This window comes from Streptomyces angustmyceticus (genome assembly GCF_040701845.1).
GTDB lineage: Bacteria > Actinomycetota > Actinomycetes > Streptomycetales > Streptomycetaceae > Streptomyces > Streptomyces angustmyceticus_A.
Genome location: NZ_JBFBHQ010000004.1, coordinates 456100 through 513601 on the forward strand (window position 1 = coordinate 456100; position 57502 = coordinate 513601).

48 protein-coding genes (2 of these 48 running past the window's edge) are annotated in these 57502 nt (G+C 72.1%); 23 read left to right on the forward strand and 25 right to left on the reverse strand.

The window, feature by feature from the left end:
* The 3 genes from AB0411_RS12745 to AB0411_RS12755 form a co-directional block, all read right to left on the reverse strand.
* A protein-coding gene (locus AB0411_RS12745; protein WP_366417283.1) for an IPT/TIG domain-containing protein crosses the window boundary here: on the reverse strand, nt 1-1376 show its 5' portion. 361 nt of this gene lie to the left of the window's left edge; only the first 1376 of its 1737 coding nucleotides appear in the window; the start codon lies at nt 1374-1376; the stop codon falls past the left edge of the window.
* Nucleotides 1377-1613: 237 nt separating this feature from the next.
* Nucleotides 1614-2297 (reverse strand): hypothetical protein, encoded by a 684-nt coding sequence (locus AB0411_RS12750; protein ID WP_366417284.1) that lies wholly within the window; start codon nt 2295-2297, stop codon nt 1614-1616.
* A 241-nt stretch (nt 2298-2538) separates the two neighbouring features.
* Entirely contained in the window at nt 2539-3246 is a 708-nt protein-coding gene (locus AB0411_RS12755; protein ID WP_366417285.1) for a MerR family transcriptional regulator, read from the reverse strand.
* Nucleotides 3247-3540: 294 nt separating this feature from the next.
* On the opposite strand from AB0411_RS12755, the gene AB0411_RS12760 reads away from it, so the two are divergent.
* On the forward strand, nt 3541-4086 hold the full coding sequence (locus tag AB0411_RS12760; protein ID WP_366417286.1) for a hypothetical protein: 546 nt from the start codon (nt 3541-3543) through the stop codon (nt 4084-4086).
* 347 nt (nt 4087-4433) lie between these two features.
* Here the strand turns inward: AB0411_RS12760 and AB0411_RS12765 are convergent, their stop codons facing one another.
* Nucleotides 4434-4997: a GNAT family N-acetyltransferase gene (locus tag AB0411_RS12765; protein WP_366417287.1), complete on the reverse strand. Its 564-nt coding sequence runs from the start codon at nt 4995-4997 to the stop codon at nt 4434-4436.
* Between the two features lie 292 nt (nt 4998-5289).
* On the opposite strand from AB0411_RS12765, the gene AB0411_RS12770 reads away from it, so the two are divergent.
* Genes AB0411_RS12770 through AB0411_RS12780 form a run of 3 tightly spaced genes read left to right on the forward strand, consistent with a single transcriptional unit; the run spans nt 5290 to nt 7815 of the window.
* Nucleotides 5290-6444 carry an MFS transporter gene (locus AB0411_RS12770; RefSeq protein ID WP_366417288.1) on the forward strand — a complete coding sequence of 385 codons (1155 nt, stop codon included), beginning with the start codon at nt 5290-5292 and terminating at the stop codon, nt 6442-6444.
* A gap of 38 nt (nt 6445-6482) precedes the next feature.
* Nucleotides 6483-6659 carry a hypothetical protein gene (locus tag AB0411_RS12775; protein WP_366417289.1) on the forward strand — a complete coding sequence of 59 codons (177 nt, stop codon included), beginning with the start codon at nt 6483-6485 and terminating at the stop codon, nt 6657-6659.
* On the forward strand, nt 6652-7815 hold the full coding sequence (locus AB0411_RS12780) for a sugar ABC transporter permease (protein WP_366417290.1): 1164 nt from the start codon (nt 6652-6654) through the stop codon (nt 7813-7815). Before AB0411_RS12775 ends, AB0411_RS12780 begins: the two co-directional genes overlap by 8 nt.
* On the opposite strand, the gene AB0411_RS12785 is transcribed toward AB0411_RS12780, so the two are convergent.
* A complete protein-coding gene (locus tag AB0411_RS12785) occupies nt 7784-8950 on the reverse strand; it encodes an acyl-CoA dehydrogenase family protein (RefSeq protein ID WP_366417406.1) in 1167 nt (388 codons plus the stop codon). The genes AB0411_RS12780 and AB0411_RS12785 overlap by 32 nt on opposite strands.
* A 239-nt stretch (nt 8951-9189) precedes the next feature.
* Between AB0411_RS12785 and AB0411_RS12790 the strand changes: the two genes are divergently transcribed.
* Entirely contained in the window at nt 9190-10986 is a 1797-nt protein-coding gene (locus AB0411_RS12790; protein ID WP_366417291.1) for a CoA transferase, read from the forward strand.
* On the forward strand, nt 10983-12641 hold the full coding sequence (locus AB0411_RS12795; protein WP_366417292.1) for a class I adenylate-forming enzyme family protein: 1659 nt from the start codon (nt 10983-10985) through the stop codon (nt 12639-12641). Before AB0411_RS12790 ends, AB0411_RS12795 begins: the two co-directional genes overlap by 4 nt.
* Nucleotides 12642-12717: 76 nt before the next feature.
* Here the strand turns inward: AB0411_RS12795 and AB0411_RS12800 are convergent, their stop codons facing one another.
* From AB0411_RS12800 to AB0411_RS12820, 5 genes are all read right to left on the reverse strand, one after another.
* The gene (locus tag AB0411_RS12800; protein WP_366417293.1) at nt 12718-13530 is read right to left on the reverse strand and encodes an ABC transporter substrate-binding protein; all 813 of its coding nucleotides are present in this window, start codon (nt 13528-13530) and stop codon (nt 12718-12720) included.
* Complete coding sequence (locus AB0411_RS12805) at nt 13488-14351, reverse strand: metal ABC transporter permease (protein ID WP_366417294.1); 864 nt, start codon at nt 14349-14351, stop codon at nt 13488-13490. The genes AB0411_RS12800 and AB0411_RS12805 overlap by 43 nt, the downstream gene beginning before the upstream one ends.
* Complete coding sequence (locus AB0411_RS12810; RefSeq protein WP_366417295.1) at nt 14348-14923, reverse strand: ABC transporter ATP-binding protein; 576 nt, start codon at nt 14921-14923, stop codon at nt 14348-14350. The genes AB0411_RS12805 and AB0411_RS12810 overlap by 4 nt, the downstream gene beginning before the upstream one ends.
* Nucleotides 14924-15220: 297 nt before the next feature.
* On the reverse strand, nt 15221-15844 hold the full coding sequence (locus AB0411_RS12815; protein WP_366417296.1) for a sigma-70 family RNA polymerase sigma factor: 624 nt from the start codon (nt 15842-15844) through the stop codon (nt 15221-15223).
* A 370-nt stretch (nt 15845-16214) separates the two neighbouring features.
* Nucleotides 16215-16862 carry a PE-PGRS family protein gene (locus AB0411_RS12820; RefSeq protein WP_366417297.1) on the reverse strand — a complete coding sequence of 216 codons (648 nt, stop codon included), beginning with the start codon at nt 16860-16862 and terminating at the stop codon, nt 16215-16217.
* Nucleotides 16863-17256: 394 nt separating this feature from the next.
* Here AB0411_RS12820 and AB0411_RS12825 point away from each other — a divergent pair, with 394 nt between their 5' ends.
* On the forward strand, nt 17257-17607 hold the full coding sequence (locus AB0411_RS12825) for a PRC-barrel domain containing protein (RefSeq protein ID WP_366417298.1): 351 nt from the start codon (nt 17257-17259) through the stop codon (nt 17605-17607).
* Nucleotides 17608-17674: 67 nt separating this feature from the next.
* On the opposite strand, the gene AB0411_RS12830 is transcribed toward AB0411_RS12825, so the two are convergent.
* The 6 genes from AB0411_RS12830 to aceA form a co-directional block, all read right to left on the reverse strand.
* Entirely contained in the window at nt 17675-17902 is a 228-nt protein-coding gene (locus AB0411_RS12830) for a hypothetical protein (RefSeq protein WP_366417299.1), read from the reverse strand.
* Between the two features lie 139 nt (nt 17903-18041).
* Complete coding sequence (locus AB0411_RS12835; protein ID WP_437041850.1) at nt 18042-19184, reverse strand: ABC transporter substrate-binding protein; 1143 nt, start codon at nt 19182-19184, stop codon at nt 18042-18044.
* Between the two features lie 197 nt (nt 19185-19381).
* A complete protein-coding gene (locus AB0411_RS12840; protein ID WP_366417408.1) occupies nt 19382-22192 on the reverse strand; it encodes a SpoIIE family protein phosphatase in 2811 nt (936 codons plus the stop codon).
* 299 nt (nt 22193-22491) lie between these two features.
* Nucleotides 22492-23373 (reverse strand): 3-hydroxybutyryl-CoA dehydrogenase, encoded by an 882-nt coding sequence (locus AB0411_RS12845; protein ID WP_403147815.1) that lies wholly within the window; start codon nt 23371-23373, stop codon nt 22492-22494.
* A complete protein-coding gene (gene aceB, locus AB0411_RS12850; protein ID WP_366417300.1) occupies nt 23370-24962 on the reverse strand; it encodes a malate synthase A in 1593 nt (530 codons plus the stop codon). Before aceB ends, AB0411_RS12845 begins: the two co-directional genes overlap by 4 nt.
* A gap of 127 nt (nt 24963-25089) precedes the next feature.
* Nucleotides 25090-26373, reverse strand: coding sequence for an isocitrate lyase (aceA, locus tag AB0411_RS12855; RefSeq protein WP_366417301.1), 1284 nt, complete (start codon nt 26371-26373; stop codon nt 25090-25092).
* Nucleotides 26374-26741: 368 nt separating this feature from the next.
* Between aceA and AB0411_RS12860 the strand changes: the two genes are divergently transcribed.
* Nucleotides 26742-28148: a short-chain fatty acyl-CoA regulator family protein gene (locus tag AB0411_RS12860; RefSeq protein ID WP_366417302.1), complete on the forward strand. Its 1407-nt coding sequence runs from the start codon at nt 26742-26744 to the stop codon at nt 28146-28148.
* A 214-nt stretch (nt 28149-28362) separates the two neighbouring features.
* On the opposite strand, the gene AB0411_RS12865 is transcribed toward AB0411_RS12860, so the two are convergent.
* Entirely contained in the window at nt 28363-28965 is a 603-nt protein-coding gene (locus tag AB0411_RS12865) for a lipoprotein (protein ID WP_366417303.1), read from the reverse strand.
* Between the two features lie 225 nt (nt 28966-29190).
* On the opposite strand from AB0411_RS12865, the gene AB0411_RS12870 reads away from it, so the two are divergent.
* The 3 genes from AB0411_RS12870 to AB0411_RS12880 all read left to right on the forward strand — a co-directional run bounded on the left by AB0411_RS12870 (nt 29191) and on the right by AB0411_RS12880 (nt 32469).
* A complete protein-coding gene (locus AB0411_RS12870) occupies nt 29191-29883 on the forward strand; it encodes an ATP-binding cassette domain-containing protein (RefSeq protein ID WP_366417304.1) in 693 nt (230 codons plus the stop codon).
* The gene (locus AB0411_RS12875; protein WP_366417305.1) at nt 29880-31823 is read left to right on the forward strand and encodes a YhgE/Pip family protein; all 1944 of its coding nucleotides are present in this window, start codon (nt 29880-29882) and stop codon (nt 31821-31823) included. The genes AB0411_RS12870 and AB0411_RS12875 overlap by 4 nt, the downstream gene beginning before the upstream one ends.
* A gap of 493 nt (nt 31824-32316) precedes the next feature.
* Nucleotides 32317-32469, forward strand: a complete 153-nt coding sequence (locus AB0411_RS12880) for a hypothetical protein (protein ID WP_366417306.1) — start codon at nt 32317-32319, stop codon at nt 32467-32469.
* A gap of 475 nt (nt 32470-32944) precedes the next feature.
* Here AB0411_RS12880 and AB0411_RS12885 read toward each other — a convergent pair whose 3' ends face one another.
* Complete coding sequence (locus tag AB0411_RS12885) at nt 32945-33598, reverse strand: SRPBCC family protein (protein ID WP_366417307.1); 654 nt, start codon at nt 33596-33598, stop codon at nt 32945-32947.
* A gap of 139 nt (nt 33599-33737) precedes the next feature.
* Here AB0411_RS12885 and AB0411_RS12890 point away from each other — a divergent pair, with 139 nt between their 5' ends.
* A complete protein-coding gene (locus AB0411_RS12890; protein WP_366417308.1) occupies nt 33738-34391 on the forward strand; it encodes a TetR/AcrR family transcriptional regulator in 654 nt (217 codons plus the stop codon).
* A 109-nt stretch (nt 34392-34500) separates the two neighbouring features.
* On the opposite strand, the gene AB0411_RS12895 is transcribed toward AB0411_RS12890, so the two are convergent.
* The 3 genes from AB0411_RS12895 to AB0411_RS12905 are packed head-to-tail and all read right to left on the reverse strand — an operon-like array spanning nt 34501 to nt 37355.
* Nucleotides 34501-35730 carry a cytochrome P450 gene (locus AB0411_RS12895; RefSeq protein WP_366417309.1) on the reverse strand — a complete coding sequence of 410 codons (1230 nt, stop codon included), beginning with the start codon at nt 35728-35730 and terminating at the stop codon, nt 34501-34503.
* Between the two features lie 12 nt (nt 35731-35742).
* On the reverse strand, nt 35743-37104 hold the full coding sequence (locus tag AB0411_RS12900) for an NAD(P)/FAD-dependent oxidoreductase (RefSeq protein WP_366417310.1): 1362 nt from the start codon (nt 37102-37104) through the stop codon (nt 35743-35745).
* Complete coding sequence (locus AB0411_RS12905) at nt 37101-37355, reverse strand: ferredoxin (RefSeq protein WP_366417311.1); 255 nt, start codon at nt 37353-37355, stop codon at nt 37101-37103. The genes AB0411_RS12900 and AB0411_RS12905 overlap by 4 nt, the downstream gene beginning before the upstream one ends.
* A gap of 190 nt (nt 37356-37545) precedes the next feature.
* Here AB0411_RS12905 and AB0411_RS12910 point away from each other — a divergent pair, with 190 nt between their 5' ends.
* From AB0411_RS12910 to AB0411_RS12920, 3 genes are all read left to right on the forward strand, one after another.
* On the forward strand, nt 37546-38211 hold the full coding sequence (locus AB0411_RS12910) for a TetR/AcrR family transcriptional regulator (protein ID WP_366417312.1): 666 nt from the start codon (nt 37546-37548) through the stop codon (nt 38209-38211).
* Nucleotides 38212-38326: 115 nt separating this feature from the next.
* On the forward strand, nt 38327-38977 hold the full coding sequence (locus AB0411_RS12915) for a hypothetical protein (RefSeq protein ID WP_366417313.1): 651 nt from the start codon (nt 38327-38329) through the stop codon (nt 38975-38977).
* A gap of 254 nt (nt 38978-39231) precedes the next feature.
* Nucleotides 39232-41082 (forward strand): glycoside hydrolase family 35 protein, encoded by a 1851-nt coding sequence (locus AB0411_RS12920; RefSeq protein WP_366417314.1) that lies wholly within the window; start codon nt 39232-39234, stop codon nt 41080-41082.
* 78 nt (nt 41083-41160) lie between these two features.
* Here AB0411_RS12920 and AB0411_RS12925 read toward each other — a convergent pair whose 3' ends face one another.
* Nucleotides 41161-42324 (reverse strand): alanine racemase, encoded by a 1164-nt coding sequence (locus AB0411_RS12925; protein WP_366417316.1) that lies wholly within the window; start codon nt 42322-42324, stop codon nt 41161-41163.
* 151 nt (nt 42325-42475) lie between these two features.
* On the opposite strand from AB0411_RS12925, the gene AB0411_RS12930 reads away from it, so the two are divergent.
* The 4 genes from AB0411_RS12930 to AB0411_RS12945 all read left to right on the forward strand — a co-directional run bounded on the left by AB0411_RS12930 (nt 42476) and on the right by AB0411_RS12945 (nt 49684).
* Nucleotides 42476-43066 (forward strand): helix-turn-helix domain-containing protein, encoded by a 591-nt coding sequence (locus tag AB0411_RS12930; RefSeq protein ID WP_366417317.1) that lies wholly within the window; start codon nt 42476-42478, stop codon nt 43064-43066.
* Between the two features lie 159 nt (nt 43067-43225).
* Nucleotides 43226-44140 carry a class A beta-lactamase gene (bla, locus tag AB0411_RS12935; RefSeq protein WP_366417318.1) on the forward strand — a complete coding sequence of 305 codons (915 nt, stop codon included), beginning with the start codon at nt 43226-43228 and terminating at the stop codon, nt 44138-44140.
* Between the two features lie 293 nt (nt 44141-44433).
* On the forward strand, nt 44434-46011 hold the full coding sequence (locus AB0411_RS12940; RefSeq protein ID WP_366417319.1) for an alpha/beta hydrolase: 1578 nt from the start codon (nt 44434-44436) through the stop codon (nt 46009-46011).
* A gap of 298 nt (nt 46012-46309) precedes the next feature.
* On the forward strand, nt 46310-49684 hold the full coding sequence (locus AB0411_RS12945) for a pyruvate carboxylase (protein WP_366417410.1): 3375 nt from the start codon (nt 46310-46312) through the stop codon (nt 49682-49684).
* Nucleotides 49685-49837: 153 nt separating this feature from the next.
* Here AB0411_RS12945 and AB0411_RS12950 read toward each other — a convergent pair whose 3' ends face one another.
* On the reverse strand, nt 49838-50986 hold the full coding sequence (locus AB0411_RS12950; protein WP_366417320.1) for an ABC transporter substrate-binding protein: 1149 nt from the start codon (nt 50984-50986) through the stop codon (nt 49838-49840).
* A 797-nt stretch (nt 50987-51783) separates the two neighbouring features.
* Here AB0411_RS12950 and AB0411_RS12955 point away from each other — a divergent pair.
* The 3 genes from AB0411_RS12955 (at nt 51784) to AB0411_RS12965 (ending at nt 55185) form a co-directional block, all read left to right on the forward strand.
* The gene (locus tag AB0411_RS12955; RefSeq protein WP_366417411.1) at nt 51784-53031 is read left to right on the forward strand and encodes an NAD(P)/FAD-dependent oxidoreductase; all 1248 of its coding nucleotides are present in this window, start codon (nt 51784-51786) and stop codon (nt 53029-53031) included.
* Between the two features lie 63 nt (nt 53032-53094).
* Complete coding sequence (locus AB0411_RS12960; RefSeq protein ID WP_366417321.1) at nt 53095-54597, forward strand: cryptochrome/photolyase family protein; 1503 nt, start codon at nt 53095-53097, stop codon at nt 54595-54597.
* A gap of 177 nt (nt 54598-54774) precedes the next feature.
* Nucleotides 54775-55185 carry a hypothetical protein gene (locus AB0411_RS12965; protein ID WP_366417413.1) on the forward strand — a complete coding sequence of 137 codons (411 nt, stop codon included), beginning with the start codon at nt 54775-54777 and terminating at the stop codon, nt 55183-55185.
* A 179-nt stretch (nt 55186-55364) separates the two neighbouring features.
* On the opposite strand, the gene AB0411_RS12970 is transcribed toward AB0411_RS12965, so the two are convergent.
* Entirely contained in the window at nt 55365-56036 is a 672-nt protein-coding gene (locus AB0411_RS12970) for a DUF6445 family protein (protein ID WP_366417322.1), read from the reverse strand.
* Between the two features lie 238 nt (nt 56037-56274).
* Between AB0411_RS12970 and AB0411_RS12975 the strand changes: the two genes are divergently transcribed.
* A complete protein-coding gene (locus AB0411_RS12975) occupies nt 56275-57315 on the forward strand; it encodes a hypothetical protein (protein WP_366417323.1) in 1041 nt (346 codons plus the stop codon).
* Nucleotides 57316-57419: 104 nt separating this feature from the next.
* On the opposite strand, the gene AB0411_RS12980 is transcribed toward AB0411_RS12975, so the two are convergent.
* Nucleotides 57420-57502: the final stretch of an SDR family oxidoreductase gene (locus AB0411_RS12980; RefSeq protein ID WP_366417324.1), read on the reverse strand. It continues 661 nt past the right edge of the window; the window shows 83 of its 744 coding nt (coding positions 662-744); its start codon lies beyond the right edge, outside the window; its stop codon occupies nt 57420-57422.

A 57502-nucleotide genomic window follows, 5' to 3' on the forward strand; every position in this document is an offset into this window, starting at 1 on the left:
TCCAGGACGGACGACGGGGTGACGGCCACACTGCCGAAGCGCACCGAGGTGGTGGTGATCAGGCCCCGGCCGGTCACGGTCAGCGTGCCGCCCCCGCCCAACGGGCCCGACTCCGGGGCGATCAGGGTCAGCACCGAATCCGGGAGGTAGTAGAACCGGCCGACGGTCCGGGTCGTGCGCTGTCCGAGGGTGACGTCGATGCCGACGTCGCTGACCAGGAGCGGTGAAACGGCCCGGATCTCCCGGTCGTTGACGACGGTGAACGAGGCCGCCGGGCGGCACCCGAAGCGGACGGCGGTGGTGTTGCCCAGCCCCTCCCCGATGATGGTCACCGGCGTGCCGCCCGACATGGGCCCCACGTTGGGGTATCCGCCGCTCGGCGCACGCAGCACACCCACCGTCTCGTTGCCGTTGTTGACGACGTAGACCTCGAGGTCGTCCGGCGTGATCACCAGCCAGGCCGGCGCGTGGAAGCCCGGCACCGTATCGATGATCTCGCGCCTGACGAGGTCGATGACGACGACGCTGTCGTCGCCGTCGCAGGTGACGTACGCGAGCAGCCCGTCGTGGCTGACCGCCACGCCCAGGGGGATGGGCAGACCGGGGAGGGCGGACGCCACGGAGTGGGTGACCGTGTCGATGACGCCCAGTCTGTTGCCGCCGTACTCCGACACATAGACGCGCTGCCCGTCGGGCGAGGCCGCCACTCCTCGGGGGAAGAGGAAGCCGGTGAGGGTCGTGATGACGGTGTGGGTGGCGGTGTCGATGACCGTGACCGCGTTCGCTCCCTCTTCGGTGACGTAGACCTGTGTCCCGTCGGGAGTGACGGCCACCCCGCGGGGCCCGCTGCTCAGCGGTACCGAGGCGATGAGGGTGTCGGTGGCCGTGCTGATCACATCCACCCGGTCCCCGCCCAGGCTGGCCACGTAGAGCCGGGAGCCGTCGGGTGTCACCGTCAGGCCGAGGGGCTTGTTGAGGCCGGGGATGGTGCCGGTGACGGTGTTGGTGGCGGTGTCGATGACGGCCACGCTGTTGGTCCCGAAGCAGGCCGCGTAGGCCCGCAGCCCGTCCGGGGTGATCACGACCTCCCACGGGCCGCTGGTCACGCCGATCGTGGTGATGACGCTCCGGGTGCGGGTGTCGATGACGCTGATGCTGCTGGCCCCGAAGTTGGTCACATAGACGTGCCGGCCGTTCGGGGCGATCGCCGCCCAGATGGGGGCGTGTCCCACCGGGATCTCGTATGCCCCCAGTGGCTCACCGGTGTCCATGACCTCCATGCCATCCGGGACGTCGCCGCCGGCCTGGCCGGGTGACGGAAGCGCCCCCGTCGCCGCGCCCTCGGTGGGGCCGGGGTGGGTCCCTGCCGGAGCCATGGTGCCCTCCTTCTCCTGCGGTCGAATCGGGCTCTGCCTTCGGGTCCTTTGGAGCCCATCTGACGGTTCGTCGGTTCGCCGCTGTGGTGATCGCTGGTGAGGGCCGCCCGCCTGCGACGGGGGGCGAGCCCCTGCAGCGCGTGCGCGTACGGGCCGCCGTGCGTGCCGTGATGAGGTCGCGGTGGCCGGCCGGCCCGGTGCGCCGTATCGGCGGCGGTGTCCGGCTCCGCCCCTCGCTCAGCAGGCGGGGGCAACCGGCGGCAGGGCGCCGCAATTGCTCGGGGTGTTGCCGACCACCAGGCTGCCGATCAGGGTCACCGCGCCGGCATTGGTGAAGATGCCGCCGCCGTTGACGCCGGCGGTGTTCGCGGTGACGCTGCTGCCGGTGAGCGTCAGTGCGCCATCGGTGTAGACGCCGCCGCCGTACGAGGCCTTGCCGTCGCGGACCGTGGTGCCGGTGAGGGCCACCGTGCCGCCGAGGTTGGCGATGCCCCCGCCCACGCCGAGACCGGCGTCACCACCGCTGACCGTCACCGACGTGAGGGACAACTGGCCGTTCGCGGAGGGTACTTGTGACGGCCCGTCCACCTCGAAGATACGGAAGGCCGGTGCGCCCGGCGCCCGGGTGATCTGCGTGCCGAGGCCGGCCATGGAGATCGCGGTGGTGATGTTAGGCAGCCCCGCCGCTTGCCCGGCCCCGCCCGAACTGTGGGCGCTGGTGAGGGTGTACGTACACAGCGGAGCGAGGATCAGGCTGCCGCCCCCGGTGGCGTTGGCCGTATTGATCGCGTCGACCAACGCGGATTCGCCGCACGCCACGAGTACCGGCGACGCTGCGCGGGCCTCGGGGGCGGCGCGGACCAGTGCCAGCGGAACGACACTCGCCGCCACCAGCGTTCGCAGAACATGAAGGGCTCGCACTACGCCTCCTCGGACGTGGTTGAGCCGGCCCGCCCTATCGGCCACGGACCCGAAGGCACCGGCCGATAGAGCCCTCCGCCAGGCGACGCCATGCCTGTGGAAGCCGAGCCCGCAAACGAGCCCACACACCGTGAGCCGACCCGATCCACGCATCTCCCGCGGAGGGATGGGCGGCCCACCTGGTAGGTGCAGCCAGTAACCCACCCGAGTGACCCCGCGCGCAAGCAAGGCTGACGGACATTCACCCGTACAGCCGGGCGCGCGCCATGACGGACAGAACCGGGCCGGACGGCACCCCGTCGGACAGAGGCCGGTGAATCCCGAACCGCCGGGCCGATTCCTGGAGGTGGGCCGGCCTGCGCAGGCTGAGCAGCACCGGTTCGTACGGCACGGTGAGGACGACGGCCGCCTCGACCTGCCCGGCCGCCGTGGACTGTTCCTCCATGGGGTCGAGTTCGGCGACGGCGAGGTCGGCGGCAATGCGGCCGTACGGCAGCAGGTGCGCGGTGTCGCAGGGGTAGCCGAGGCGGACGAGCGCGGCGACGGAGGTGACGTGCGTGCCGAGGGCGGGGGAGGGCTCGTCGTGCATGCCGTGCCAGCCCAACTGCTCCATCAGCGCGTCCACCGAGCCGCGCGCGGCCCTGGTCGCCGCGTCGTCCTCGGCGGGCTCCGGCTCGCGCGGCAGCGCCCGGGTGGCCGCGCCGAGCCGCAGGTGGTGGCTCAGCGACGGGTCGTCCGCCGCCGCGATCGCCTCCCGGGCGACGGCCACCGGCACCTTGCCGATCCGGATCAGCGCCCGCACCAGACGCAGCCGGCGCAGGTGCTCCTCGCCGTACTCGGCCTGGGTGGCGGTGACGCGGTGGTCGGGCTGGAGCAGCCCTTCCCGCAGGTAGTACTTGATCGTCGCGGTGGACACTCCGCTGCGCTCGCTCAGTTCGGCCAGTCGCATCCTCTTCCACCTCCCCTTGGATGCCGCCACTGTCCAAGTATGGATAGTGGCAGTATCCAACAGCGGCGGGGCGAGCGGGCCGCGGAACGGCTCGGGGGGTAGCCGGAGCCTGTCCGGCGGAGCTTCTCGGGGCGCGCCTCACCAGGTTCGCGTTGAGCGATCGTCAAAGGTACGTTGATCGCCGGTCCCTAACGTGTGTAGGACGCATCGATCACCGACCAACGGCAAGGTGGGGTACGCATGTTGTTCCGCATGCGAGGCAGGGGAAGGACTTCTTCCTTAATCGCCGGGGTCATGTCGCCCAGGCGGCGGGCCGCGGTCATGGCCGGGGTGCTCGCGAGTGTGTCCGTGGTGGCGCTGGGGACGGCTTCCGCGGCGTCGCAGGGCGCGGGGGAGTCGGCGACGTCCGCCGTGCAGGCGGCGCCGGCGACCGAAGCGGCACGGAAGCACTGGCAGCCACCGAGGGACCGGAGCGCGGGCGCGAGGGGCCCCGGCGCGGAGTCCGGCAGGACCGACACCGGCTTCCTGATCCGTGATGTGTCGCCGGGACAGTTCAGCGGCTGGTGGAACCAGTCCCACGGCAAGGGCGTCAGCGTGACGTGGATGGCGCCTTCGGGCCGCGACCCGTACGACGGGTGGGACTGGGTCGAGATCCAGGACGGCATCGGCAAGCGCGTCACCTGGGACTGGGTCTGCGGCAACGCCCACTGCGGCGCGTACGGCTCGACCCTGATCGACGCGAACCTGACGAAGGGCCGGGAGTACAAGGCCCTCTACTGGAGCGACGGGGGCCGGGTCGCCAAGGGGAACCTGCAGGCCGAGTTCGACTTCCGGGGCTGACATGGCCTGACAGGGGGGCGCGAAGAGATGACGTGAGGCGCTGAACGGGGGGCGATGCGGCGATGGTTGGCCGGCGCGGGGCTGTGGTGGCGATGCCGGCGGGCACGCCGGGTGCGGGAGGGGCCGTCACCTGAGTGGTCGACGCCCGAAGTCCTTCGGGGGGATCAGCTTGCCGGGGGCCGGGGATCAGCTTGCCGGGGGCCGGGGGCCGGGGGCCGGGGGCCGGGAGTCGGCAGGCCAGGGCCTTGGCGGGCTGTGTGGGGGCGCGCGTTCGGCCTGGTACGGCTCCGGCAGTGCGCCTGCCGGTTCCGGTGGGCGTGGATGCGGAGCAGCCGATCGCACTGCGGCTACTGCTGCTCCCACTGCGCCTTGGTGATCTCGTACCGTACGCCTCCGTGCTCGGAGCCCTCGACCCGCTCCATGTCGGGGGGCGTGGGGATGGTGTCCGCGAGCGTCATGTCGAGCTTCTCCATGATGTGGCGCGAACCGTGGTTCACGGACATCGTCTCCGCCCAGACCATGCGCACCCCGAGCTCCGTGAACGCCTTGCCCAGCAAGCCCCGCGAGCCCTCGGTGGCATACCCCTTGCCCCAAGCAGCCTGCCGCAGCCGGTAGCCGAGTTCGACCTCGTCCAGCGGGCCCTCCCGCTCAGGGCGCAGGATGAACCAGCCGATGAACGCGCCGCTGTTCTTCTCGTGCGCGGCGAACAGCCCGAGGTTGCCGCCCCACTTCTCGTAGCCGGCGAGGATGTTGGGCAGATGGCGCTCCCGGATGACCTCCGGCGCGGTCGGATCGCCGCCGGTCAGGTAGCGCATCACCGCCGGGTCGCTGTCCAGCTCGATCAGCAGGTCCGCGTCATCGGCGGTGAAGCGGCGCAGGGCCAGGCGCTCGGTCTCCAGGTAGGTGTCCACGAGGCGATCCTGTCTGAAGCGGGTCGGGCAGGCCAACGGTTTTCCTGGGGCGACGCAAGGGGCCGGACAACGCGAACCGGCAGGTGTTTCGGCGGCAGCGGGAACCAGGGGCCGTCCCCGTACGACTGACTGGACCGGGTCCCAAAGGAGGGACGGTGTCGTCGGGAGGAGTGCTGTGCGGGTGGAGCGCGGCGGGGAGCCGGGGGGCAGCGGGGCGGAGCGTGGCACAGCGGGGTCGCCGGGTGCGGGGTGGCCGGTGGTCGTGCTGCTGACGTCGGCGATGGCGTTTTCCATGATGCAGTTGTTTGTGATCGGGGCGTTCGGGCCGCGCCTGGTGCAGGAGTTGCCGATCTCCACGACGGTGCTGGGGCTGACCACGACGGCGGGCTTCGGGGCGGCGGCGGTCTTGTCGCCGCTGGCCGGGCGGCTGGTGGACCGGGTCGGTCCCCGCCGGTGTCTGGTGGCGTTGCTGCTGCTCACCGCGGTCTCGTTGGCGCTGATCGGTGCCGCGCCGGGGGCTGCGTTGTTGCTGTCGGCGGTCGCGCTCGGCGGCGTACCGCAGGCGCTGGCCAACCCGGCGACGAACAAGGTGATCCTTGCCGCTCTCCCGGCCGAGCGGCGCCCCGGCGTGACCGGAATGAAGCAGTCGGGCGTGCAAGTCGGGGCCTTTGTGGCGGGGTTGCCGCTGTCGCTGCTGGCGGCCGGAGTGGGCTGGCGGGGCGCCGTGTGGACGGCCGCCGGGGCGGCGGCGCTGGCCGCACTGTGGGCGTCGCGCGCGCTGCCGCCCGACGCGGCTTCCTCCGGCCCCGCCCCGTGCGCCGCGTCCGCCGCGCACGGTGTGACCCGGCGGCTGGCCTTCTTCTCGCTGTTGCTCGGCTGCGGCATCGCCTCGGTCAACACCTATCTGGCGTTGTTCGGTTCGCAGCGGCTGGGGCTGTCGCCCACCGCCGCGGCGGCGTTGGTGGCCGTCCTGGGAGTGGCGGGTATCGCCGGGCGCGTGGGGTGGTCGCGCGCGGCGGGGAAGCCGGGGCGGGCCGAGGCGCTGCCCGCCGTGCTGGCGGCCGGCGCGGTGGGCTCGGCGCTGCTGCTCGCCGCCGCGGTCCGGATGCCGTTGCTGGTGTGGGTGGCTGCCGTGGCGGTCGGGTCGTTCGCGGTGTCGGCGAACGCGGTCTCCATGGTGGTGGTGATGCGACAGGCCGCGCCGGGCAGAGCGGGGCTGGATTCGGCGCGGGTGTCGGCGGGCTTCTTCGCGGGGTTCGCCGTGGGGCCGCCGCTGTTCGGTGCGCTGGCCTCTGCCGCCGGATACGGAGCGGGCTGGCTCCTGGCGGCGGCGGAGTTCGCGGGGGCGGCGGCGGTCGCGGTGCCGTTGCGGTCACGTCGAGCGGGAGCCGGGGACGGAGGAGCCGGCGAGGCGGGAGCCGGCAGTGCGGGGACGGACGATGACTGAGGGGGCCGCCGGGGAACGGGCGAGGGGAGAGCGGGCAGATGCCTGAGGAGGCGATGGGGCAGTGGGCGATGCGTGAGGGGCTGGTGCCTGAGGGGCTGGTGCCTGCGGAGCCGATGGGACAGCAGCGGCCGATGGGGACGTGGGCGATGCCCGACGGTGCCGATACGGGAGCGGGCGATGCCCGGGCCGGCGACGGGAGGGCGGACCATGCCTGAGCGGATGAGGGGAGGGTGGTCGATGCCCGAGGGCCCGATGCGGGACCGGGCGATGCGTGGGGAGCCGATGCCCGGGGAACCCGACGACCTGCAGTGGGCCGAAGACGGGCTGACAGCCGGCTGGGAACGCATCCGCGCGACCGAAGCTCAGGTCGGATCGCGCTTCCCCCTGTACGCCGACCCCGGCACCGGCGTCTGGCGGTCCACGTCGAAAGGGTCGTGGACGGGCGGCTTCTGGGCCGGGCTGCTGTGGTTGCGTGCTCTGGATTCGGGGGCGGAACGCGACCGGCAGGCGGCGGCCGCATGCACGGAACGGCTGGCCCACTGGGTCGATCAGGACACCGCCACCCGGGGGCTGATCTTCTGGTACGGCACGGCGCTCGCCGCCGGTCCGGGGGACGACGGCACGGCCGCGCAGCTGAGGGACCGGGCGGCGCGCGCCTGTCTGGCGGCCTATGACACGGAGCGCGGGCTGGTGCCCTGGGGAGACGCCTTCGGGGGCCCCCGGTTGGTGGCGCGGGCGGACGCGGTGCCCGGCCTGGTGCCGCTGCTGGCCGGGCGGGGGCAGGACGGTGCGGACGCGGCGTACGCGCATCTGACCCGGCAGTTGACGCTCAGCCTTGCCGAGCACCCGCCGCGCCCGGCGTGGCAGGCTGCGCCGGACGGAACCTGGACCGCCCGCACCGAGCCGGCGCCCGGCTGGAGCCGTACGGTGCCCTGGCTGCTGCTGGGCGTGGCGGACGGCCTGCATTGCCTGGGGCAACGAGGGCAGCAGGGGCTGTGGGAGGCGGCGGAGCGGCTGGTCGCGCCGCGGCTCGGCGCCGACGTGCCGCTCGTCCCCCGGGCGCACGACGAGAGCCCCGAGGGCCCGGTGGACACCTCCGCGGCCGCCATCGAGGCGGTGGCCCTCCTCAAGCTGGCCGCCCTGCTGCGGACCGCGGGCCGGGAGGACGAGGCCGGGCCGCCGGCCCGTCGCGCGCGGCGGATGCTGCACCGGCTGTCCACGGCGCATCGGGGGGCCGACGGCGGCCTCACGGCGGGCTGTTACGACGCCGGCCGGGGGCTTGCCCCGTGCCACGAGCTGATCTGGGGAGACTTCTTCCTGGCGGCGGGACTGGCGCTCCTCACCGGCCGGACGGATCCGTTCGCGATGTGACCCCGTAGCCGCGGAGCACCCGCCGGGCCACCGCCGCGATGTGCAGCTCGTCCGGGCCGTCCAGCAGCCGGGCCGCGCGGCCCGTGCGGAACAGGCCGGGCAGCGCGGTGTCGGGGCCGAGCCCGGCGGCGCCGTGCACCTGGATCGCGGCGTCGGCGACCTGCTGGAGCATGCGGGCCGCCGCCACCTTGGCAAGGCCGGATTCCAGGCGGGCGTCGTCGCCCGCCGCCAGCCGGGCCACCGCCTCGTACACGAGCGGCCGGGTGGAGCGGATGGCCAGCAGCGAGTCGAAGACCATCTGCTGGACGAGCTGCCGGTCGGCCAGCGGGCCGGCCGACTGGCGGCGCTCCGCGGCCCGTTCACACATCAGGCCGAAGGCGCGCTCGGCCTGCCCTAGCCAGCGCAGACACCGCAACACCCGGCCGAGCCGGAGCCGTTCCCCGGCGATCCGCAGCGCCCGGCCCGGCTCGCCCACCAGGTGGTCCGAGCCGACGGTGACGCCGTCCAGGGCGATCTCCCACTGCCCGCCGGCACCGAGAACCGGCACCTCGCGCAGCACCGTGAAGCCCGCAGCGGACGCGGGCACCGCGAACAGCGACAGGCCGTCCGCCCCGCTCTCCGCGGCACCCGTGCGTGCCAGCACGGTGATCAGGTCGGCGTCGCCCGCGCCCGTGATGAACCATTTGCGGCCCTCCAGGGTCCAGCTCCCGTCGGGCTCCGCGACGGCACGGGTCGCGGTCCGCGCCGGGTCGGTACCGGGGGTGTCGGGCTCGGTCATCGCGTAGCTGCTGCGCAGCTCGCCGGCGGCGATGCCCGGCAGCCAGCGCTTCCGCACGTGCTCGCCGGCGTGCCGGGAGAGCATCAGCACATCGAGGAGGGAGCTCGAACCGAGGGCGGCGGGGCCGTGGTCGCTGGCTCCCTCGGCCTCCGCGAGGTGGGCGTACTGCGCCAGGCCGATGCCCTGGCCGCCGAACTCCACGGGCAGGGGCAGGGCCCACAACCCGGCCTGTTTCGCCTCGCCCTGGAGCCTGCGCAGTGCTGTACGTGCGGACGCGCCGCCCGCGTCGAGGACCGGTTCGCAGGGCATCACCCGCTCCTGCACGAACGCCCGCACCCGCGCGTGCAGTTCGGTCATCGCGGACGGGCAGTCGGGCTGCCCGGGACCGGTGCCCTCGTGGGACAGGTCCGCTCCGGGTGCCGCGTCCGGCGCGCTCCGCACGGAGTTCTTGGCGTTCACGGCTTCCTCCACCTCGACCGGGAACTCGGTGAGCCGGCGGTCCGACTCACTGACTGTGGAGTTGGTCGGCGTCGTGTGCCGCCTGGTTCCCGTGGATGTGTGTGAGCCATAGGGCGGTCCGCCCGGAGAGGAGTGCCGTGGGACACCCCGCCGTCATCTGCACGACCCGGCCGCTGGAGGGAGTGCATCTGGAGGTGTCGGGTCCGCCCGCGCTGACCGCCCCGGCGCTGGGCCATCTGCGCGCGTTCGGTGCGACGGTTCCCGAGCCGCCCCGGACATCCGGGGGCCCCGCGCGCTTCGCCGCCGCGGGGAGCGGGCCGGGGGAGGTCACCGCGCACACCGCGTGGGCCGACGTCCTGCCGGGGGCACACGCCGTCGACGAGGCCACCGTCCAGGCGGCAACCGGCATGATGCATGTGCACGGCCGCCGCGACGGTCTGCCGCGCGGTCTCGCCGTCGACTACGCGGCCACCTGCGCCTCCGTGCTGACCGTGCAGGGGCTGCTGGCCGCGATGCTGGGCCGGGCCCGCGGCGGGACACGGAGCACCCAGGTCACGGCCAGTGCCGACCGGGCCGCACTGCTCACCCTCTCCCAGTACCTCGCCGCGGCCAACGCGCCGGAGGCGGAGGCCGTGGAACTGTCGCCGGGCGGACCGCCGTTCACCGCCGCCTGCGGCACCCGCTTCGAACTGGAGGCGCTCGACCCCGCGCCGTGGGCCCGCTTCTGGCGGGAGCTCGGCGCGCCCGAGGAGGCCATCCGCGCGGGCTGGCCGCCCTTCCAGTTCCGCTACGCCACCGCCTGCGCCCCACTGCCCGAGGAACTGCACCGGACGACGCGCGGCGTCTCCTGGGCGAGGATCCGGCAGGCCGCGTCCGCCGCGGGGGCCGAGGTGTGCCCGCTGCATCCGCTCACCGACACGGCGGCGGACCGCGGATCCCGTGCCCCGTGGACCCTGAATCCGCGCGAGGGGACGTGGGACGCCCCGGCCACCGGTACCGCCCCCGACCCCGCCCTGCCGCTCGCGGGCCTGACCGTCCTGGAAGCGGGCCGCCGCATCCAGGCCCCGCTCGCCGCACACCTCCTGGGCCTGCTCGGCGCCGACGTCGTACGGATCGAGCCGCCCGGCGGGGACCCGTTGCGCGGTATGCCGCCCTGCTGCTCCGACGTCTCCGCGCGCTGGCTCGCCCTCAACAGGGGCAAACGCGCGGTGCGGATCGACATCAAGTCCCGCGCGGGCCAGGCCGAGTTGCGCGAGCTGGCCGCGGGCGCGGACGTCTTCCTGCACAACTGGGCGCCGGGGAAGGCCGAACAGCTCGGGCTGGGCCCCGACCATCTCGCGGCGGTCAACGCGGGCCTGGTGTACGTCTACACCAGTGGCTGGGCCGGAAGGCTGGCCGACGTCCCGATGGGCACCGACTTCATGGTGCAGGCCCGCACCGGCGTCGGTGAGGCGGCCCGCCCCGTCGACGAGGCCCCCGCGCCCTCCCTGATGACCCTGCTCGATGTCCTCGGCGGACTGCTCGGCGCGGAGGCCGTCCTGGGCGGGCTGCTGCTGCGGGCGCGCACCGGCCGCGGTGTGCACGTGGAGTCCTCGCTGCTGGGGGCCGCCGAAACGCTCACCGCACCGGCGCTGCACCGGGCCGCGTCCGGCGGCGGGGCGCGCCGCCCCGCCGCCTTCCGGCGCCCGTCCCCGACCGCGGACGGATGGATAGCACCGAGCGACGACTCCGCCGCCGCGGTGTGCGGCCGGTCCGCCGAGCTGCGGCAGTTGACGTCGCAGCAGGCGCTCGACGCGCTGCGCGCCGACGGTCTCTCCGCGACCGCCGTCACCACCGACCTCGGCGCGCTGCCGCACGACCCGCGCCTCGCCGGGGCCTTCACCCGCGACCCCCTCGGTTCCCTCGTCGTCCCCTCGCCCTGGAGATTCGCATGACGAACCGGCTCCACGACCTGGTCCCCGCCGCCCTCCGGCGCGCCTGGGCCGCCGAAGGGCACTGCCCCGACAGAGACCTGTACACGCTCTTCCGCTCTCACCGCACAGCCGACCCGCACCGCACCGCCGTGATCGACGCACGCGGCGCGACCTCCTACGCGGAGCTGGACGACCGGGCACGATGTCTGGCCGCCGGCCTCACCGAGGCCGGCATCCGTCCCGGTGACGTGGTGGGCGTCCAACTGCCCAACAGCGCGGAGGCGGTGGCCGCCGACCTGGCGCTGGCCGCCCTGGGCGCCGTGGCCCTGCCCTTCCCCGTCGGACGCGGCGGACGGGAAGCGAGATCGCTGCTCGGCCGGGCCGAGGCCCGAGCGGTGATCGCCGCCACCGAACACCGGGGCATCGCGCACGCGAAGGAACTGGCGGAACTGGCCGGGGAACTCCCCGCGCTGCGCACGGTGATAGCCGCGGGCCCGGGCACCGTACCCGCCGGCTGCCGTGCGCTGACCGATCTGCTGCGCACCGCGAACAGCTTCACCCCGCAACGCCCCGATCCCGACACGGCCGCCCGGATCCTGGTGTCCTCCGGCTCCGAGGCCGAACCGAAAATGGTGGCGTACTCGCACAACGCACTCGCCGGCGGCCGTGGCAACTTCCTCGCCGCCCTGCTCGCGCCGGGCAGCCCCCCGCGCTGCCTGTTCCTCACCCCGCTCGCCTCGGCGTTCGGCAGCAGCGGCACCGCGGTCACCCTCGCCCGGCACGGCGGAACCCTCGTCCTGCTCGACCGCTTCACGCCCGAGGCGGCGCTGCGGGCGATCCGCGCACACCGGCCGACACATGTGCTGGGCGTCCCCACGATGGTCCGCATGATGCTGGAGCGGTGCGGCCCCGAGCCGGTCTCCGCGGAGGGGCTGACGGCGCTGGTCCTGGGCGGCTCCGCGCTGGACGCGGCCACCCGGCGGGAGGCACGCCGGGCGTTCCGCTGCCCGGTCGTCAACCTTTACGGATCCGCCGACGGCGTCAACTGCCACACCGGGCTGGCGGGGGAGACCGCACCGGCCGGGGGCCCGGGCGTCGTGGTCGGCAGGCCCGATCCCACGGTCTGCGAGATCCGCATCGCCCCGCTGCACGGCGGCGCGGCGGACGAGGCCGAGACGGGGGAGATCCTCGCGCGGGGACCGATGACCCCGCTGTGCTACGTGGGGGCGCCGGAGCTGAACATGCGCTACCGCACCGCGGACGGCTGGGTGCGCACCGGCGACCTGGGAACGCTGGACGCCCAGGGCACGCTGCGCGTGGTCGGCCGGCTGAAGGACGTGGTGATCCGCGGCGGGGCCAACATCAGCCCCGCCGAGGTCGAGGGCGAGCTCTCCTCCCATCCCGGCGTGCGCGACGTGCTCTGCGTCGGCGTACCCGACCCGTTGATGGGGGAGCGGCTGGCGGCCTGCGTGGTGCCGCGGGCCGGGCGGGAGATCACCTTGGAGAGCCTGGGCGCCCATCTCGACTCCCGTGGTCTGGAGCGCCGCAAGCACCCGGAGCGGTTGCTCGTGGTGACCGGCGAGCTGCCGCTCACCCCGGCCGGCAAACCCGACCGCGCCGCGCTGAGGGAACAACTCGCCGCGGCCGCCGCGGGCGCCCGGGCGCAGACCGGATGACGTAGGAAGGGGCGGGGGGCCGGGCGGGACGGGAACCGCCCGGCCCCCGCTGTTCCGGATGCGGGGCGCCCGCCGGTCAGGAGGCGGCGAAGGCCTTCTTCATCTGCTCTGCGGCCTTGCGGTAGACCGCGAGCAGATCGAGGTCCTTCCCCGGGTAGTTGACGATGTTCAGCTGCTTCGCGCCGGAGCCCGGCAGCACGGTGCCCGTCGACATGTTCTCGTTCTCCAGGACGAACGCCGGCTTCTTCGCGGACAGCCGGGAGAGCTGCGCGGGAGACACCGCTTCCGGCCCGTAGGTCCCCACCAGCCGTGCGCCCGCCAACTTGGCCGCCCATGTGGTGAAGACCTGGGAGGCCACGGCGGGCGCCTTGCCGTCGGGCCGGGCGGCCTTCAGCCGGCCGGCCAGGGACTTCCACTCGGCCGCGAGGGCCGCGTTCCACTTCGCCGCCGCCTGCTCGGTACCGAACGCCTTGCCCAGCCGCGTCACATTGGCGCTGGTCTTCGCGGGGGCGTTGTCCAGTTCGAGGTCGATCATCTTGGCCCGGGAGCCGGCCGCCTCCTTGATCCGGCCGGCGAACGGTTCGAAGGGCGCGTACAGGACGTAATCCGCCTCGGCCACCGCGGACAGGTCGGACGGCTTGAGGTCGTAGTCGGGCGCGTGCCGGATCGAGGCGGGCACCAGGGACTTGACGTTCTTGGCCCCGGCCGCCTTGGCCAGCGCCGCCTCCCAGGAGGTGGTGGCGACCACCACGGGGCCGGCGGCCGACTTTCCCGAGGTGTCGTGCGACGCGTCCTTCGAGGACGCGCCGGAGGCACCGCATCCGGAGACCAGCAACAGCCCCGCGCTCAGTGCGACGAGGGGACGGACGAGGACGCGGGCACGCGCCATGAGGGGGTTCTCCGTTCGGGTACGAGATGAGCTGCCAGGGCGACCGCCCCGGCAGCGAGGACGAGGACCGGGCCGGGCGGCAGGTCCCAGGCGAGCGAGACGAGGAAACCGGCGACATTGACCACGAGGCCGATGCCGACGGCCCACAGCGTGATCGACACCAGCGAGCGGCCGAGACGACGGGCGGCGAGCGCGGGCAGCAGCGTCAGCGCGTCCACCAGCAGGGCCCCGGTCAGCCGGATGGCACCGGCCACCGCGACCGCCACCAGGACGAGCAGCAGCACCGTGAGCCGCTGCACCGCCACCCCGGAACACAGGGCGAGTTCCCGGTCGTGCAGCAGCAGGGCCAGATCACGCCGGCGCCAGACGAACAGCGCCGGCAGGGCCACCGCCAAGGCGCCCAGGACGGCGAGGTCGGCGGGGCGCACCGCCAGGATGGAACCCCACAGGAGCGCAAAGGCCCCGTTGGCGTTGACCCCGGACAGCGCCAGCAGCAACAGCGCGGCGGCGATGGCCAGACTCATCAGCAGACCCATGGCCCCGGAGAGCCCGTCGGCATCACGGGCCAGGGGCGCCACCCCCGCGCCCGCCAGGGCGCAGGCCACCAGCGCACACAGCACGGGGTCCAGACCCAGCAACTGACCCGCCGCAATGCCCAGCAGGGCGACATGCATCATCGCGAAGCGCACCGGCATGATGTCCAGCCCCACGATCACCACACCCACGATCGGCAGCCCGAGCGCCGACAGCAGCAGGCCGGCCCCGGCCCGCTGCACGGGCACCAGCTGCAACAGGTCCCCGACCTGCCCGAGCGCACTCACCGGATCTCCCGCAGCGCTCCGGCGGCCATCTCCAGCGTCCGGTCGCACCGGGCCGCCATCGCCCGGTCGTGGGTCACCACGACCAGCGTCACCGGCAGCGTCGTGAGCACCTCGGCGGCCTCCTCCTGCCCCGCGAAGTCCAGTGCCGCCGTCGGTTCGTCGGCGAGCAGCACCCCCGCTCCGGCCGCCACACAGCCGACCGCCCTCGCCAGGTGCATCCGCTGCAACTGGCCCCCCGACAGGCTGCTCAGCGGGCGGCCGGCCAGCGCGCCCACCCCCAGCCGCTCGGCGGCCAGCGCGGCCTGTGCCGGAGCGCCGCTGCTCGCCAGCAACTCCTCGGCCAGCAGGGGGAAGCGACCGGCGGCCGGCCGCTGCGGAATCCAGGCGCAGGCCCGCCTCCGCCAGGACCGCTCGGCGGCGGTCCGGTGGCCGCGCCCGCCGACGAGGATCTCGCCGCCCGCCTGCCGGTGCAGCCCGAGCACCGCACGCAGCAGCGTCGTCTTGCCCGAGCCGTTGGTCCCCGTCAGGGCGACGCGTTCGCCCGCGGCGATGTCCAAGTCCACACCGGTCACCGCCTCCAGACGGCCGTGCCGGCACACCACCCCCCGAAGCCGTAGAGCGAGGGCGGCCGTATCGCTCACCGGCCGCGTCGCTGGGGACCCTGACTGCTGATTGCTGCACTCCACAGCCAGCTAGTCGGCCCACCGCCCGGTTGAGTTCCCGCCGGCTGCGCCGTAGTTCCACGCTCTGCCGCAACGGACCGGTCGTGGCCCCCGTACGACGGTGACCGGCGGCCGGCCGAGTGACGGCGGGGCACAGGACGCGTCACGACGCCTCCTGTGCCCCTGGGCCCTCCTCCCGGCCGCGGGTCAGGCCACGGATTGGGCCACGGCGGGCTGGGGCAGCGGCCCCCGCCCTGCGGCCTCCTGGCCAGCCGGGGTGCCGTCCGCCGCGTCGAGCAACGCGATCAGCGTCTCCCGCGCCCTGGCCACCCGCGAACGGACCGTACCCACCGGACAGCCGACGACCGCGGCCGCCTCGGCATAGGGCAGTCCGACCAGTTGGGTGAGCACGAACGCCTCCCGCCGGCACGGCGCGAGAGCGGAGAGGATGTCGGTCAGGGCGACCCCCTCGTCGAACCCCGGCACGGTCTCGCGCTGGGCCTGCTCCGCGAGGGCCTGCCAGTCGGCGAGACCGGCGATGCGCGGCCTGGCCTGGTTCGCACGGATCCGGTCGGCGACCGTACGCCGGGCGATGGTCAGCAGCCAGGTACGGGCCGACGACCGGCCCTCGAACCCGGGCAGGCCGCGCAGGGCCCGCAGATAGGTGTCCTGCACCAGGTCGTCCGCGGCCTGTGCGTCGCGGCTCAAATGCGTCACATACCGCAGGACATGCCGCCGGGTGCCCCGTACGAACAGCTCGACCGCCTCTTCATCACCCGCGCGGGCCGCCAGGGCCCACTGGGTCACCTGAGCATCGTCGACCTCACGCATCTGCATCCTCCCCCACGGGAGCCACCGGGCTCCACGGCTGCACTCCCGCTTCCCGGACCCGGCGTATCAGCGGAGCGGGCACACCGCCGCTCCGACCGGACCGCCGGAACGGCCGGGACGCACGGGGCGACCCGAGGGGCCGCCGGCCGAAGCCGGTCGGCCCGACGGACGAGTCGTTGCTCCGCGGCGTCGCGGAGCGGGGGGCCGGAGCGAGACCGGCCGTGGGCACCTGGGATGCCACCGTCCGGACAGGCGTCATCATCATCTGGAGTCCTTCGCATGGTTCGGTCACCGTGAGTACGGACGACCGGAGAGCCGGGTGCGGGCACGGCCACCGCCGCTCCCACGCGCACCCGGATACCGGCTGTTGTCAGCGGACAGCCGGTTCCCTCGGAGGACCACGCAACGACACCACATGCGCCAACAGCAGTTCGCGCAACGCCCGGCGCGGGGACTGCGCCGGGACCCGCAGCTCCTCCGGAGCCGCCGGAAGCGCGGAGCACAGCAGGGGACACAGCCGCCCGAAGAGGAACAGGGACACCGTGCGCACCAGGCGGAAGGCCGCCTGTTCCCCGCCCCACAGCCACCAGGCGCTCAACGCGGCGACCGCCATGTGCACCGCGAGCATCGAGTGCCCGGCGCTCTGCATTCCCTCGTGCAGCGACGCCGGCATACCCGGCATCGACCCATGGGCCGTCCCGCCGCCGGAGAGCGCCGACGGGACCGGTGACCCGCCGTCACACGTCAGGACCTTCCGCCACAGCCGGCCCCAGGACCACGGACCGTCTGCGGGACCCGGTGACACCTGACCGACCGTGAACACCGTGTGGAGCGCGGCCTGGGTACCGAGGGTCAGCAGGCCCACCACACCCGGCCCGCGCTCACGCCGGGCGAAGCACCACGCGGCGGCGGACGACCCGGCGGCGGCCGTGAGCACCACATGCCACGGCAGCGGGGACCTCGCCGCCAGGGCGTGCCCGAGAGCCGTCAGCAGCACACAGACCGTGGCGAACACCACGGCCCGTAGCCCCCTGAGAACGCATCCGGCTTCCATGTCGAGCCCAGCTTGCACCCTGGCCGCCTTTCCCGACCCCGGAGTCCAAAAAGGTGCTCAATCCTGGAGCGAAATCCACCGGACCCGCCACCCGCACTGCACGGTGCGGCGCCCGACCTCCGTCATGGCTCACCTGGCGGTGGCCTGCGGGGCAGTCCCTGCGGACCGGCACGGACCCGTCCCTCCCCGTGCTCCCGCTCGCGCTGCTCAAGGCACCCGGGGCGGCCGTCGAACGGGTGAAAAAGTCCCCCGCGCACGGGTCGAGCCCCGGGGACGGGGCACGCGGACAGCGAGGAAACGGCCTCGGACGAGAGCATGGTTCTGCTCATCGCACGTCGTCGACGAAGGAGCCGATTCCATGAGCGACATCTGGGGCTATCAGCCGACCACCGGCTACCTCGCGGGCGCGAGTCTGATCGGGTACAAGGTCGAGGCCACCGACGGAAGCATCGGAAAGGTCGACCGGCACTCGGACGAGGTCGGGGCTTCGTACCTGGTCGTCGACACCGGAACGTGGATCTTCGGCAAGCATGTCCTGCTGCCCGCCGGCACGGTGACCCGCATCGATGACGACGAAGAGACGATCTATGTGGGACGCACCAAGGCGGAGATCAAGGACGCTCCGGAGTTCGACAAGGAAAGGCACCTCGGCGACGCCGGGTATCACGAGCAGGTGGGCCGCTACTACCAGGGCTGGCACCGCGCCTGACACGGCGGGACGTGTGGCCGGAGGGCCCCGTCGACCGTCTCCCCTCGGCGGGCCGGCCGCCGGTGCCTCAGCCGCGCCGCCCCGTACGGTCGACGCGGCGTCGCCGCAGCGCCGAACCGGCCAGGGCGGGAAACGCGATCACCCCGACCAGGCTGGGCAGGAGGCTTGGTTCGCCGGCTCCGGACTGCAGCACGGCTGCCAGGAGCTGGACACCGGCCAGCACGGCCAGTCCCAGGTAGATCCATCCTGCCCAGGCGGGGCCGGCCAGTGTGGGGGCTGCACCGTGTCGTTCCATTGTCCGCGTATGCCCCGCGACGCCCGGCTCAAGGCCCCGGCGACACCGCGGACTTCCGGACGGCACGGGCCCGCGCGCCCTGGGCGGAAGGCCCCTCGTAGTGTCGGCCGCCGCCCCGGCTCCTTCCCGACCTGACGGTTCAGCGGCCCACGGCCTTGGCCCACTGCGCACGGACCGTGCGCAGCGCCTTGTTCAGCTGGGCCTCGGTCGGGAACTGCGGTGTGCCCTCGACCGTCGGCAGCCGTGCGGCCAGGGCCTTGTCGAGGGTGCCGTTCTTCGCCATGGCGGCCATCAGCACCGGGCGGGCGTAGTCCACGAGACGGAGGTTCTGGCCCTCCGGGCTGAAGAGGTACTCCTCCCACAGCCGTGCCGCGGCCGGATGGGGGGCGTTCTTGTTGATCGCCATTGCGTAGTACTGGGAGAAGCTGCCGTCGAACGGAATGGAGACCTTCCACTTCACGTTCGTGCCGCGGAGCCGGTCGATGTGCTGCAGGTTGAGGTAGTCCCACTCGATGCTGATCGGTGTCTTTCCCTCGGCGATGGTGGCCGGGCCGGGTTCTGCCCGGTGGTAGTTGCCGGCCTTGTCGAGCCGGGCGAAGAAGTCAATGCCCGGTTGGATGTTGTCGAACGACCCCCCGTTGGCGAGCGCCGCCGCGTACACGGCGGCGAAAGCCGATCCGGCACTTGAGGGATCGCCGTGGATCGAGACCATGCCCTTGTACTCCGGCCGGAGCAGATCAGCGAAGGATTCGGGGCAGCTCCGCACACGGGAGGCGTCGCAGCCGATCGAGATGTAGCCGCCGTAGTTGTTGTACCAGCGGGCGTCGGCGTCCTTCTGATCCGGCGGGATCTCGTCGAACTGCGCGACCCGGTAGGGGGCCAGCAGGTTCTGCCGCGCCGCGGACTGGGCGAAGGTGTCCCCGACGTCGATCACGTCGGGGGCGCGCTTTTGGCCTCGGTAGCGCTTGAGGGCCTCGATCTCCTGACTGCTGTGGCCGTTCGGGTCGTCGACGACGACCTTGATGCCGTACTTCTTCTCGAAGCCGTCGATCAGCCCGCCGTAGTTGGCCCACTGGCGCGGCAGCGCGATCGTGTTGAGCCTGCCCTCCTTCTTCGCCGCCCGGATCAGCGCCGCCGTCCCGCCGACCTCCGCCGCGGACCCGGCCCGGGAGGGTGCGACCGGCCGGGTGGGTCCCCCGCCCTGGCACGCCACGAGACCGAGCGTCACCAGGCCGAGGCAGCACAGGACAGCGCCGGTGCGGACCCGGTGATGTGGGGCCACGACGCCTCCAACAGGGCCGGATGGGGGAGCGGTCCGCCGGGCGGATGGCGGACGCGGAGCGTGCGGCAAGGTCCACAGCAGCGTACTCCGCCCCCTTGCGGGCCTCGGCCAGGACGAGATCGGGCCAGGTCACAGCGGCGAGTAGGCGGCGCGCCGGCCGGGAGCGGGCGCCGGGTCCGGGCACCGCGCCACCGGTCTCACCACCCCCCTTCCTGCTCCCAACGGCGCAGCAGGTGCTCCGACGGCTCCTCTTCCGCGGGCAGGGTGTCGGGGACGAGGGCCTGGGCCGCCCAGATCGTCTTGCCCCTGGGGGAGTAGCGGGTGCCCCACTGCTCGGCGTACTGCGCGACGAGGAAGAGGCCGCGGCCCTCCTCGTCGGTGGCCTTCGCCTGGCGGATGTGCGGGGAGGTGCTGCTGCCGTCGGAGACCTCGCAGATCAGGGTGCTGCGGGTGTGCAGGAGCCGGACGTGGATGGGCTCGGCGCCGTAGCGGATGGCGTTGGTGATCAGTTCGCTGAGGATGAGCTCGGTGCCGTAGGAGATGTGCCCCAGGTCCCATTCCGCCAACTGGCGGGCGCAGTCGTTGCGGACCGGGCCGACCGCCGCCGGGTCGCGGGACACGTCCCATTCGGCGACGTCCGACGGGTCCAGCCGCCGGGCGCGGGCCACCAGCAGCGCGACGTCGTCGGTGGAGCCGGCGGGCAGCAGCGCGTGCAGGACGGTGGCGCAGGTGTCCTCCGGCGTACGGTCCGCTCCGGCGAGGGCCGCACGCAGGGCTTCCAGCCCGGCGTCCAGGTCGTGGCTGCGGTTCTCGACCAGCCCGTCGGTGTAGAGCACCAGCCGGGAGCCTTCCGGCAGCGACAGCTCGGCGGTCTCGAAGGGCAGCCCGGCGCCCAGGCCCAACGGCGGGGAGACCGGCGGGTGCAGGAACTCCACCGTCCCGTCGGGGTGGGCCACGGCGGGCGGCACATGACCGGCCGTGGCGGCGGTGACCTGCCCGGAGACCGCGTCATAGATGACGTACAGACAGGTGGCGCCGGTGATCGCCGGTCCCTCGTCGGTGTCCTCGTCCTGGATGTCGAGGCGGGTCACCAGCTCGTCCAGATGGCCCAGCAGTTCGTCGGGGGAGAGGTCCAGGGCCGAGAAGTTGTGCACGGCGATGCGCAGCCGGCCCATGGTCGCCGCCGCGTGCAGGCCGTGGCCCACCACGTCGCCGACGACCAGCGCCACCCGCGCGCCGGGCAGCGGGATGACGTCGAACCAGTCCCCGCCCACGCCGGCCTTCGCGGGGAGGTAGCGGTGCGCCACCTCCAGGGCGTCCTGGTCGGGCAGGCCGCGGGGCATCAGGCTGCGCTGGAGCGTCATCGCCATGGTGCGCTCGCGGGTGAAGCGGCGGGCGTTGTCGATCCCCACCGCGGCCCGCCCCGCCAGTTCCTCGGCGAAGGACAGGTCCTCGTCGTCGAACGGAGGGGAGTCCCCCGACCGCCAGAAGTCCACCAGGCCCAGCACCACCCCCCGGGCGCGCAGCGGAACGACGGCCAGGGAATGCACCCCGTGGTCCAGGATGCGCCGGGTGCGTTCCGGGTCCTGGGACCGCCAGGCGGACGAGCCGGCCAGGTCGGGCAGCACCATGGCGCGGACCTGGTCCACCTCCGCTGCCCCCGGGGTGTCCGGGACGGCGCGGATCAGCTCGCCGACGGGGTGGAGCGGGTGGTCCGGCGCCAGCCCGGCGATGGCGGTCCGGCGCAGAGCGCTGCCCGCCACGGCCGGTTCCTCACCCCTCAGCACCGGGTCCAGCAGCTCGACGGTGACGATGTCGGCGAACCGGGGAACCGCCACCTGCGTCAGTTCCTCGGCCGTCCGCACGACATTCAGCGTGGAGCCGATCCGCAGCCCGGCGTCGTAGAGGAGCCGCAACCGCTCCCGTGCCACTTCGGCGCGCCCCGCCAGCCACCTCAGTTCGGTGGTGTCGCGCAGGGTCACCACGCTTCCCTGGTGGGATCCGTAGGGGGAAGTGGACCGCTTGTTGACGGCCAGCAGCCTGTCCTGGGCCAGATGCACCTCGTCGGTGGCGCTCCGGTCCGACGCCAGGAGTTCGGCGGTGCGGTGGTTGAGCGTCAGGTCGCCCACCCGGCGCCCCTCCGCGTCCGCCGGCAGGTCCAGCAGCCGCCGGGCCTCGTCGTTGGCCAGCAGCAGCCGGCCGTCGTGGCCGACGATGAGGACGCCCTCCCGTACCGCGTGCAGCACCGCGTCGTGATGGTCGTACATCCGGGTCATCTCGGCCGGTCCCAGACCGTGGGTCTGCCGGCGCAGCCGGCGGCTCACCAGCCCCGCGCCGCCGCCGGCGAGAGCCAGCGCCACGACCGCGGTGCCCAGGAACATGGGCAGCTGCCGGTTGACCGACTTCTGCACCTTCTCCACCGTGACCGGTGCGGCGACGAGGGCGACGACCCTCCCCGAGGCGTCCTTCACGGGGGCCACGGAGACCACGGAGAGGCCCAGGGCGCCCTGGAAGGTCCGGGTGAAGGGCTTGCCCCGGGCGGCCTCGGCATACGGGCCGATGACGTGCTTGCCGATCTGCCGCGGGTCACTGTGGGTGAGGGTGATCCCGTCGAGCTTGTACACGATGAGGGCGTCGACGCCGGAGGCCTTCCGGGCCGCCTCGGCGAGCGGCTGGAGCTTCGCGGACGGGTCGCTGCTGTTCAGCGCCTGCTGGAGCCCCCAGGAGTGCGCGAAGGACTCGGCGGCGGCGAGCGTCCGGTGCCGGGCGTCGGTCATGGTGTCCCGCCGGGCCTGGACGACGAGGGCCACCACCGCCGCCGCGACCAGCAGCACCACGACCACCAGCTGCAGGAGGAAGACCTCCTGGGCGACGCTGCGGGTGGTCAACGAGGGCCGGATGTGCTGCGGACCGCCGTTTCCGGCAGGGCCTTCGTCCTGCGCCTCACCGGTGCCGTGCCCGGCAGAGGGCGCACCCGGAAGGGCGGAACGACCGGACGCGCGGCTCAGCCACCGCCAGAGGCGCCCCGGATTTCCGCTCATGATTCACATTTATCCCGCTTTGCCCGGGGGCGGGCAAGGCGCGCTACGGCAGTTGCCCCACGGGGCGACACGTGGCCGGCAGGTGGCCGCCGCGCCGCGCGGCACCGGATCCCGCCCCCCGTCGCGCCCGGCGCCCGGCCGGGACCTGCTGCCCGGGTCGCGGGTCCGGCCGGCACGGCGGGGCGCGGAACGGCCTCGGTCCTCCGTTCCGCGCCCCGTACCGCACACCCGCCGGGCCCCTCAGCCCGGCGGCGATCCAGGGACCCTCAGCCCTGGTCGTAGGTGTGGAACCCGCGGCCGGCCTTGCGGCCGAGCAGCCCCGCCTCCACCATGCGCTGGAGCAGCGGCGGCGGGGCGTAGAGGGGTTCCTTGAACTCGTCGTAGAGGGACTGGGCGATGGCGGCCACGGTGTCCAGGCCGATCAGGTCGGCGAGCTTGAGCGGGCCCATCGGGTGGGCGCAGCCCAGCTCCATGCCCGCGTCCACGTCGGCGGCGGTGGCGAAGCCGGACTCGGCCATCCGGACCGCCGAGAGCAGATACGGCACGAGCAGGGCGTTGACGACGAAGCCGGCCCGGTCCTGGGACCGTACGACCGTCTTGGCCAGGGTGCCGGTGACGAAGTCCTCGGCGGCGGTGACCGTCGCCGGCGCGGTGTGCAGGGAAGCGACGACCTCGACGAGCGGCAGCACCGGCACCGGGTTGAAGAAGTGCAGCCCCAGGACGCGGTCCGCGCGGCGGGTCGCCATGCCGAGCCGCATGACGGGGATCGCCGAGGTGTTGGTCGCCAAGATCGCCTCCTCGTCCTCGACGACCTTGTCGAGGACGGCGAAGACCTCCGTCTTGGCGCCGGTGTCCTCGACGACGGCCTCGATGACGAGCTGCCGGTCGGCGAGGTCGCCGAGACTGCCCGTGAAGACCGTCCGGGTCAGGGCGTCCTCCGCCGAGATGCGGTCCAGCTTGCCGCGCTGGACCGCACGCTCCAGGGAGACGGCCAGCCGCTCGCGGGCGGCGCGGGCCGCGGCCGCACCGGCCTCGCAGACCACGGTGTCGAGTCCGGCGCGCGCACACACCTCGGCGATGCCCGACCCCATCCGGCCCCCGCCGACGACCCCGACCCGCCGGATCGCGGGGTTCACGATGGTGCTCATGCGGTGGCCTCCGCACGCTGCACCAGATGGCGGGAGTAGGCGTCCGGGGTGAAGAAGGCAGGCAGCTCCCGGGCGAGCGCGGTCCGTTCGAACAGTGCCCGGACCTCCTCGATCCGCGCCCAGGGGTACTGGGCTCCCAGGGTGGCGATCTCCTCGTCGAGGAGGCCGAGCACCGTGTCCCGGTCCACGGCGCCGTGGCGCAGCCACTGCCAGATCTGGGCCCGGGCGATCTCGGCGGCCGCCGCGTCCTCCATCAGTCCCTCCAGCGCCACCGCCCCGGTGCCGCGCAGCCAGGCATCGAAGTAGCGCAGGGCTACCGAGATGTTGGCGCGCACGCCCGCCTCGGTGGGCGGTCCCGCGGTGCGCCGGACGGCCAGCAGCTGAGCGGCCGAGACCTCCACATCGTCCCGGGTGCGGTCGATCTGGTGCGGCCGCCCGCCCAGCACGCCGTCGAAGATCTCGCGGCAGAAGGGGACGAGCGCGGGGTGGGCGACCCACGTCCCGTCGAAGCCGTCCTCGGCCTCGCGCTCCTTGTCGAGGCGCACCGTGGCCAGCGCCGCCCCGTCGGCCCGCGCGTCGTGGCCGGGGACATGGGCCGTCATGCCGCCGATGGCGTGCGCGCCGCGCTTGTGGCAGGTGTGCACCAGCAGTTCGGTGTAGGCCCGCAGGAAGGGCGAGGTCATGGTGACCTTCGTCCGGTCGGGGAGCGAGAAGTCCGGGCGGTGCGCGAAGGTTTTGATCAGGCTGAAGAGGTAGTCCCAGCGGCCGGCGTTGAGTCCGGCGCTGTGCTCACGGAGCTCGTAGAGGATCTCCTCCATCTCGAACGCCGCGGTGACCGTCTCGATCAGGACGGTGGCACGGATGGTGCCGCGCGGGATGCCCAGCAGCTCCTGGGCGAGGACGAACACGTCGTTCCACAGCCGGGCGTCGCCGGCGTTCTCCAGCTTGGGGAGGTAGAAGTACGGGCCGGAGCCGGCGTCGATCTGGCGCTGTGCGCAGTGGAAGAAGTACAGGCCGAAGTCGACGAGCGAGGCGGGGACGGGGCGGCCGTCCACGAGGAGGTGCTCTTCGGTGAGGTGCCAGCCGCGCGGGCGGACGACGATGGTCGCGAGCCGGTCGCCGAGGCGGTGCTCCGTGCCGTCGGGCGCGGTGAAGTCGATGCGCCGTTCGAGGGCGTCCAGCAGGTTCAGCTGACCGCCGATGATGTTCGCCCAGGTGGGGGAGGTGGCGTCCTCGAAGTCGGCCAGCCACACCTGTGCCCCGGAGTTGAGCGCGTCGACCGTCGTCCGGCGCTCCGGCGGCCCGGTGATCTCCACCCGCCGGTCGGTGAGACCCGGTGCGGGCGGGGCGACCCGCCAGTGCGGATCGGCGCGGACGGCGGCGGTGGCCAGCGAGAAGTCGAGCGGGGAACCGGACGAGAGGCGAAGGGCGCGGCGGCGGCGCTCGGTGAGGATGTCGCGGTACCGGTCGGCGAAGGCCCGGGCGAGACGCCCGAGGAAGTCCAGGGCGCCGGGGGTGAGGATCTCGTCGAAGCGGTCGCCCGGGGCGCCGAGCACCTGGACACGGCGGGTCAGTTCGGTGGTGGACATGCGCATCTCCTCAACGGGCGCAGGGGGGCGGAGCGGAGTGGTGCGGGGTGGTGCGGGCCGGACGGAGACGGTCGTCCGGCCCGCACCTGGCTGCGGGGCGGCTGGGCGCAGCCGCGCCGAGCGGCTCCTAGTGGAACTGCTCCTCTTCGGTGGAGCCGGTGAGCGCGGTGGTCGAGGAGGCGGGGTTGAGGGCCGTCGACACCTGGTCGAAGTAGCCGGTGCCGACCTCGCGCTGGTGCTTGACCGCGGTGAAGCCGTGCCGCTGGGCGGCGAACTCCCGCTCCTGGAGGTCGACGTACGCGGTCATCCCGGACTCGGCGTAGCCGCGGGCCAGGTCGAACATGCCGTGGTTGAGGGAGTGGAACCCGGCCAGGGTGATGAACTGGAAGCGGTAGCCCATCGCGGCCAGCTCCCGCTGGAACTTGGCGATCTGGTCGTCGTCCAGCGCGGCCTTCCAGTTGAACGACGGCGAGCAGTTGTAGGCCAGCATCTGGTCCGGGTGCTCGGCGTGGATCGCCTCCGCGAACTCGCGGGCCTGCGCCAGGTCCGGGGTGCCGGTCTCGACCCAGATCAGGTCGGCGTACGGGGCGTAGGCCAGACCGCGGGCGATGACCGGCGCCATGCCGTTCGCCACCCGGTAGAAGCCCTCCGCGGTGCGCTCCCCGGTGACGAACCGGGCGTCGCGCTCATCGATGTCGCTGGTGAGGAGGTTGGCGGCGAGGGCGTCGGTACGGGCCACGATCACCGTCGGGACATCGGCGATGTCGGCCGCGAGGCGGGCCGCGTTCAGGGTGCGGATGTGCTGACCGGTGGGCACGAGGACCTTGCCGCCGAGGTGACCGCACTTCTTCTCGGACGCGAGCTGGTCCTCGTAGTGGATACCGGCGGCACCGGCCGCGATCATCGCCTTGGTCAGCTCGAAGGCGTTCAGCGGCCCGCCGAATCCGGCCTCCGCGTCGGCGACGATGGGCGCCAGCCAGTCGGTGGTGTCGCCGCCGCCCTCGGCGGTGGCGATCTGGTCGGCGCGCAGCAGCGCGTTGTTGATCCGGCGGACCACCTGCGGAACGGAGTTGGCGGGGTAGAGGCTCTGGTCGGGGTAGGTGTGGCCGGCCTGGTTGGCGTCGGCCGCGACCTGCCAGCCCGACAGGTAGACGGCCTGGAGGCCGGCCTTGACCTGCTGCACCGCCTGACCGCCGGTCAGCGCGCCCAGCGCATGGATGTAGTCCTGCTCGTGCAGTTGCCGCCACAGCCGCTCGGCCCCGCGCCGGGCCAGGGTGTGCTCCTCCCGGATGCTGCCCGACAGCCGCACCACGTCCTCGGCCGTGTAGCTGCGCTCGATCCCCTTCCAGCGCGGGTCGGTCGCCCACCGCTGCGCCAGCGCCGCGGCCGTCGTCGTGCTTGCCTGTGCCATGACCGTCTCCCGGGTCTGCCTGAGTCTTGTCAATGATGCGAATGTGGCACGGAGTGCCGTATTCGGGTGTGGCCCGCCGGAGGTCCTTGCGTGATCAAGGGTGAGCAATGTTGCGCGAACTTCCGTGCGGAACGGCCGGTGTCTCCGACGTCAGGGCGTGAATCGTGCCTGGTGTTCCGCTCCGGTCGCCGGTTCCGGCGGGCCGTACTCAGACTCTGGCACCGGCACTGAGTGCCATCAACCATGGCGGTATGCCAAGTTCTGTGGATCTTCCGGCCCGCCTTTGCCAACCTTGCGAAGGTGGGATTCGGCGCTGCTCCGCATAAGATCCGGACGGCGGAATTCTGCGAAGAGGGACGGCGATCACCGTGAGCAAGACCTATGCCGGCGCACGCCTGCGCCGGCTTCGCGAGGACCGGCGCCTCACCCAGGCGGCGTTGGCTCGCATGCTGGAGATCTCGCCCAGCTACCTCAACCAGATGGAACACGACGCACGGCCGCTGACCGTCCCCGTCCTGCTCCGCCTCACCGAAGTGTTCGGCGTCGACGCGGCCTTCTTCTCCGCACGCGACACCAGCCGGCTCGTCGCCGACCTGCGCGACGCCCTCGCCAACGAGATCACCGCTGATCGGGTCTCCCCCTCCGACCTCGCGGAACTCGCCTCCCGTATGCCCGCCGTCGCCGGGGTGCTGGTCGACCTGGGCCGCCGCAACCACCAGCTCACCGAGCGACTGTCCGAAGCCGCCGAGGGACGGGGACAGACCGTCGCCGCCCTGCCGCGCTCCCCGCACGAGGAGATCCGCGAGTTCTTCTACCGCCGCCGCAACTACCTCCACGACGCCGACCTCGCCGCCGAGAACCTCGCCACCGAACTCGGCATCCGCCCCGGTGAGGTCCTGCGCATCCTGACCGCCCGCCTGGCGGACCGCCACGGCGTACGGGTGTCCGCCGACTCCCACCGGCTGCACCATTACGACGCGGCCGACCGCGTCCTGCACCTGTCGAGCAGACTGCGCCCCGGCCAGCAGGCATTCCGGATGGCCACACAGCTGGCGTTCCTCGAATACGACGACGAACTCTCGCGCCTCGCGTCGGAGGACTTCCCGCCGGACTCCGCCGCCTGGTCACTGGCCCGCATCGGCATCGCCAACTACTTCGCGGCCGCCCTGATCCTTCCCTACCGACGCTTCCACACGGCAGCCGAAGAGGCCCGCTACGACATCGAGCGGCTCACCGACCAGTTCGGCCTCGGCTACGAGACGGTCTGCCACCGCCTGAGCACCCTCCAACGCCCACGGCTGCGGGGCGTCCCGTTCTCCTTCGTACGGGTGGACCGCGCGGGCAACATGTCCAAACGGCAGTCCGCGACCGACTTCCACTTCTCCCGGGCGGGCGGCACCTGCCCGCTGTGGAACGTCTACGAGGCGTTCGCCGCGCCCGGTCGCATCCATGTCCAGGTCGCCGCCATGCCGGACGGGCAGCGCTACCTGTGGACCGCACGAGCGATCACCCGGCACCGCGGGGGCTGGGGCGAGCCCGGCAAGACGTTCGCCCTCGGCCTCGGCTGCGAGGTCCGGCACGCCTCCCGCGTCGTCTACTCCGACGGTCTGGACCTCGGCAACGCCGCCGCGGCCACCCCGATCGGTATGGGCTGCCGCATCTGTGAACGCACCGACTGCCCGCAGCGGGCGGTCCCACCGCTGGACCGCCGGCTCGCGGTGGACGAGAACAGCAGCACGTTCGTGCCCTATCCCGTCGCCGATCCGGAGGCTTGAGCGCGGGAGGCCGGATCGGTGTGCGGCGGCTTCAGGGACCGGGGCCGGGTCGCGGCCGCTGACTCAGAGAAGCGGCTTGCCCCCTCCGGAGGAACTGGGCTTGTAGTGCTTGTACAGGTTTTCGTACTGGTGGGACCCGGAGGCTCGGTGGGCGCGTCGGGGTGGTCGTACCGGGGACGTACTCCTGTCGTCCCTTGAGCGGCGGAGGCATCGCTCAGGAGGTGAGCCCGAGCGTCTTCTTGGCCAGCTCGAACGCCGGGAGCATCGCCTTGTGTTCGCCCGCGTTGAGCCCTCCGAGATGGATGACCACACCACCGTGCTCGGTCATCACGGCCAGCGCACGTTCGGGCCGGACCTCGCCGGCGGCCAGGTCCGTGACCGTGTAGGCGGCTTCGGTGGCGGGCAGGCCACCGGCCTTGACCTTGCGGATGCTGACGTTGCTCTGGAAGTTCTCGGCGGCGACGAACGCCTTCATCAGGGCGCGGGAGGTGCCGCCGGGCGCGGCGGCGCCCTTGGTGCCGGACCACACGGTGAGGAAGCCGATGTGCCCGGCGGCCTTGGCGTCGAGTTCGCAGGCGGGCGTGAGCGGCCCCTGATGACCCAGCGGGCCCATCCGGTCCACTATCGCCTGGGTGAGGGCCGTCGCCTTCCAGGACGTCTCGGGGGTGAAGTGCACCGGCAGTTCGCACGCGGTGCCCTTGTCGCCGAGCTTCTTCTCGGCGGCTTTGTTCTCGTCCTCGCCCCAGCCGAACGTGCAGCCGCTGAGCACGCTCATCGCGACCACCGCCCCCAGCACGGCCTGCGACATCTTGCGCATTCCGGAAATCCCCCACCCTTGAGCCTGAAGTTTCGAAAATTCGCCGCAGCCTATACGACACATTCGATCTCGAACCACATGGATGGTGCGGTGCTGCGGGGGAGGGGCCCGATCCGGCACCCGGGCCCGGGCACACGGGCCCCGGACGCCACCCTCCCCACGTGAAGAGCATCACAACTGGCATGCCGCAGGGGTGAGTTGACCGATCCCGGCCAGGACCATTGCATGACAGCTGCTGGAGTCGACGTGGTGGCCCGCGGGGCGAGTGTGCGGGGGCCGAGGGGCCCGGTGTTCGAGGGGGTGGATCTGGACGTGCCGGCGGGCGGACTGCTGGCCGCTCACGGGCCGGCCGGCTCCGGGCGTACCTCTTTGTTGCTGGCGCTCGCCGGGCGGATGCGGCTCTCCGGCGGGACCATCCGGGTCGGCGGGCATGTCCTGCCCGCCGACGGGCGGCGGGTGCGCGGACTGGTCGCCATCGCCCGGGCCGCGCCCGCCGTCGACCTCGAAGGGCGACTACGGGTGCGCGAGGTGATGGCCGAACGCTGCCTGACCCAGCCCGGGGTGACGGAGCGCCGCATCCGCGAGGCATACGAGACCCTGGCCCTCGCCCCGCGAGAGGCGGACCTCGTCGAGGACCTCGGCCCGGCCGACCGGTTGCTACTGGCGACCGCACTCGCCCTCGCCGAACGGCCCGGGGCCCTCGTGGTCGACGACCTCGACGACGGCCTGCCGCCGGACGCGCACGCGCCCGTGTGGGAGGCCCTGCACCGCGTCCGGGAAACCGGCCCCACCGTGCTGGCCGGCTGCCTCCGTCCGCCTCCGGACACCCCTGGTCTGACCGCCCTGTTGCTCCCGTCGCGCAGCCGGGACCGCCTCCCGGCCGCGACGGCCGCAGTCCGAGAGGACGCCGACACATGAGAGCCGTCAAGCTGGCCCTGCTGGAACTGAGGCGCTTCCGCGGCCCGATGCGCCGACTGGTCCCCGTCCTGCTCTGCCTGGTGCCGTTGCTCTACGGCGCCATGTACCTCTGGGCGAACTGGGATCCGTACGGCAAGACCGACCGGATGCCGGTCGCCGTCGTCAACCAGGACCACCTGGCGCATGCGAAGCAGGGCCGCCGGGTGAACGCCGGCGACCAACTGGTCCGGCAGCTCAAGGCGTCCGGCACCTTCGACTGGCACGTCGTCGGACCGGACGAGGCGCGGGACGGGCTGGAGCACGGCCGCTACTTCTTCACCATCGGCATCCCGTCCGACTTCAGCCGCAAACTCGCCACCGGCGCCGACACCCGCCCGCAGCAGGCGGGCATCCACATCGAACTCAACGACGCCAACAACTACGTCGCCGGCATCATGACCGAGGTGGTCCAGAACAAGCTGCAGGACCAGGTCAACTCCGCCACCCACGCCGCCTACGTGCGCAGCATCTACGGCGAGCTGTCGGACGTGCGCGACAAGCTGTCCACCGCGGCCGAGGGCGCGCACCGGCTGGTGGGCGCCACCCGCGTGGCGCAACAGGGCACCTCGACGGTCGCGTCGGCGACCTCCACGCTCCGCGACGGCGCCGGGGGCGTCTCCGCCGGGGCGCAGCAGATCGCCCGCGCGACCGGCCGTATCGATGCCCTCTCGGGCCGCCTCGACCGGGCCGCGGCCGACCGCCTGCCCGGCGCCGTGGCCGCCCTGGTGACCACCGCCCGGCTGACCACCGACGGTCTGGACGCGGTGCACACCGCCACCAGTGCCGCCCGCAAGGGCACTTCGCGTGCCGTGGCGGACCTCACCGATCTCGCCGACTCCCACCCCGAACTGCGGGACGATCCGGTCTACCGCACGTCCCTCCGTCACGCCCGTGACCTGGAGGCCACCGCCACCGACCTCGACGGCCGGGCCGGAGCCGCCGAGAACAACGCGCGGCGCTCCCTCCGCGCGGCCGAGGGCCTCCAGGACGACATCGGCTCGCTCCGGAGCGCGGTGCTGGACCTGCACACCCCGCTCCGGCTCGTCGACACCGGATCGCACAGCGCCGCCGACGGCGCGCGCGGCCTGGTCGACGGGCTCGGCACACTGGAGAAGGGGTCCGGAGCCCTGCGCGCTGCCGCCGACCAGGCGCACGACGGCGCGTCCGACGTCTCCCGCACCGTCGACGAGGGACTGCACAAGGTCCCCCGCACCAGCCCCGACCAGGTGGCCCACGCCGCCGAGGTCCTGGGCACCCCCGTACACATCGACCGCGGCAACCTGCATCCGGCGGGCGTCTACGGACGCGGCCTGGCCCCATTCTTCTTCGGCATCGCCCTGTGGGTCTTCGGCCTCTTCGCCTACCTGTTGCTGCGCCCGCTCAACGCCCGTGCCCTGGTCGGCCGGGTCGGTGCGTTCACCACCGCCGTCGCGGGATGGCTTCCTGCCGCGGTGCTCGGCGCCGTGGGGGCGCTCGTGCTCTACGGCGTCGTGGACCTCGCGCTCGGACTCAGCCCCGTCCACCGCTTCGCGATGCTCGCGCTCCTGGTCACCGCGGCCGCGGCCTTCGTCGCCGTCGACCACTGCCTGCGCACCGTCTTCGGCGTGCCGGGCGACGTCCTGTCACTGGTCCTGCTCATCCTCCAGCTCACGGCCTCCGGCGGGCTCTATCCGCTGCCCACCGAGCCGTCCTTCTTCCAGGTGCTGAACCCCCTGCTTCCGATGACCTACCTGGTCGACGGGTTGCGGGTCACCGTGTCGGGCGGGCTCACCACCAACCTGCTGCGGGACTTCGTCGTCCTCCTCCTCTTCACGGCCGGCTTCCTCGCCCTCACCGCCCTCGCCGTACGACGCCAACGGGTCTGGACCCTCGGGCGCCTCCACCCGGACGTCTCCCTCTGAGCGCTGTTGCACGCTGCCTCGGGGCCATGCCTGGTACCTCACCAACCCATGGCTCACGTAGCGGTGTTGGCGGTGCCGCCGGAGCACGTGGCACCCATCACGATCGCCGTCCCTGCCCGAATGCTTCACCTGACTGCTTTTCACTGATGCGGTCGGAATGCCGAGTTGCGCTCGATGGCCGCATCGCGGCCACGGGATAGCGGAGTTCGGACGGTGCGCTGAGTTCACGCCGCCGGAATTCTCTTGACCAGGGCGGGAAGCCGGAATTCAGAGAGCGACCAGCGGCCACGTTGCGTACACGAAAAAAAGCCGTATTTGCCTTAACTTTCAGCCTTTTCCCGTTTGATTTCGGCTCGTGTCACGGCGTAGCGTGGGGAGTGGTTCAGCTGGACAGCTGGATATCCACCAGAGATTCAAGGAGGCACGATGAGCTTCCGAAGCGTACTCCCCCTGAGGCATGGCGGCGACGACTGGGACGACTATGGACGTGGCCGTGGCTACGGACGTGGCCGTGGACGCCGCTTTGGACGTGGTCGCGGTTACGGCCGTGGCCGTGGACGCGGCTTTGGCCGAGGACGCGGTTTCGGCCGCGGAGGCCGTTTCTAGCGACCCCCAGGTCAACTTCGAGGCTGGTCCCCAGCGATGAGGGCTGGCCTCGAAGATGCTGCGATACGGCGGCTGTAGGCGGCGTCAATTCCCGCCGCTCGCCCCCTCGGCGGGAGCGGCGCACATAATTACCTTCGTGCACCATGAATAACCCGTGTACGCCAACGGCGCATTGGGTTTCATGGTGTTTTTCGTGTCCCGGGTGTCTGATCGGGTGTCCGGGCAAGGGAAACGCTGCGTGAGGCGCATCAGGGTCACACGCAGCGCGCTTCCGGGCCTTCCCTGCCCGAGGTATTCAGTATTCCCGCCGACGGCATGCCCCGCAATCCCAGATGTGCCATGCGCCGTTTGTTTCATCAACCTTTTGCGTAATCCTCAGGGCTGCATAACGATGCGCTGCGCTCCGGGAGGAAGTTCCATCCGGTTGGGCACCAACGAGCGCCCTTTGACCGCGCGTTCAACGGCTGTCACCAGCGGTAGGGCGCTGATGACGGGGCTCGGGCGCGGTTCTCGGGTCAGTGCGGCAGGTGGTGGGCGCGGGCTTCGGCGGTGGACTTCAGGTCGCGCAGCCACGCTTCGAGGCCCTCGCGCAGAATCTTGGTCGCGGTGGGCGCGTCCGCGTCGACCTGGGCGCCGGTGTGGGTCTCCTCGGTGCTCACGCGGACGTCGCCCTTCACCTTGGCGAAGCTCCAGACATGGACGCCCTCGATGCGCAGCCCTTCGCCGATCGCCGGGCCGGTCCAGCGGAGGCACGCATGGTCCTTGACCTGCCGGACGGTCGAGGTGATCTCCAGGTTCGTGGCGGGAGTTGAGGGGTTGGGGGGTACCGGGGTCGTCCACCGGAAGGCCGAACCCTCGCGGAACGGTCCGTGGTCGAGGCGCTTCGCGGTCTCGACGGGGCGCTGCCAGGACGGCCAGTGCTCCACGTCGGTCAGCAGCTTCCATATGGTGCGCAGCGGGGCGTCGATCACGATCTCGGTCCGGTGGCGGACGAGAGCGTCGGGATCGACGCCCTTGCCGCGGCAGGTGAGGGGCTTGGCGGGAGCGGAGGTGGGGGAGGCGTGGGAGCCGGCGGCCCCGGCGGGTGCGGCGCCGGGGATCAGGAGGCCTAAGGCGAACGGGACGGTGAACAGGGCGGCGCGGACGCCGGTGCTGCGCATGCCGGACATGGAGTTCCCTTCTGAGCTACAAGGCAATGCTTACGTGAGAAGTTATAACGACCCGCGAGACGGCAGGTCAATAGATGCGTGATACCTTCTCACTAACACGTGATGATGTAGCTCGACGGATCGGGGACGGTGGCAGGTCATGGCGGAGACGGGTGCGAAGACCCCGCGGGAGCGCTATCGGGCCCAGGTGCGGGCGGAGATCACCGAACGCGCCTGGGAGCAGATCGCCGCAGCGGGGGCGTCCGCGCTCTCCCTCAATGCGATCGCCAAGCAGATGGGCATGAGCGGACCGGCGCTCTACCGCTACTTCGCCAGCCGTGACGATCTGATCACCGAACTCGTCCGGGAGGCGTACCGAAGCCTCGCCGAGACCCTCCGTGCGGCCTCCGACTCCGGTGCCGACCTGGCCGGGCTGGCCCACGCCCTGCGCGGCTGGGCGCTGGCGGACCCGCAGCGGTACTTCCTCGTCTACGGCACCCCCATCCCCGGCTACCACGCGCCCGCGGACACCACCGCCCTCTCCTCCGAGATCATGACGACCGTGCTCGAAGCGTGCGCGGCGCTCGCACCGGACGGCGCCACCACCCCCTTCGGCACCTACCTGCAGGATCACCGGGACTGGGCCGCCGGCCACCCCGCCCCGCCCGAAGCCCTCCACCGGCTCCTGACCTTCTGGACCCGCCTGCACGGCGTGCTGTCCCTGGAGCTCGCCGGCCACTTCACCGGCATGGGCCTCGACCCCGCCCGGCTCTTCGCGGCCGAACTGGACGGCCTGCTCGCTCCCCGCCCCTGAGGTCGCAGACCTCGCTCCCCGTCCCCGGGGTCGCAGACAGCGCACCGCCCCCGATCCGCCTCGGCGTGCGGCGGATCGGGGGCGGCGTTGAGGCATGCCGGCCGGCCGGTCAGGCACCGCCGTTGCCGGGGACGAGGCGGCTGAAGGAGACCGGGAGGCTCTCCGGGCCGCGCAGGATCGCGTTCTCCCGGTAGGGCGGGGGATCGGCGACCAGGCGGGGGGACTCCAGGCGGCGGGCGAGCGCCGTCAGGGCGATCTGCGCTTCGGCGCGGGCGAGGGTGGCGCCGATGCAGTAGTGGATGCCGCCGCCGAACCCGAGGTGCGCGTTGTCCGTGCGGTCGGGGACGAACCGGTCCGGGTCCGCGAAGCGCTGCGGATCGCGGTTGCCGGCGGCGAGGAGCAGACGGATGCGCGAGCCCTTGGGGATGGTGGTGCCGGCGATGTCGATGTCGGCCAGGGTGCTGCGACCGGACATCTGTACCGGCGGGTCGTAACGCAGCACCTCCTCCACGAGCGGAGTGGCGAGATCGGGGTCGGTGCGCAGCCGGGCGAGGGCCTCGGGGTGGCGCAGCAGGGCGAGGGTGCCGTTGGCGATGAGATTGACGGTGGTCTCGTGGCCGGCGATGAGCAGCAGGCCCAGCGTGACGCGGAGGTCAATGGGATCCATGGGGCCCTCGGAGGCCTGGCTGTGCATCAGGCCGGAGAGCAGGTCGCCACCGGGGGCGGCGTCGTGCCGGGCGATGAGCCCTTCGAGGTAGTGCTGCAACTCGGCCCGCGTCGCCTGGAGTTCGCGGATCTCGTCCTCGGTCTGGGTGTCGATGGGGTCCAGGCCGCGGGTGAGCCGGCGGGCGAGGCTGCCGAAGAGGGCCTCGTCCTCGCGCGGCACACCGAGCAGTTCACAGATGACGGTGACGGGCAGGGGGTAGGCCAGGTCGGCGACGACGTCCAGCTGTCCCGGCCGCTCGCTGGTGTGCGCGTCGAGCAGATCGGTGACGAGCTTCTCGATGTGGTCGCGCATGCCCATGACGCGGGGGACGAACTGCTGGGTGACCAGCCGGCGCAGCTGGTCGTGCCGGGGCGGGTCCTCGACCAGCAGGCTCTTGCGGATCGGCCGCTGCTGCGGCGGGGGGAGCCGGTCGGCGCTGATGCGCGGGTCGCGCAGCAGGAGGCTGATCTCGCGGTGTCCGGTGGCCAGCCAGTTGCCGTCGTCCATGCGCGCGACCGGCTCGCGGAGCAACTGCTCGTAGTGGGGGTAGGGGTGGGGACGGTGCTCAAAGCGGAGGGCCTGGGCGAACAGCTCCGCGGCCGTGTGCTGGTGGGCGGTCGAGGTCGTGGTCATGGTGGATCTCCCTCACTCGTGTCCGGCCAGGACGGCCTGGGCGGACGGCGCGGACGGGGCGGCGGCGTGGGCCGGGTGACCCGGTGCGGGGACGGCGGGCCGGGGGAACGCAGGGTCGAGCGGCTCGGGGCGGTCCGGTCCGTCGGTGGCGTTGAGCACCGGGGGGAAAGGGGCGCCGGCCTCGATGAGGGCGGCGTATCCGTCCAGCACCCGGGGGGAGTCCACCGCGACGGCGGCCACCAGACGGCCCTGCCGGCCGTAGGCGGCCACGAACTGCCGCTGGTCGAGGGCGCCCTGGGTGAGGACGACCTGATCGGCCAGGGAGGGCAGCCCCACGCACTTGAGGTTGACGCCGAACTGGTTGGACCAGAACGCCGGCAGGGGGCGATGGGCGAGAGGCGCCCGGGAGCCGTGCACCATGTTGTGCGCGGCGGTCCGGGCCTGCGCGACGGCGTTGTCCCAGTGGTCCAGACGCAGCAGCTGCCCGGGGTAGAGCGGGTGCGGCCAGCGGGCGACATCGCCGGCGACGAAGACGTCGGCCAGCGGCGTCCCGTCGTCGGCCAGGGCCCGGCAGGACTCGTCGCACACCACGCCGCGGCCATCCACGGCCAGCCCGGAGCCGGTCAGCCACTCGGTGTTGGCGAGGGCGCCGGCGGCGACCACGGCCACCCCGGTCTCCACCACGCTGCCGTCGGACAGGACCGCCCGCCGCAACGCGCCGTGGGCGTCGCCTTCCAGCGCCCGGACGGTGGTGCCGAGCCGCAGGTCCACCCCGGCGTCGCGGTACCAGCGGGTCGCGGCGCCGCCGATCACGCCGCCGAGCGCACTCCCCAGCGGGGTGTCGCCGCGCTGGGTCACGGTCACGTCGAGGCCCAGGTCACGGCAGACCGAGGCGACCTCGCCGCCCGTGAAGCCGGCGCCGATCACCAGCACCCGGCCCGGTGCCGCCGCCAGTGCCGCGCGCAGCCGGTCGGCGTCGTCGCGGGTCCGCAGCACGTGCACCCCGTGGAGAGCGCCGCCCTGCTGCTCGGGCCAGGGGCGGGACCGGGTGCCGGTGGCGATCAGCAGCCGGTCGTACGGCACCTGCCGCCCGTCCGCCAGCGACACCTGGCGGGTGTGCGGGTCGACGCCGGTTGCGGGGGTGCCGAGCAGCCATCGGGCGTCGATGTTGCGCACCCGGGGCAGCACGGTGTGGTCGGTGGACAGCCAGCCGGACAGGACCGCCTTCGACAGCGGCGGACGGTCGTAGGGCGCGTGCGGTTCGTCGCCGATGAGCGTGAGCTCACCGTCGAACCCCTGGTCGCGCAGTGCCTCGGCGGCCCGCAGGCCGGCCAGGGAGGCGCCGACCACGACGATGCGCTCGGGGCCCTTCACCGTGCGCCCTCCGAGGCCGGGGGCGCGGGCTCGGTCGCCCCGCCGAGAAGGATGGCCTGCACCGGACAGGCCGCGGCGGCCCGCTCGACGTCGCGGCGGGTCCGCGGATCGGGCGCGTAGTCGTACTCCAGCGCCTCCTCGCCGTGGAACCGGAAGACGGTCGGCGCGGCGTACACGCACTGTCCGTAGCTCTGGCATCGGTTCAGATCCACGACGAGCCGGAGCTCCTCGGGTGGCGGATCGGTGGGCATTTCTTGCTCTCCTCCCAGGTCGGCGGGGGTTCGGCGGGGTCTTCGGCGGGGTCTTCGGCGGTGTCGGGCGTCGCCGTGCGACGTCATCCGGATTCGATTGCACCCGCCATTCAGATAGCAACCACTATTCAGACTGTACACGCTATCGAAGCATTGACATAGTGCTCACTATCTGAATAGCATCAGCGATATGAGTACCGATCGAGGGGAACCCGCACGGCAGCGGCTCACCCGTGCCGAGGCCAAGGCCCGCACCCGGCGCCTGCTGCTGGACGCGGCGGCCAGGGTCTTCGCCCGCAAGGGCTTCGCCGGCGCCTCGGTGGAGGAGATCGCCGAGTCGGCCGGCTTCTCCATCGGCGCGCTCTACTCCAACTTCGGCGGCAAGGAGGCCCTCTTCCTGGAGCTGATGGCCGAACGCGGTCTGGGTCGCGTATCCGAGGCCGCCCAGACCCTCGACCGCCACGAGGCGGGCACCGGGGAGGCCGCGGCCGAACTGGGGCGCCTGTTGGTGCACGTCGCCGACAAGGACACCGATTTCGCGCCGCTCCAGGCCGAGTTCTGGCTCTACGCCGTACGCAACCCGCACGTCCTCGACACCATGGCCACCGCGCTGCGCGAACCACGCCAGGCGCTGGAGGGCCTGATCGACACCTGGCTCGCCGAGCGGGGCGCGCCCGCCGACGTTCCCGCCGACTCCGTGGCCACGGTCGTGGCGGCGCTGTTCCAGGGGCTGGTGCGCCTGCGGCGCGTCGATCCCGACAGCGTTCCCGAGGAGCTCTTCGGCCAGGCCCTGCAATGGCTCTTCAGCGGCATCGGCGCGGCCCCCGCGCCGGCCCGCCCCGCCGACCAGGACTGACCGCACCGCGACCCGGACCGCCCCGTGGCCGCCACCGACGGCGGATGCCGCGTGCCGCCACCAGGGCAGAGCCCCGGCTCGCTGCACACCCCTCCGTCTGCAAGGAGCCGCTTTCATGAACCCGCAACGGCAACCGGCCGCCCGGGCCGTCCGCAGGGGTTACGCCGTGGCCGGCGCGGTCCTCGCCTTCATGTGGCTGGGGGAGACCGGCGAGCCCGCCTGGGCCCACGCCGTGCGCGCGGCCTTCCTCCTCCTGCTCCTCCCGCCCCTGCTCCTGCGGACCAACCGGACGCTCGCCGCCGCGTTCCACGAGTCCGCGCACCCCCGCCGGGCGCTGGCCCGTCTGATCGCCGCCCGGATCCTGATCGTCGCGGCGGCCCTCGCCGCCGGTGCTGCCCTCGGGCACCTCATGAACCCGCACGCCGCCGACGACACCCGAGCATTCGTCGTCCGGGTGCTGTGCCTCCTGCTGACCATCCCGCTGCAGATCCGCTTCGCGTACCGCGCGCGGGCCAAGGGCGCGCACCCCTCGGCCCGCCCCACCCTGTCGGCACCCCGGGTGATGGGCGCCAAGCTCGGCCTGATCGCCGCCGCGCTGCTGCTCCAGATGCTGATCGATCCCTATGTGGCCGAAGCCCAGGTGATCACCGCAGCCGTCGTCGCCGTCGCCGTGACCGCCGTGGGCCCCCGGCTCCACGCCAAGCTGTTGATCTCCCCCGCTCCCCACGCCACCGGCCGACGGAGCCCTGCGCGCGCGACCACGTGACGGGCGCGGCCCCGTAACGGTGCACGGGCAGGTGGCCGCCGCGCAGTGCCACGTGGCGGTGCGCCCGGGAGCCCGAACGGCGCGTCCCCGCCCGGCAGTTCGTAGGCGCCTCGATCGCGCCGTGTTTCCCCGTGTTCCGTCACGAACCCTTGTGCTCGTTTCTGTTCTACAGAACACTCTCACTGCACAGAAACGCCCATGACCGAACATGTACGCGTCGTGGGTGACGATCTGTCGAGCCGAGGAGTGCAGATATGGCGCCATTCAGTCGACGTGGATTCCTGAGCGCGGCCATGGTGGGGGCCGCCTCCCTGGGCGTCGCCGTGGGCAGCGGCCGGACCGCCCTCGCCCAGGCGGAGGACCCGAGGGGCCTGACCCTCCGCGGAGACGAATTCCTGCTGGACGGCAAGCCGTTCCGGATCCTCGCGGGCGCCTTCCACTACTTCAGGACGCACCCCAAGGACTGGCGCGACCGGCTGACACGGATGCGGGCCATGGGCCTGAACACGGTGGAAACCTACGTCGCCTGGAACTTCCACCAACCGTACGAGAAGAAGGCCGACTTCACCGGATGGCGCGACGTCGCCGCCTTCATACGGACCGCCGACGAGGTCGGGCTCAAGGTGATCGTGCGACCCGGCCCGTACATCTGCGCGGAATGGGACTTCGGCGGTCTGCCGGCCTGGCTCCTCAAGGACAAGGACGCGCCGCTGCGCCGCTCCGACCCCGCGTTCGAGCGGGCCGTCGACACCTGGTTCGCCGAACTCCTGCCCCGGTTCGTCGATCTGCAGGCCACCCGCGGCGGCCCCGTCATCGCCCTGCAGGTCGAGAACGAGTACGGCAGCTACGGCGACGATCACGCATACCTGGAGCATCTGCGGGACACCATGCGGGCACAGGGCATCGACAGCCTGCTGTTCTGCTCGAACGGAGCCACCCAGGAAGCGCTGAAGGCCGGCAGCCTTCCCGACCTCCTGTCCACCGTCAACTTCGCCGGGGACCCCACCGGACCCTTCGCGGAGCTGCGCGCCTTCCAGCCGGACAAACCCCTGTTCTGCACGGAGTTCTGGGACGGCTGGTTCGACCACTGGGGCGAGCCCCACCACACCACCGACCCGGCGCAGACCGCCGCCGATGTGGAGAAGATGCTCGCAGCGGGGGCGTCGGTCAACTTCTACATGGCGGTGGGCGGAACGAACTTCGGCTGGTACGCGGGCGCCAATCTGACCGGCAGCGCCTATCAGCCCACCGTCACCAGCTACGACTACGACTCACCGATCAGCGAATCCGGCGAACTCACCGAGAAATTCCACGCGGTGCGCGAGGTGCTCGCCAAATACACCACCGTGCCGGACACGCCCCTGCCGGCCACGCCGCCCCGCATGCCCGCCCAGCGGATCGCCGTGCGCGAGTCGGTGCCGTTGATGGCGTCCCTCGACGCGCTGAGCACTCCGGTACGGCGTACCGCCCCCGTCCACATGGAGGCACTCGGCCAGGCACACGGACTGATCCACTACCGCACCCGGGTGCACGGACCGCAGGGGACCAGACGGCTGCGGCTCACGGGCCTGGGCGACCGTGCGCTGGTGTTCGGCGACGGCGAGCGCATCGGCACCTTCGACCGCAACCAGCCGGACCACACCCTCGACGTCACCGTGGCCGGTACGTCCACCACCCTCGATCTCCTGGTGGACCCCACGGGGCGGATCAACTTCGGCCAGGGCCTCAACGACCCCAAGGGAATCAGCGGCAAGGTCCTCCTCGACGACGAGGAGCTGCACGACTGGGAGATCCGCCGGCTGACGCTGGACAACCTCTCACCCCTGAAATTCACCGGCGACGACACGCCGACCGGCCCCGCGTTCCACCGGGCCCGGGTCCATGTCGACACTCCCGCGGACGGCTTCCTCGCCTTTCCGGGCTGGGACAAGGGCATGGTCTGGCTCAACGGATTCGCCCTCGGCCGGTACTGGTCCCTCGGGCCGCAGGTCACCCTCTACGCACCGAGCCATCTGTGGCGGCGGGGGCGCAACGAGCTCGTCGTGCTGGAGATGGAGCGGACCGGGGACGGGATCGAGGTACGGTCCGCGCCCGATATCGGCTAGGGCGCGGCGCGACGGCGGATCCTGGCTCGCACTCGTCGGCCTCGCAGCCGTCGGCCGTCACCCCTCGACCCCGAGCCGTCAACGGAACTGCGGATGCCACACGTCGCGGACCTCCCCCTCATCGTCGACGACCGCAATGTCGGGCCATCGGTCGAAGGCCGAGCACGGGTGGGAGATGCCGAGTTCGACCTCGTCGCCCACGTGGAGGTCTTGTGCGTCGGTGAGGACCAGATGGTGGTCGTAGATCTGTGCCGCGGTGGCCCGCGCCGCGGCGCGCGGGGCGCCGGCGGCCGAGCGCGCCCCGAGGACGATGGGCAGCCCGGCGTCGTAGGGGAGCTCGCGCTTGCCGGCCCCGACGACGGCGGTTCCGGGCTCGGGCGCGGAGAGCACGGTGGCGCCCACCGTCAGGGCCGGACGCAGGCCGGGCAGCGGCGAGATCCGTGCGTAGGTGCCGTGGTCGTGGGTGACGTAGCAGCCGGACCGGAGCACGGAGACCAGGGGGATGCCGGCGTGCCGGTTCCGGAGCTCCGCCACGGCGCGGACGACGCGGTCGGGAAAGGCCGAACCACCCATGCTGAAGACCGGTTCCGCGGTCTCGTACAGGGGTGTCAGGGATGCGAAGGCCTCGGCCACCGTGCGGCAGTGCTCGTCGACGGCGGCGAGCGTCGCCGCGTCACGGACGTTGGGGCGCACCCCCTCGTATCCGGCCACACCTGCCAGGAGGACTCCGGACGGCGCCTTGGCGGCGGCCGCACCGAGCTCGTACGCCTCGGCGATGTCGCGCACCCCGGCCCGGCCGCCCGGCACGCCGACCTCGACGAGCACCCGCAGCGGATTGCCGCTGTCACGCATGGCCGCTGAGGCGAGGTCCAGGCCCGTCGGGGAGTCGATGAGGCAGAAGAGTTCAAGGTCCGGGGCCTCGTCGAGAAGGCGGCGCAGGAGTGCGAGGTCCGAGGAGTGGATCACCTGGTTGGCGAGGAGGATGCGGGTCACGCCCCAGCCCCGTGCCACTGCGGCCTGCCGCGCTGTGGCCACCGTGACGCCCCAGGCCCCGGCCGTCAGCTGCTGCTCGACGACGGGGCGGGTCATGGTGGTCTTGATGTGGGGGCAGAGCTCGGCTCCGTGCTCGCGGCACCAGTCGGCCATGAGGCGCACATTGTGCTCCAACGCGCTGTGCCGGAGCCGGAGTTCGGGTAGCGCGCGGGCCTCGCGCCGGATGGACGGCAGGTCGTCGGGGTGCATGGGGCCCTCCAAGGTGCGCCGGGCGCAGACGGGAAGCGGGGAGACGGATGTCGTGTATTGAGGATGGAACGTACAAGATATGCGACACACGGGCAACGCCTATAGTGGACGCAGCGTGCTCTTTACTGGATGCGAGGAGGGGGTGGGTGGCGTGACAGCCGACGAGAACCCGGCCGGGACGCAGGGAGCGGCTGACGAGGGGATCGGTCGGCACCTGCGCCGGGAACGCCTGGAGCGGGGGCTCACCTTGGAGCAGCTCGCGGACAGGACGGGGCTGTCCCGCAGCTATCTCAGCAACGTCGAGCGCGATGTGAACAGCCCGACGATCAACACCCTGCGGACGATCGTCGAAGCCCTCGGTACGACCCTCAGCAGACTCTTCCGCGCCGTCGACCGTGGGCACCGCGTCCTGACCCGCCCCGATCAGCGGGTCGAGCTCACCCGGGCCGGCGTGGAGGGCGTCACCTACACCCTCCTCAATCCTGAGCACGGCGGCCGGCTGGAGATGATGCTCCTGGAGGTTGCCCCGGGCGCAACGTCCGGCGACCGGCCGCATTCCCACACGGGCGAGGAGGTCGGCGTCATGCTGAGCGGGGAACTGGACTACTGGGTCGACGGCGTCCACCACCGCCTGCGGCCGGGCGACTGCGTCAGCTTCCCGTCCTCCACGCCGCACCGCTACCACAATCCCGGTGAGGTGCCCGCCGTCTGCGTGTGGGCCGAGACCCCGCCGAGCTTCTGAGCGCACCGCTCCCGGGGGCCGCGGTGGCCGGCGTGGGCATTCCTACAGAAAAGCCCTGAAAGGGAACCAAGCGGCTTTTCCCGGCCTCTTGGACAGCGAAGGCAGTCGTCGTGACCGCAGAGAAGCCGTCATGACCGTAGGAACGAGGAGAGTACGACCTTGGAGACCACAGGATCCCGCCGCTCTCGCCGCGCGGTGCTGGCCCTCGGGGCGGGCACGGCGCTCGCGGCAGCCCTGCCGGGCACGGCCCACGCCGCAACGCCCGGAAGGGAAGGCCTCGTTGGGCGACTGAGGGACCTGGAACAGGAGTACTCCGCGCGGCTCGGCGTGTTCGCCTACGACACGGCCACGGGCCGGACCGTGAACCACCGCGCGGACGAACGCTTCGCGATGTGCTCGGTGTTCAAGTCGCTCGCCGCCGCGGCCGTCCTGCGCGACCTGGACCACAACGGTGAGTTCCTCGCCAAGCGGATCCGGTACACCGAGAAGTACGTCACCGACTCGGGCTACGCCCCGATCACGGGCAAGCCGGAGAACGTCGCCCGGGGCATGACGGTCGAGGACCTGTGTGCCGCCGCCGTCTCCCAGAGCGACAACGGGGCGGGGAATCTCCTGCTGCGTGAGCTGGGCGGGCCGACCGCGATCACCCGCTTCTGCCGCTCGATCGGCGACGGCACCACGCGTCTCGACCGGTGGGAGCCCGAGCTGAACACGGCGGAGCCGTGGCGGACGACCGACCTCACCACCCCTCGTGCCATCGGGCGGACCTACGCCCGTCTCGTCGTGGGTGACGCTCTCCCCGCCGAGGACCGGAACCGGCTGACCGGCTGGCTGGTCGCCAACACCACCAACGGGGAGCGTTTCCGCGCCGGTCTTCCCGCCGACTGGAGGCTGGCGGACAAGACCGGTGGCGGTACGCAGTACGGGGTCGCCAACGACGTGGGAGTCGTCTGGCCTCCCGGACGCCCGCCGCTCGTCCTCGCCGTCCTGTCGACCAAGTACGACCCGCAGGGCCCGACGGACAACCCCCTCGTCGCCAAGACCGCCGCACTGGTGGGCGCGGCACTCACCTGACGCCGCGGCGCGGTCACCGGTCCTCGCCGGAGCAGCGCGGGCCCGGGCCGGTGAAAGGCGCCGACCGGGCCGCCGGCCCGGAGCCCCGCCTGATCGCCCGCTGGGCGCGCCACCCCACTCAGCGTGCCCCGGGCATCGCCCCAGCGTGATGCCGGCTCCGCCACGACCGCTTCGAGGTGTGTTCTCCCGTCGACACCGCGTATAACTCGCGGCCGACTGTGACGGGGCCAATAGCCATGTGGCGACGCTTGTGCGCATGCTCCCCCGGGGGTTACCGAGAGAGCGAGAAGGCGATGCCCATAGCCCGCAAGTCCATGGCCCTCACGGCCGGTGTCCTGGCCGCCACCACAGTGGTGACGGCCGGCGCCGTCGGTGGCGCCGCGGCCTCCCAGCCCGACCAGGCCAAGGGCCGGAACACGTCCGCCCCGGTGCTGCCCGCGCGCTTCACCCAGCAGAAGGTCCAGTGGACGGCCTGCGGCGCGGACGTCACCGCCAAGACCGTGCCCGGCGCGGAGTGCGGCTGGGTGAAGGTCCCGGTCGATTACGCCGCCCCGGACGGCAAGACCCTCAAACTGCGGGTGTCGCGGGTGCGGGCCGAGGACCGCAGCCATCGGCTGGGGTCGCTGCTCTTCAACCCCGGCGGGCCCGGCGCCGGCGGCGCGGCCGACGTGGCCGACGGAAACTGGCAGGCCGGCAAGGAGGCCAGGGCCCGCTACGACCTGGTCGGCTTCGACCCCCGCGGCATAGGCGCCTCCGGGCAGGTCAAGTGCCCCGACGGCGCGCCGCAGGAGCCCGAGAGCCTGCCGCGCACCGAAACGGAGGCCAAGCGGGCCTTCGCCGACGCGACCGAGCAGGCCCAGGCCTGCAAGAGGGCGAGCGGCCCGGTTCTCGCGCACATGGACAGCGTGAGCGTCGCGCGCGACCTCGATGTGCTCCGTACGGTCCTGGGCGACGCCAAGCTGAACTACACCGGGTACTCCTACGGCAGCTTCCTCGGCCAGCAGTACATGAAGCTGTTCCCGGACAAGGTGGGCCGGATGGTGCTCGACAGCGTCGTCAACCCCGCCGCCGACATGCAGAAGGTCGCCCGGCTCGACATCAAGACGTCCGATGACGCGATGCGCCGTTACGCCCGCAACCTCGTCGCACGCGGCGACGACCGGCTGGGAGCCACGGCCGGGGAGATCCGGCGCCGGCTCACCGAGTTCGCCAGGAAGCTGGAGCGGAAGCCGCTGCGCGGGGCCGACGGCGAGGAATTCACCGACGGCGCCCTGTCCACGTACCTCGGGACGGCCGTGACGGACGAAAAGAGCTGGGAGCCGCTGACCAAGGCGCTGGTGGCCGCCCTGCACGGGGACGCGACCGCCTTCGACCGCTTCGACGCCGCGGCAAACGGCGAGAGCGGTGGCGGGAAGCCGACGCCGCAGGAGAAGCAGGCCGAGGAGAACGAGTCCGTGAGCATGCCCGCGGTGCTCTGCCTGGACTCCCCGTCCGCGCCGAAGTCCCCGAAGGAGATGCTGGCCACGGCCGACTCGTTCGCCGAGCAGTCGCCGCTCTTCGGGCGTCACTTCGCCTGGCAGATGATCGACTGCGCGACCTGGCCGGTCGCCCCCACGGGCGTGGCCGAGCCGATCAAGGCATCCGGTGCCGCGCCGGTGCTCCTGGTGTCGTACACCGACGATGTGCAGACTCCGCTGGAGAACGCGCAGACGGTGCACCGGCAGTTGGCCCACAGCTCGCTGCTCATCCGCAACGGCCAGGGACACGCGGCGTACGCCTCGGCGGACCCGTCCACCTGCACCGACCGTGCCGTCGACCGGTATCTGGTCGGGGGAAAGCTGCCCGACAATACCGCCCGCTGCCCGCGCTGACACAGGGCGGCCGGCGCAGGTGGGGGGCCTCGCGGGCCGGCGGCCCGCCCGATCGGCGAGTCGCTCGGCAGCGAGTCCTTGATCTGCCGGTGGTGCAGCGCTCATAGTGGTGCTGACCTGCTGAAACGGCGGCTGTGACGGCCGTCGGCAGAGCGTGGGTCCAGGTAGGGTCCGGATCTTGATGTCAGCTACCCGAATGATGAGGACCGGTCCGGTAACAAGTCACTGCGGGTCCGGCGACGATCTGCCCGTGGCGGACACCAGGGTGTCCGTCGACGGCAGGCTGAAGGGATCGAGAATGTTCCGCAAGGTACTGGTCGCCAATCGTGGTGAGATCGCGATTCGCGCCTTCCGTGCCAGCTACGAGCTGGGCGCGAAGACCGTGGCCGTCTTCCCGCACGAGGACCGCAATTCGCTGCACCGGTTGAAGGCCGACGAGGCCCACGAGATCGGCGAGCCGGGGCACCCGGTACGTGCCTACCTCTCCGTGGAGGAGATCGTCCGCGCCGCGCGCCGGGCCGGCGCGGACGCGGTGTACCCGGGCTACGGGTTCCTGTCCGAGAACCCCGACCTCGCGCGTGCCTGCGAGGAGGCGGGCATCACCTTTGTCGGGCCGAGCACGGACATCCTCGAACTGACCGGGAACAAGGCCCGCGCGGTGGCCGCCGCGCGGGCCGCCGGCGTACCGGTGCTCGGTTCCTCGGAGCCCTCCACCGACGTCGACGAACTGGTCCGTGCCGCCGAGGACATCGGCTTCCCGGTGTTCGTCAAGGCGGTCGCCGGCGGCGGCGGACGCGGCATGCGCCGTGTCGAGGACCGCGACACGCTGCGCGAATCCATCGAGGCGGCGGCCCGCGAGGCCGCATCCGCGTTCGGCGACCCCACCGTCTTCCTGGAGAAGGCCGTCGTCGACCCCCGCCACATCGAGGTGCAGATCCTCGCCGACGGGCACGGCAACGTCATCCACCTCTTCGAGCGCGACTGCTCGCTCCAGCGCCGGCACCAAAAGGTGATCGAACTCGCGCCCGCGCCGAACCTCGACCCCGAGCTGCGCGAGCGGATCTGCGCCGACGCCGTACGGTTCGCCCAGCAGATCGGCTACCGCAACGCGGGCACCGTCGAGTTCCTGCTCGACCGCGACGGGAACCACGTCTTCATCGAGATGAACCCGCGCATCCAGGTCGAGCACACGGTGACCGAGGAGGTCACCGACGTCGACCTGGTGCAGGCGCAGCTGCGCATCGCCGCGGGCGAGAAGCTGGCCGATCTCGGCCTCACACAGGACGCCATCGCCCTGCACGGCGCCGCGCTGCAGTGCCGTATCACCACCGAGGACCCCGCCAACGGCTTCCGTCCGGACACCGGCAGGATCAGCGCCTACCGGTCGCCGGGCGGCTCGGGCATCCGTCTCGACGGCGGCACCACGCACGCCGGTACGGAGATCAGCGCCCACTTCGACTCGATGCTGGTCAAGCTCAGCTGCCGGGGCCGGGACTTCAACACCGCCATCGGCCGGGCCCGCCGCGCGGTGGCCGAGTTCCGCATCCGCGGCGTGGCCACGAACATCCCGTTCCTGCAGGCCGTGCTCGACGACCCGGACTTCCGCGCCGGGCGGGTCACCACCTCGTTCATCGAAGAGCGCCCGCACCTGCTCACCGCGCGCCACTCCGCCGACCGCGGCACCAAGCTGCTCACCTACCTCGCGGACGTGACGGTCAACAAGCCGCACGGCCCACGGCCCGAGCTGATCGACCCGGTCACCAAGCTGCCGCCCCTGCCCGCCGCCGAACCGCCCGCCGGCTCCCGGCAGCGCCTCGCCGAGCTGGGCCCGGACGGATTCGCCCGGTGGCTGCGGGAGTCACCGGTCATCGGCGTCACCGACACCACCTTCCGCGACGCCCACCAGTCACTGCTCGCCACCCGCGTCCGCACCAAGGACATGCTCGCCGTCGCCCCGGTGGTGGCCCGGACGATGCCGGAACTGCTGTCCCTGGAGTGCTGGGGCGGCGCCACCTACGACGTCGCACTCCGCTTCCTCGCCGAGGACCCCTGGGAGCGCCTGGCCGCACTCCGCGAGGCCGTACCCAACATCTGCCTGCAGATGCTGCTCCGGGGCCGCAACACCGTCGGCTACACGCCCTACCCGACCGAGGTGACCGACCACTTCGTACGGGAGGCCGCGGCCACCGGCATCGACATCTTCCGGATCTTCGACGCGCTCAACGACGTCGGGCAGATGCGGCCCGCCATCGACGCCGTACGGGAGACCGGGACGGCCGTCGCCGAGGTCGCCCTCTGCTACACCTCCGACCTGTCCGACCCGTCCGAGCGGCTGTACACCCTCGACTACTACCTCCGCCTGGCCGAGCAGATCGTGGACGCCGGCGCCCAGGTCCTGGCCATCAAGGACATGGCGGGACTGCTCAGGGCCCCGGCCGCCGAGACGCTCGTATCGGCTCTGCGCCGCGAGTTCGACCTGCCGGTGCACCTGCACACCCACGACACCGCGGGCGGCCAGCTCGCCACCTACCTCGCGGCGATCCGGGCCGGCGCGGACGCGGTGGACGGCGCCGTGGCGTCCATGGCCGGCACCACCTCGCAGCCCTCGCTGTCGGCGATCGTGGCCGCGACCGACCACTCCCAGCGGCCCACCGGACTGGACCTCAAGGCGGTCGGGGACCTGGAGCCGTACTGGGAGAGCGTCCGCAGGATCTACGCGCCGTTCGAGGCGGGCCTGGCCTCGCCGACCGGCCGCGTGTACCACCACGAGATCCCCGGCGGCCAGCTGTCCAACCTGCGCACCCAGGCAGTCGCGCTCGGCCTGGGCGACCGCTTCGAGGACATCGAGGCGATGTACGCCGCCGCCGACCGGATCCTCGGACACCTGGTGAAGGTGACCCCGTCGTCCAAGGTGGTCGGGGACCTGGCCCTGCACCTGGTGGGCGCCGGGGTGAAGCCGGAGGACTTCGAGGCGACGCCGAACGAGTTCGACATCCCCGACTCCGTCATCGGCTTCCTCCGCGGCGAGTTGGGCAACCCGCCCGGCGGATGGCCGGAGCCGTTCCGCGCCAAGGCGCTGGAGGGCCGCGCCGAGCCCAGGCCCGTGCAGGAACTGACCGCGGACGACCGCACCGGACTGGAGAAGGACCGCCGCACCACCCTCAACCGGCTGCTGTTCCCCGGTCCGGCGGGCGACTTCGATACCCACCGTCAGGCCTACGGCGACACCAGCGTGCTGGACAGCCAGGACTTCTTCTACGGGCTCAGCTCCGGCACGGAGTACGCCATCGACCTGGAGCCGGGCGTACGGCTCCTGATCGAGCTGGAGGCCGTCGGCGAGGCCGACGAGCGCGGTATGCGCACCGTGGTGTCCACCTTGAACGGCCAGCTGCGGCCGATCCAGGTACGTGACACCGCGGCGGCGACCGACGTACCGGTGACGGAGAAGGCCGACCGGGCCAACCCCGGCCATGTCGCCGCACCGTTCGCCGGAGTGGTGACGCTCGCGGTGGCCGAGGGCGACGAGGTGGAGGCCGGCACCACGGTGGCCACCATCGAGGCGATGAAGATGGAAGCCGCCATCACCGCCCCGAAGTCCGGCCGGGTGGCCCGCCTCGCCATCAACCAGATCCAACAGGTGGAGGGCGGCGACCTCCTCGTCGACCTCGCCTGACCCTCTTCCGCCCGCCACGTCCGCGGGGGCGTTCCCGGCCCGGGCCGGGAACGCCCCCGCGGTCCGGCTACGGGCCGGCGTCGCACCCACCGCGTGGTGCCCGCCACCGGCAGGAAGCGGCGGGCACCACGTCGGGCCGGGTCTGCGTCGTGGTCAGGAAGCGCCCTTGCCCCAGCTCTGGGCGATGACGCCCTTGGCGTTGCCCTGCTGGGTCTCGGTCGGGAAGTCCGGTGTACCGGAGACCTTCGGCAGCTTCGCCGCCGCGGTCTTGTCGAGCGTGCCGGCCTTCTTCATGGCGGTCATCAGAGCCGGGCGGGCGAAGCCCTTGAGCCTGAGGTTCTGGCCCTCGGTGCTGTAGAGGTACTCCAGCCACAGGCGCGCGGCCGCGGGGTGCGCCGCATCCTTGTTGATGGCCTGCGAGTAGTACTGGGAGAACTTGCCTTCCGAGGGGACCACGACCTTCCAGTCCAGGCCCCTGGACTTGAACGCGCTGGTGTGCGCGGCGTTGAGGTAGTCCCAGTCGATGCTGATCGGCGTCTTGCCGCTGGCGATGGTGGCCGGGGTGGACTGGACCGGCGTGTAGTTGCCGCTCCTTCTCAGCTTGTTGAAGAAGTCGATGCCGGGCTGGATGTCGTCGAAGGAGCCGCCGTTGGCCAGGGCGGCCGCGTACACGGCGCCGAAGGCCGAACCCGACTGGGTGGGGTTGCCGTTGAGCGCGATCTTCCCCTTGTACTGCGGCTCCAGCAGGTCCTTGAAGCTGGTCGGGCAGGTCTGCACCCGCTTGGCGTCGCAGCCGAAGGAGATGTAGCCGCCGTAGTCGTTCGCCCAGCGGCCGATCGAGTCTCGCTGGACATCGGGGATGTCGGCGAAACCGGCGACCATGTAGGGCGCGAGCAGCCCATCCTGGGCGGCGGTCTGCGCGAAGGAGCTGCCGAGGTCGAGGACGTCGGGCGCGTTGCCCTTGTCCTTGCGCGAGGTGACCGCGCTGATCTCGTCCTGGCTGGCGCCCTTCGGGTTCTCGACCTCGACCTTGATGCCGTACTTCTTCGTGAAGCCGTCGATCAGGGCGCCGTAGTTGGCCCAGTCGCGGGGGAGTGCTATCGCATGCAGCGTGCCCTCCTTCTTGGCCGCCTCGGCCAGCGCGTCGATACCGCCGAGGGCCTCGGCCGTGGTCGCGGTGGCCGCGCTCTTTCCGCCGTCGGAGCCCGACGCGTCGGAGTCAGCACCACAGGCGCTGAGGGCGAGTGAGGCGACGGCGAGGACGCCGGTGAGGACGGCGGTCCTCGGCTGGAACACGGTCACGGTCTCTCCAGGGGTACGCACAGAGGGTTGAGGGGGTTCATGCGGGGCCGCTCAGGGGATGCACGTGGGGGGTGAGCTTGTCCGACAACTTGTCTGAACAAGCTGGGCCACAGTAGGCCCAACTATGGTGGCCGCCAGGTAAACATTGGTAAAACTAATGACTCCGATTCCCTCACAATCGCAGCTCGCAGGGGTCACTGCGGCACGTCGGCCGGGCTATCGGCACTGCACACTTTGCGCACAATTCCGCGTGAGGGGGGAAGGGTCGCAGTCCGGCCAAGGGGCGTCGATGCGGATGCCGTACAGGCCGGACCGGATCAAATGAACCCGGGTCGGGTCGCAATCGGCTTTCCGGGCAGCTCGCAGGACGCCGAACATGTCGGGTTCACGACTTCCGGAACGGGCGCCCCCATAACACCTGCTCGTACGAATTGCCCCACCTGTCGGGCGCCGGGCGTGGCACCCACACTCCCGCCCGGAAAGGCGGGACGATCACGGCGGCCGGGCTCGGCGAGCACTGCGCCCGTCGTCCCGGCCGGTTTCTCGCCGGCCGGTGGCACCGTGCCCCGGGGCAGGTCGCCCGGGCGGACACGACGCCGACCTGCCGGACGAGGTCATGGCCGCCCACAAGGAGAACCCCACCCGGAGCAAAGGGCTCAGGACACGGCGCAAGACCTCGCTGACGACCGGGCTCGGTCCTGGCGAAGGCCGAACTCAACGCACTCGACCGCACTCGACGACGTCGCCCCACAGGTGCTCGTCACAGCTGACCGAAACGAAGGAGACCACCCATGGCCATGGCAGGTCGGCGCAGCCGGCGCGGCGATGTGGTCGTCATCGGGGGAGGGCTTGCCGGACTGGCCTGTGCGCTCGACCTCAGCCGTGCGGGGCTGCACGTGGAACTGCACGAAGCGGGCGATGAGGTCGGCGGTCGCATGCGCACGGACCACCGGGACGGCTTCGTCCTGGATCGCGGCTTCCAGGTGTTCAACACCGCCTATCCGCAGGTGAAACGCCGCCTGCCGCTGCGGGACCTGCGGCTGCGGCCGTTCACCCCCGGCGTGCTGGCCCACACCCCCACGGGCGTCGCGCGGCTCACGGACCCCACCCGGCGCCCCCGCGAGGCGGGCAACCTCCTGCCCGGACGCGTCCTGGGCGCACGTGACCTCGCGGCCTTGGCCGCCCTGACCGCTCGGGACATGCTGGCTCCTCCCGCCCTCCTCAAGCGTGGCGGGGACCGCAGCACCGCTGACGCGCTGTCCGGCAGCGGCCTGTCCGCGGAAGCGGTGGACCATCTGCTGCGGCCCTTCCTCTCCGGTGTGTTCCTGGACAAGAAGCTGGAGACGTCGGCCCGGTTCTTCCATCTGGTGTGGCGCAGCATGGCCCGCGGTACCCTCTGCCTGCCCGCGCGGGGCATCGGCAGCGTGCCGCGCCTCCTCGCCGACCGGCTGCCCGACGGCACCGTGCGGCTCGAATCTCCCGTCGCGGCCGTCACGGAGGGGGGAGTGCTGCTGCGCGACGGCACCGAACGCCCCGCGGAGGTGGTGGTCGTCGCCACGGACGCCGCCGGCGCAGCCCGGTTGCTTCCCGGCCTGCCCGTGCCCCGCGGGCGGACCGTCACCACCTACTACCACGCGGCCGAGACCTCCCCCCTGCCGGAACCGACCCTCGTCGTCGACAGCACCCTGGCCGTGCTCAACACCTGTGTGCTCACCGAGGTCACCACGACGTACGCGCCGCCGGGCACCGCCCTGGTGTCGACCTCCGTACTCGGTGGCGATCCGCCGGGCGCCGAGGTCGCGGTGCGCCGGCGGCTGGCGGAGCTGTACGGCACGGACACCTCGCCCTGGCGGCTCGTGGCGACGTACACCCTCGTGGATGCGCTGCCCGCGATGCGCCCGCCGTGGCCGCTCAGCCGCAGCACCCGTTTCGCGAAGGGACGGTACGTCTGCGGTGACCACCGGGCGACCGGCTCGGTGCAGGGCGCTCTGGCCTCGGGCAGCCGGGCCGCCCGGGAGGTCCTGGCAGACGTCCGCAGCAGCTGAGACCCCGCCCGCCCCTGCAACAACCGGTGAAGGCGGCCCCCTGGAAGGGAACGAAGGAACGCTGTGACGCACTGGCTCTTCGGCGATCAGCTGGGACCGCACTTCCTGCGGCCCTCGCGGGACAGTGGGCTCACCCGCGATGAACCATTGCTGATGGTCGAGGCCCGGTCGGTGTTCCGGCGCCGGCGCTTCCACCGTGCCAAGGCCCATTTGGTGCTCTCCGCGATGCGTCACCGGGCGGCCGAACTCGGTGACCGGGTCACCTACGTCCGCGCGGACACCTACCGGGAGGCGCTGGAACGGGTGGCGGGCGGCGACCGGGTGACCGTGCACCATCCCACCTCGTACGCGGCCGTGAAGCTGGTGCGTTCGCTGCCGCAGGTCACCGTGGGCCCCGCGCGCGGATTCCTGGTGCCCATGGACGACTTCGCGGCATGGGCGGACGGGCGCGGCGGTGACCGACTGCGCCAAGAGGACTTCTACCGGTGGGTGCGGCGGCGCCATGACGTGCTGATGGACGGCGACGCCCCGGTCGGCGGCCGGTGGAACTACGACCACGACAACCGGGAGCCCCCGCCGCGCGAGACGCCTGCCCTGCCCGTCGCCGCCCCCTACCGGCCGCGTGAGGACGACATCGATGAGGAGGTCCGCCACGACCTCGACCGCTGGGAGCGGGACGGTGACGTGTCGTTCGTCGGACGGGACGGACCGCGCTTCTTCCCCGCGACCCGCGCCGAGGCACGACGAGCCCTGCGGCGCTTCATCGATCACCGGCTCGCCACGTTCGGTCCGTACGAGGACGCGATGCTCGCCGCCGACCCCGTCCTGAGTCACAGCCTGCTGTCGGCCGCGCTCAATCTCGGCCTGCTCGATCCCGCCGAGTGCGTCGAGCAGGCCGAAGCGGCGTGGCGCGCGGGCCGTGCCCCGCTGAACAGCGTGGAGGGCTTTGTCCGCCAGGTCGCCGGCTGGCGGGAGTACGTATGGCAGCTGTACTGGTACTTCGGTGAGGAGTACCGGCACTCGAACGTGCTGCGGCACACCGCCCCGCTGCCCGACTGGTGGAACGACCTGGACGCGGACGACGTACGCGCACGCTGCCTCAAGACGGTGCTGGCCCAGGTACGCGACTCGGGATGGACCCACCACATCCCCCGGCTGATGATCCTGGGCAGTTACGCACTCCAGCACGGCTGGGACCCGGCGGCCGTCACGGACTGGTTCCACCGTTGCTTCGTCGACGGCTACGACTGGGTGATGGTCCCCAACGTCGTCGGCATGTCCCAATACGCCGACGGCGGCCGCATGACCACCAAGCCCTACACCTCCGGCGGCGCTTACGTGAACCGCATGAGCGACCTGTGCGGCCCCTGTGTCTACCGCCCCGGCGACCGAACCGGCACCCACGCCTGCCCCTACACCGCCGCTTACTGGTCCTTCCTCGACCGACACCGCGCCAGACTGGAACACAACCACCGCACCGTCCGCGCCGTACGAGGGCTGGACCGCCTTCCCGACCTCGCGGAGATCCGCCGACAGGAGCGAGCACGCGGTGACGCGCCGCCGTGAGACGCGGAAGGGGCGAACCCCTTCGGCGGTGGCGGGACGACGCACCCCCACACCTCGTACCAGAAGCGAGCGACGCGCTCAGGTTCCGTGCAGTCGAAGGTGGCCGCGGACGATGGTGGAGTCGACCGGGACGTCTCGGGAGGACCCACGCAGCTCTTCCTGGAAGCATGGGGGAGTATGACGACTTCTCGAGTGGCACGGCCCCTGAAGGGCGCGGCAGTCACCGCCGTCGCTGTCCTTGTCTGTCACCTCATACTCAGCATCGGCTTGGCCGCGGTACGGGAAAGGAGGCGGGCGGACCCCGGCAACGCTTGGGCCGGCACGAGCACATGGTGTGTCACCTTCGCGCTCGGACTCGTCATCGTGATGCCGCTGCTGTTGTGGGCGGGCATGCGGTTGGCGGGCGAGTCACACCACTACTTCCTGGTCATCGGTGGGAGCCTGGCGTGGCTCTTCGGTGCCGGGTACCACCTCCATCACCTCGCGTACGTACCGGGTGCCCACCTTCCCGTGTGGTTGCTGGCCGGGCTCGTCGCGGTCGGAGCAGGTCTGGCTTCCCGGCCGTTGGCCGATTTCTTCCAGCCCTGAAATCCACGGACGCCACGTGATCATGTTGCGTGTTTCGGCGGGGAACCGCGGGGCACACGCGATGTGGTCCCCGGCTGGTACCCCCGTCCAGCCGGGGACTATGTCGCGACACCCTGGAGCGCCGGGCGCGGTGTCACCGACTCGTCGGCCGTACCGGTGGGTTGCCCTGGTCTCCTGGGTCAGGCCATCCAGAAGAAGACCGCCGTCATCCGCTTGTCCTGCAGGGTGGTGCCCCAGTAGCGGGTTGCTGTGTGGATCAGGTTGGCGGAATAGAGCAGCAGGCGGTTGGCACGGTGCGGGATGCGGACGTCCTCGGTGAAGGAGTCCGGCGTGACGAAGCGGGTGCCGAGGGCGTCGACCAGGTTGTTGTGCGGAGGAGCCACCTGGTTCCCGCCGAGGGTGCCGCCCGGCAGGCTCTGCCGGTAGAAGCTGGTTCCGCAGTCCTTGGGTACCAGGGGATTGAGGTAGAGCACGGCCGCGTACCGGCAGAGGTTCCGGGAGTCGGTGTGGGGCCGGGGCTCGCACTCTCCCTCGCCGACGACCTGGACGCAGTTGTGGTGGAAGGTACCCCCGCCCGCCGCGCGTTCGGCCCAGATCTCCGCGGCACCGGTCGCGTTTCTCACCAGCTTCTCGACGTGGGCCAGTTCGCCGGGTTCGAGCGCGGGCATGGTGCGCAGGCCCGGCCAGCTCTCGGGCTTGTGCGGGTAACCCTCGGTCCAGTCGCTCCTGGCCAGACAACGCTCCCGCACGCCGTCCGGGTCCCGCAGCACGTCGTCCAGCACCCAGTAGTCCCGGCCGCGGGTCGGCTTGCGGTACGGAAGCAAGGGCAGAGCCGGGGTTCGTAGAGGCATGCGGGGAACGTAGTTCGCATCCCGTCAAGGGCTCGCCACCCAAGCGGTCAACCTTCAGTCAAGGGTTGCTCATCCCGCATTTGACCCTCCGTGCCGGGGCGGTCCGCCGTTGCCCTCGCGGCACGGTCGTGGGCCATGAGGGCAGCCGGGGACTGCCCGCGCGGACCTTCACCGGCGTCCGTCGGACGCGTATATCTGGACGTGATACCCGATCCCCGTCCCGAAGGATCTCGCTCCGATGCGCGCCAGCGATCACGACACCGAAGCGGCCGGCCGCTCTCCTCGCACTCCGGTACCGACCGCCGCGCGACGCGAGGACGGACCACGGGGGGATCTCCTCGCTCTCCAGCGGACCGCGGGCAACGCGGCCCTCAGCGCCGCGCTGCGACAGGGCGGGCGCGTCGTGCAGCGCGCCTCCGGGCCGGTCGTCCAGCGGGCCCCGCTCTCCCACGGCAACTTCCAGTTCACCAACCTGGAACAGAGCAACGCGCAGTACCGGGCCAAGGCCACCCGCGTCCTCGACCTGCTCGGCAGGCACGCGACCATCACGAACTACGTCGGTACCCGCACCTGCCGCATCACCTTGGAGAAGCGCACCACCGAGACCCCCGCCGAAGTCGTCGACAAGGGCGCCGAGGGCGTCTCCGTCACGCTCGCCGCCTACTACTTCGAGAGCTACGACGTCGGCTACCTCACGGGCATGCTCGCGCACGAGTTCGCGGTCCACCCGCTGGCCTCGGCCCGGGGGATCGCGAACGAGGAAGCAGGGTTCCACGGCCTGCCCTTCCCCGTACCGGGACTGGAGAACGAGGACCGCCGGGGCGGTCCGCCCACGATGAACACGCAGGGCGCGAAGCAGGCCGACCACATCCTCGCCGTCGTCCCCAACGGACCGCGCTACCAGATCTACCGCGATGTCACCCTGGAGATGGCCGAGCTGCTCGTGGAGGACGTGCACCACCAGGAGGAGGAGGCGAGCGAACAGGACGTCACCGACCTGCTCGACTGCTTTCTCATGGACGTCGCCACCATCGCGGCCACCAACGACCAGCGGCTGCGCGCCGCTCCGATGACGTGGGGCGGCGGCGCGGTGCGTGCGGACGTCGCCAAGGTCTACAACGCGTACAAGGAGAGGCTGTCCGCGGTACTGGCGGCGGACAGCCCCCTCCGGCCCCTGATGCCGAGGAACAAGGACGCCGCCGCCGTCTACGCGGACTTCGCCACCCTGGCCCGCCGCATCGCCGCGGGCATGCTGGGTGCCTGGAGCATCCAGAACTAGGTGCCGTCTTTGGTTCCGTGCCGTTCCGGATCAGGTGGCCGGCGCGAGTGAGCGTCGGGGGCGCGGCGTACGGTCGACTGACCGGCCCGGCACACGGACACGCCCTAGTTCGTCTGGCCGATCGGCCGGACCACCAGCGTGTTCACGTCCACGCCGGGTGGCTGGGAGATCGCCCAAACGACGGTGT

Excerpts from the sequence above, each read along its gene's own strand:
- AB0411_RS12755 (WP_366417285.1), bottom strand. The coding sequence starts at position 3,246 with ATGCGACTGGCCGAACTGAGCGAGCGCAGCGGAGTGTCCACCGCGACG.
- AB0411_RS12760 (WP_366417286.1), top strand. The coding sequence starts at position 3,541 with ATGTCGCCCAGGCGGCGGGCCGCGGTCATGGCCGGGGTGCTCGCGAGT.
- AB0411_RS12770 (WP_366417288.1), top strand. The coding sequence starts at position 5,290 with ATGATGCAGTTGTTTGTGATCGGGGCGTTCGGGCCGCGCCTGGTGCAG.
- AB0411_RS12775 (WP_366417289.1), top strand. The coding sequence starts at position 6,483 with ATGCCTGAGGAGGCGATGGGGCAGTGGGCGATGCGTGAGGGGCTGGTG.
- AB0411_RS12780 (WP_366417290.1), top strand. The coding sequence starts at position 6,652 with ATGCCTGAGCGGATGAGGGGAGGGTGGTCGATGCCCGAGGGCCCGATG.
- AB0411_RS12785 (WP_366417406.1), bottom strand. The coding sequence starts at position 8,950 with ATGACCGAACTGCACGCGCGGGTGCGGGCGTTCGTGCAGGAGCGGGTG.
- AB0411_RS12795 (WP_366417292.1), top strand. The coding sequence starts at position 10,983 with ATGACGAACCGGCTCCACGACCTGGTCCCCGCCGCCCTCCGGCGCGCC.
- AB0411_RS12800 (WP_366417293.1), bottom strand. The coding sequence starts at position 13,530 with ATGGCGCGTGCCCGCGTCCTCGTCCGTCCCCTCGTCGCACTGAGCGCG.
- AB0411_RS12815 (WP_366417296.1), bottom strand. The coding sequence starts at position 15,844 with ATGCGTGAGGTCGACGATGCTCAGGTGACCCAGTGGGCCCTGGCGGCC.
- AB0411_RS12825 (WP_366417298.1), top strand. The coding sequence starts at position 17,257 with ATGAGCGACATCTGGGGCTATCAGCCGACCACCGGCTACCTCGCGGGC.
- AB0411_RS12830 (WP_366417299.1), bottom strand. The coding sequence starts at position 17,902 with ATGGAACGACACGGTGCAGCCCCCACACTGGCCGGCCCCGCCTGGGCA.
- AB0411_RS12845 (WP_403147815.1), bottom strand. The coding sequence starts at position 23,373 with ATGAGCACCATCGTGAACCCCGCGATCCGGCGGGTCGGGGTCGTCGGC.
- aceB (WP_366417300.1), bottom strand. The coding sequence starts at position 24,962 with ATGTCCACCACCGAACTGACCCGCCGTGTCCAGGTGCTCGGCGCCCCG.
- aceA (WP_366417301.1), bottom strand. The coding sequence starts at position 26,373 with ATGGCACAGGCAAGCACGACGACGGCCGCGGCGCTGGCGCAGCGGTGG.
- AB0411_RS12865 (WP_366417303.1), bottom strand. The coding sequence starts at position 28,965 with ATGCGCAAGATGTCGCAGGCCGTGCTGGGGGCGGTGGTCGCGATGAGC.
- AB0411_RS12870 (WP_366417304.1), top strand. The coding sequence starts at position 29,191 with ATGACAGCTGCTGGAGTCGACGTGGTGGCCCGCGGGGCGAGTGTGCGG.
- AB0411_RS12875 (WP_366417305.1), top strand. The coding sequence starts at position 29,880 with ATGAGAGCCGTCAAGCTGGCCCTGCTGGAACTGAGGCGCTTCCGCGGC.
- AB0411_RS12885 (WP_366417307.1), bottom strand. The coding sequence starts at position 33,598 with ATGTCCGGCATGCGCAGCACCGGCGTCCGCGCCGCCCTGTTCACCGTC.
- AB0411_RS12890 (WP_366417308.1), top strand. The coding sequence starts at position 33,738 with ATGGCGGAGACGGGTGCGAAGACCCCGCGGGAGCGCTATCGGGCCCAG.
- AB0411_RS12895 (WP_366417309.1), bottom strand. The coding sequence starts at position 35,730 with ATGACCACGACCTCGACCGCCCACCAGCACACGGCCGCGGAGCTGTTC.
- AB0411_RS12905 (WP_366417311.1), bottom strand. The coding sequence starts at position 37,355 with ATGCCCACCGATCCGCCACCCGAGGAGCTCCGGCTCGTCGTGGATCTG.
- AB0411_RS12910 (WP_366417312.1), top strand. The coding sequence starts at position 37,546 with ATGAGTACCGATCGAGGGGAACCCGCACGGCAGCGGCTCACCCGTGCC.
- AB0411_RS12915 (WP_366417313.1), top strand. The coding sequence starts at position 38,327 with ATGAACCCGCAACGGCAACCGGCCGCCCGGGCCGTCCGCAGGGGTTAC.
- AB0411_RS12920 (WP_366417314.1), top strand. The coding sequence starts at position 39,232 with ATGGCGCCATTCAGTCGACGTGGATTCCTGAGCGCGGCCATGGTGGGG.
- AB0411_RS12925 (WP_366417316.1), bottom strand. The coding sequence starts at position 42,324 with ATGCACCCCGACGACCTGCCGTCCATCCGGCGCGAGGCCCGCGCGCTA.
- AB0411_RS12940 (WP_366417319.1), top strand. The coding sequence starts at position 44,434 with ATGCCCATAGCCCGCAAGTCCATGGCCCTCACGGCCGGTGTCCTGGCC.
- AB0411_RS12945 (WP_366417410.1), top strand. The coding sequence starts at position 46,310 with ATGTTCCGCAAGGTACTGGTCGCCAATCGTGGTGAGATCGCGATTCGC.
- AB0411_RS12955 (WP_366417411.1), top strand. The coding sequence starts at position 51,784 with ATGGCAGGTCGGCGCAGCCGGCGCGGCGATGTGGTCGTCATCGGGGGA.
- AB0411_RS12965 (WP_366417413.1), top strand. The coding sequence starts at position 54,775 with ATGACGACTTCTCGAGTGGCACGGCCCCTGAAGGGCGCGGCAGTCACC.
- AB0411_RS12970 (WP_366417322.1), bottom strand. The coding sequence starts at position 56,036 with ATGCCTCTACGAACCCCGGCTCTGCCCTTGCTTCCGTACCGCAAGCCG.
- AB0411_RS12975 (WP_366417323.1), top strand. The coding sequence starts at position 56,275 with ATGCGCGCCAGCGATCACGACACCGAAGCGGCCGGCCGCTCTCCTCGC.